Below are 56,957 nucleotides of genomic sequence, written 5' to 3'. Positions count from 1 at the left end.
GCGCCAATGGCTGGCAGACCTTCTGGTACGTGACGCTGCCCAACGTCAAATGGGGATTGCTCTACGGCGTGCTTCTGTGCAACGCCCGCTCGATGGGCGAATTCGGCGCGGTCTCGGTCGTGTCGGGCCACATACGCGGGCTGACCAACACCATGCCGTTGCATGTCGAAATCCTCTACAACGAGTACAACGCCGTCGGCGCTTTTGCCGTCGCTTCGCTGCTTGCCGGCCTGGCGCTGGTCACGCTGGTCTTGAAAACACTTCTTGAGATGCGCTACGGCGCCGAGATCGCCGCGACGCGCGGGCACTGACTAAATGCATGTCGCCCAAGACTGGGAACCGGTTTTGGGACAACGACATGCACCAAATTACTGAGGGATCTACATGGAAGTTCGCGTTGCCAACGTACGCAAGGAGTTTGACCGGTTTCCGGCCCTCCATGACGTATCGCTTGACATCAAATCGGGTGAGCTGATCGCGCTGCTTGGGCCATCCGGCTCCGGCAAGACGACGCTGCTGAGGCTTATCGCCGGCCTGGAGCGGCCGACGCGCGGAAAGATCTTCTTCGGCGACGAGGACGCCTCGCACCGCTCGATCCAGGAGCGCAATGTCGGCTTCGTCTTCCAGCACTATGCGCTCTTCCGGCACATGACGGTCGCCGACAATATCGGCTTCGGCCTCAAGGTGCGGCATGGACCGTCGCGACCACCGGCGGCCGAAATCCGCCGACGCGCCTCCGAACTGCTCGATCTCGTTCAGCTTTCCGGCCTGGAAAAGCGCTATCCGGCGCAACTTTCGGGTGGCCAGCGCCAGCGCGTGGCGCTCGCCCGGGCCATGGCCATCGAGCCCAAGGTGCTGTTGCTCGACGAGCCGTTCGGCGCGCTCGATGCGCAGGTGCGCCGGGAACTGCGCCGCTGGCTGCGCGAGATCCATGACCGTACCGGCCACACCACCGTCTTCGTCACCCACGACCAGGAAGAGGCGCTCGAGCTTGCCGACCGCGTCGTGGTGATGAGCCAGGGCCGCATCGAGCAGGTCGGCTCCGCCGACGAGATCTACGACACGCCGAACTCGCCCTTCGTCTACTCCTTCATCGGCGAATCGAGCATGCTGCCGGTCAAGGTTGAGAATGGCGAGATCTGGCTCGCCGACCGTCCGATCGGCGTGTCGGCGCCGCACGCACCCGAGGGCGATGCGACGCTGTACTTCCGCCCGCACGATATCGAACTGCTCGACGGCTGCAGCGGCTGCATCGCCGGCACGGTCGTCGCCAGCCGCCGCGTCGCCGGCACAAGACGCGTCGAACTGGAAATCGGCGGCGAGCGCCAGCGCGTCGAGATCGAACTGCCTGTGGACCATCCTGCGGCGCAGAAGAGCCGGGTGGCGTTCAGGCCGAGGCGCTGGAAGCTTTTCCCGGCGGCATAGACATCGATCCGGCGCTACTCCAGCCAGTTCTCGACCGTCAGGCCCTTGATCCGACGGAACTCAGCGGTGTTGGCCGTCACCAGTGTCGTCCCCAACACACAGGCATGGGCAGCAATGAAAAGATCATTGTGGCCGATTGGCTGGCCTCCGGCCTCCAGCTCGGCACGAAGTGCTCCGTATTCGTTATCCATCGGCACATCGAGCGGCAACACAGGAACCTCGGCGAGCAATTCCTCCACCTTGGCGAGCAGCTTGGCCGATCTCTTGCGGGCGCAGCCATAACGCAGCTCCGAGGCGACAACGATGCTGGTGCACAGGGCACCGTCTCCCGCGCGAACCGCCGCACTGGCAGCCTTGCCGGCAGGGTTTCGGATCATGTCGCTGAGAATGTTGGTGTCCAGCATGAACCGCATCAAAAGATATCCTCAGGCCCCACGGGCGCATCATGGATCTCGGGAAAGTCGTCTTCAGGACCAAGCGGCGGCTCTTTCGCCCATTGGGTGAGCAAGGCGGTGAGGCCTGGTTGACGGACCGGCTCGATGATCAGCCGGTCGCCATCGCGGCTGATCAGGACCTTCTCGCCAGGCAGCTCGAATTCGACAGGGATGCGAACCGCCTGACTGCGGTTGTTGCGAAACAACTTCGCCTCCCTGGGCGGTGGTATTGAGTGACGGTGCTGCGGCATGGCAGCCTCCCCTGTCTGTTCCACTTGTATATGCCATTTGTATATGCCACTCGGCCTCGAATTGCAAACCACAGAAAACCCCAATGCATCGGCATTTCGGCTGGAATGAAATTTCGCCGATAACCTGCTTCAGCGATTTCTTTTTCGCTGCAACGCCATACGTCTGCCCCGTGTGCCTCGCAGTACACCCTCCGGCCCGGCTATGTTCTGGCAACGCATTGCACATCGGAGCCTGTTTTCATGAAGCGATTTTTCCTCAGCGTCGCCACTGTCGCCGGCCTGGTCCTCGCCTGTTCGCAGGCCTGGTCGGCCGACAAATTGCTCAACGCTTCCTATGATGTCGGCCGCGAATTGTTCGCCCAGGTGAACAAGGCTTTCGTCGCCGGCCATCCGGGCGTCACCGTCGACCAGTCGCATGCCGGCACCTCGGCGCAGGCGCGCGCCATTGCCGAAGGCCTCGGCGCCGATGTCGTCACCTTCAACCAGGTCACCGACATCGACTTTCTGGTCAAGAAAGGCCTCGTCGCCGCCGACTGGCAGAAGGATTTCCCCGACAACGCCTCGCCCTTCTATTCGCTCCCATCCTTTCTCGTCCGCGCGGGCAACCCCAAGCACATCAAGGACTGGAACGACCTCGTGCGCGACGACGTGCAGGTGATCTTCCCCAACCCCAAGACCTCGGGCAATGCGCGCTACACCTATCTGGCCGCAACCGCCTACGCCAAGGAAGCCTTCAAGGGCGACGACGCCAAGGTGAAGGAGTTCGTCACCAAGCTGTTCAACAACGTGCCGATCTTCGACACCGGCGGGCGCGCCGCCACCACCACCTTCGTGCAGCGCGAGATCGGCGACGTGCTGATCACCTTCGAGTCGGAAACGCGCGGCATCCGCAAGGAGTATGGCAACGACAAGTTCGAACAGGTCACGCCAACGGTCAGCCTGCTCGCCGAATTCCCGGTGGCGATCGTCGACAAGGTCGCCGACGAGCACGGCAGCCGTGACCTCGCCAAGACCTATCTCGACTTCCTCTACACGCCCGAGGGCCAGACCATCGCGGCTGAAAATGGCCTGCGCGCCCGCAACGCTGAAGTCGCGGCAAAATACAAGGCCGACTTCCCCGATGTCCGCCTGCTGACGGTGGAAGACGTCTTTGGCGGCTGGGACAAGGTACAGAAGGAGCACTTCGCCGCCGGCGGTCTGCTCGACCAGACCTATGGCAGCCGCTGATATCAGCAGCGTTCGACCTCACCTCACAAGAAAGCCGGCGCTTTGCCGGCTTTTTCGTTTTCGCGCGCCGACAAACGGCTTTCATGCGGAATCTGTCGCGATCGGCGAAAAACGTTACAAAGAATCAACGCCTTTGTGCCTAACGTCTCAACCGGGCGGCTTGTTCTACGCGAAACCGGGTTGTTCAGGCGAAACGTCATGATTTGCACACAAACAACCGCCAGATGCGGGTGGTTGGGGTTTTCATGAACTGAAGCGGGCATGCTTACCAAAAAAGGCAAATACGGCCTCAAGGCCCTCGTGCATCTTTCCGGCCTGCCGGTCGGCCAGCTTGCATTCGTCAACGACATCGCGATCGCCAACAACATCCCGAAGAAATTTCTGGATGCCATTCTGGGCGAGCTGCGCAATGCCGGCTTCGTCCTCAGCCGCAAGGGCAAGGAAGGCGGTTATCGCCTCGCCCGGCCGGCTTCCGAAATCAAGATCGGCCACGTCGTGCGCGTGCTGGACGGCCCGCTCGCTCCCATACCCTGCGCCAGCCGCACGCAATACCAGCGCTGCGAGGATTGCGACGAGGCGACCTGCCAAGTCCGGCACATGATGCTGGAAGTGCGCCAGGCGATCGCCGAAGTGCTGGACAATCGCAGCCTCGCCGCCATGCGCGACGCCGACAATGATGATTTTCCGGTCGAGCTGACATCGCAGATCTAAATTAGAGCATGGTCCCGAAAAGTGCGAACCGGTTTTCGGACAAGATCATGCTGAAATGAGAGTCCTCAGACCAGGCCGAGCTTGCCGGCCAGGCCGACGCGCTGGATTTTGCCGGTGGGACCCTTGGGTATCTCCTGGAGAAACAGGATGTGGCGCGGCACCTTGAACTCGACGATCCGGCTGCGCGCGAAATCGCGTATCTGCTCGGCATCGGCGGTGGCGCCCTCGGCCAGCACGATGGCCGCACCCACCTCTTCGCCGAGCATGGCGTGCGGCACGGCGAAGGTCACCGCCTGCGCCACCAGCGGATGATCGAGCAGCACATTGTCGACCTCGAGCGGCGAGATCTTTTCGCCGCCGCGATTGATGATCTCCTTCAGCCGCCCGGTGATCTTCAGATCGCCATCCTCGTCGATGAGGCCCTGGTCGCCGGTGCGGAACCAGCCATCGCTGAAGGCAGCTTCATTGGCCACCGGATTGTCGAGATAGCCATCATGGATGTTGGCGCCGCGCACCGCGATCTCGCCCTTTTCACCCGCCGGCAGGATCGTCCCCTTGTCGTCCAGGATCGTCACCTGCGGACCCGCAGGCAGGCCGACCGAGCCTGGCTTGCGGCGTGCCGGCGGCAGGCCGTTGGATGTCATCTGGTGCGCCGCCTCGGTCATCCCATAGGCCTCGACCACCGGACAGCCGAAGACGCGCTCGAGGTCGCGGAACACGGTGTCGGGAAGCGCTGCCGAAGACGAGCGGATGAAGCGCAGCCGCGCAGCCGCGATGGTTTCGCCATTGCGGGCGGCGCGCGCCAGGATCGCCTGATGCATGGTCGGCACCGCGCTGTACCAGCTCGGCCGGAAATCGCCCAGCCAGCCGTAGAATTTGAGCGGGTTGAAGCCCGGCGTGCAGACAACAGCGCCGCCGACTGCCAGCTGTGCGCTGAGCGCCGCCATCAGCCCGTGAATGTGGAACAGCGGCATCACGTTGAGACACATATCGTTTGCCGACAGCGCCAGGGTGCTGGCGATGTTGGCCATCGATGCCTGCAGATTGCGCTGCCGCAAGCCGACGATCTTCGGTCGCGCCGTGGTTCCCGATGTGTGCAGGACAAGCGCGAAATCGTCGGGTCCGTTGAACTGCATATCGTCGAGGCGAGCCTCGCTGGCAGCCTCCACCTCGGCGTCGCCCGCCAGCAGAAACTCGCCGGCCTTGGCGCCGTCAGTCACGACGACGTCGAGCACCGCAATGCCGTGCCCCTTTGCGGCGTTGCGCGCGGCATCGCCCATGCCTTGTCCGCACAGCAGCAGCTTCACATCGAGATCGCCGAGATAGAAGCGGAATTCGTCTTCGCCGTAAGCCGGATTGAGCGGCGCCGCCGTCGCCAACGCCGAGACCGCCAGGAAACAGGCCGCCATTTCCGGGCCGTTGGGCAAGACGATGCCGACGGCCGTGCCGCGGGTAACGCCACGCCTGGCGAGATCGCCGCAGAGCTTGTCGACAAGATTGGCGAGGCCGGCAAAGCTCAGGGACGGCCGGTCCGGCGCCATCAGCGCCACCGCAGCCGGCCGCCAGGGCGCCAGTTGGGGAAGTGCTACCGATAGGGCCTGTTTCAAGTTCGAACCCTGAATGGCGTTCACCATGGCCTTGCCGGCGCCGATTGCGCGCCCGTGGCAGACGCAGTAAAGCGATTTCCGGACGCACGCAAGAACAGGTGGACACCGATCGGATGAGGCTGCCGTGGTTGGGAAAATCCCGGAAAGCCGACCGGACACCATCTTCCGCCGTCATTTATCATACGGAAATCATCGCCGACATCCTGGTGCCCGAACGCGCCGAGCATGTCCGCTTCTTCAGCCGCAAGCAGGTTCGCGCCGGCAAGTTGCGCACCTTCAACAACAGGGATCTCCGCGAGCTGCTGCTGGCCGCCTTCTACATCGGCGTCGCGGCATCGCTGCCGGTCGATTGGTGGGCCGCGGTCTGCAGCCGCGTATCTGGGCTGCGCCTCAAGCGCCATATCCGCAAGGATTTCGTGCGCTACGCCGCCGCGACGCGCGCCGTGCTCGGCAACGGCATCGATGCGCAAAGGCAGTTCAGGGCCTTGCTCTGCGCCAACCACCGCCGGCGTCTGCTGCTTGCCGCGCATCTCATCGGCCGCCGCTGGTCACCTAATATCCGGCTGGAGGGCCTGGAAGGCCTGCAAGCGGCGCTGAAGCGCGGCCACGGCGCTATCATCTGGTGCGATCAGTTCACGGCCCAGACCATCATCGGCAAACGCGCTCTCCATGAAGCCGGCATCGAGACACACCAGCTCAGCGTCAGGGCTCACGGCATATCCGATTCGACCTTCGGCTTGCGCTTCCTGAACCCGCCGATGGTTCGGGTCGAGAACCGTTTCCTGAAAAGCCGGATCGTGTTCGACCGCAGCGACGCCTACCAGGTCACCGGCCGGATCCAGAAGATCCTTGGCAGCAACGGCGTGGTGTTGGTGACCAACACGGTGCATGCCGGCTCGACATTCACCGAAGTCGGCCTTGGCGAGAGCGGCTGGACCCACCTGGCTTCGGCGCCGACGAATTTCGCTGCCAGAGGCAAGGCCGCGCTGTTTTCCATGTCGACCTTCGAGACCGATCCGTTCCGCCAATACCGCGCCGTCCTAAGTCCCGAACTGGTGCCGGCTCCGGCAGAGGCCGGCGAGCCCTCGACCAGCGCCGGCGGCGCCAAGAACATGGCGCTGCAGGCCGAGTACATATTGCTCAAGCGCGACCGCTTGCTGGAGGCGCTGAAACTCTATCCCGAGCAAATGATGGTCTGGTCCGGCCATGACCGGTTCACCGAACGGCCGGAAAGTGCCTTGCCTGACGATTCATGATTTTGCGCCGGCCAGCAGGCTGGCAACGGCGGTGACGATCTCAGCCACTGGAAGTGTGGCGTCTGTCGTCAGCGCCTGCTCGTCGGCGCCAGGCGGCTCAAGGATGGCGAACTGGCTCTCGACCAGGCTTGCCGGCATGAAATGCCCCTTGCGGTTGGCGACACGCTGCTTGGCGGTTGCGGGATCGATCTTCAGATAGATGAAATCGATATCCCGGCGGAAGCCACGCAGACGATCGCGGTAGCTGCGCTTCAGCGCCGAGCAGGCGGCAACCACGCTTTGGCCGCTGCCGGTCAGGTCGGCGATCCGCTCGCCGATGGCATCGAGCCAGCCCTCACGCAGTTGATCGGTGAGCGGCTCGCCGCTCGCCATGCGCGCGACGTTCTCTGGCGGATGCAGCCTGTCGCCCTCGACAAAGACGGCCCCTTCCTCTGCTGCCAATGCCTTGCCGACAGCCGATTTTCCGCAGCCAGCGACGCCCATCACCACAATGGCCCGAGGCACTGAGCCGGTAGCGTCCATTGGCGCCTGTGCCGTCTTTTCGTCCACGGTCAGCGGCTTGCCGGCGCGCGGCCGTAGAGCAGGAGCATGGCGACGATGACCAGACCATAGACGATCTGCCGCCCCGCCTCCGGCATCTGCATGACCGAGAGTATGGACTGCAGGAGGGTGATCAGAATGACACCGGCGACGGTGCCGAGATAGGAGCCGCGGCCACCCAGGATGGAGGTGCCGCCCAGAACCACGGCGGCGATCGACGGCAGGAGATAGGCATCGCCCATCGATTGCGCCGCCTTGGAGGCATAGCCGGCGAGAAGCACCCCGCCAAAGGCGGACAGCCCGCCTGAGATAGCGAAGGCGATCATCACCACGCGCCTTGTATCGATGCCGGAGAGATAGGCGGCACGCTCGCGGTTGCCGATGCCGTAGACGGTGCGGCCGAAGCTGGTGCGGGACAGCACGAACACCATCGCGGCACCAATCAGCGCCCAGATGATGACGGCGTTAGGCACGCCAGGAATGGTAAAACCTGTCGCAAGATAGCGCATGGCGCCGGTGGCCGAATCCTGTGGCGAGTAGCCGCCGGTATAAACGACCATGAGCCCTTGCGCGACAGCGTTGGTGGCGAGCGTGATGATCATCGAGGGTATGCGCAGATAGGCGACGCCAAAGCCGTTGACGATCCCGATCAGCACCCCGCAAAAGATGCCGAACGGGATGGCCAGCGCCACACCGATCGGGCCATAGGCCGCGGCCGCACACGCCATCATCGCGCCCGCCGCCACCGCCCACGGCACCGACAGGTCGATCTGGCCTAGCAGGATGACCAGCATCATGCCTGTGGCGATGACGCCGAGGAACGAGGCCACCTTGAGCTGCTGCAAGAGATATTCAGGCGACAGAAAGCTCCTGGAATAGAGGCTGCCTAGGAACAGCAACAGCACGATGCAGGCGAAGGCCGTCAGCACCGCCGGATCGGCGCGGCGGATGAATTTCGGCATGCGGCCGGCGATGCCGCCCAACGTCGTTTCGCTCACAGGAACCACTCCAGCCGGTTGCGGACCCGAAACAGTGCGAAGGCGCCGAGGCTGACCGCAACCAGCAGGATAACGCCCTGGAACAGTGGCTGCCATAGCGGGTCGAAATCGAACACGAACAACAGGTCGCCGATGGTGCGGAAGGCCAGCGCGCCGAAGATGGCGCCGATGGCGCTGCCTTTGCCGCCGAACAGCGAGACGCCGCCCAGCACCACCGCGGCGATTGAAAACAGCGTATAGGCGTTGCCGCTGGCATAGGCTGCATCGCCCGTATAGGTGAAGAAGGTCAGGAACAGTCCGCCGATCGCGGCCAACAGGCCTGCGAGCGCGTAGGCAGCGAACTTGCCGCGCCTTATCGGCACGCCGGACATGTAGGCCGCCGTCTCCGACGAGCCGGCCGCATAAGCCGCGCGCCCGAGCACCGAGCGGCTGAACGGCACCCAGACGATTAGCACGACGGCGAGCAGCGCGATAAGACTGGCCGGCACTACGCCGAACAGGCGCCCGGTCAGCGCGTCGGCGAGACCTTCGTTGACCGAACCGCCGGGAAACGGCCTCAGCAGCAGCGCGATGCCGAAATAGACCGCACCCGTGGCGATCGTGGCGACGATCGGCTGCAGGCGGCCGTAGATGACGATGGCGCCGTTGATCGCTCCGCACAGGAGCCCGGTGCCGAGCACGGCGATGACGCCGAAAGCGGTCTCGAGGCCGGTGCCTATGACCAGCCAGGAGGCGAGGCAATTGGTCAGCGTGAAGATCATGCCGATGGAGAGGTCGATGCCGGCGGTGATCACGACCAGTGTCTGCGCCATGGCGACGAAGGCGAGCAGCACGCCCTTGTTGGACGCCGTCTGCACGACATTGGCGGTGAAGCCCGCCGGATGGTTCGAGGTGTAGATGACGAACATGACAATGAATATGCCGAGTGCCATCAGTGTTCCGCGCTGCTCGGCCAGCCAGTAGCGCCACTCTTTCACGCGTCCGCTCCCTGTCTTGCGCCGGTATCGTCTCTCGCGCCGGCGTCATCGCCATGGATGTTGAGCGCGCTTGCAATGAGCGCCCGCTCGGTGATCTCGGCCCCGACCAGCTCGCGCTTGACCGCGCCGTCATAGAGCACCAGCACGCGGTCGCAGCAGCCGATCAGTTCGTCATAGTCGGTCGAATAGAACAGGATCGCCGCCCCCGCATCCGCCAGCTTGCGCATCAGTTGATAGAGTTCCTGCTTGGTGCCGACGTCGATGCCGCGCGTCGGATCGTTGAGCAGGATGATACGCGGCTGGCGCATCAGCCATTTGGCGATGACCACCTTCTGCTGGTTGCCCCCCGACAGCGCACCGACCGGAATGTCGAGGCCGGCCGTCTTGATCGCCAGCAGCCCGACCATGTCGTCGATCAGCCGCTGTTCGGCGGCGCGGTCGATGATGCCGGCCTTGGACAGCCGGTCTAGGGCGGCAAAGGAGAGGTTCTCGCGCACCGTCATCGGCAGCATCAGGCCTTCGGTCTTGCGGTCCTCCGGGATCAGCGCCATGCCGATGCGGCCGTCGCGCGCCGCTTGGGGGCTGGCGATCGAAACAGGCTTGCCGTCGATAAGGATCTGGCCGCCGAGGCCGCGCAGCACACCGAAAAAGGCAAGCAGCAATTCGCGCTGGCCCTGGCCGTCCAGGCCGCCAAGGCCGACGACCTCGCCTGCCCCGACCGTCAGCGAGACATTGTCCAGCCGGTCCGTCCAGGACAGCTTGCGCGCCTCCAGCACGGGAACGGCGGCGGCTGCGGTGCGCGCGGGTTTCGGCGGAAAAATATGGCTGTATTCGCGCCCGATCATCAGTTCGACGACTTCGTTGTCGCTCTTTGTGCCTGCCTTGTAGCTGGCGACATTGCGGCCGTTGCGAAACACCGTGCAGTGGTCGGCAAGCTCGGCGATCTCGTTCATGCGGTGCGAAATGTAAAGCAGCGCCAGCCCTTCCGAGCGCAATCGCTTGAGCACGCTGAATATCCTGGCGACGTCCGTCGCGGTCAGGGCCGAGGTCGCCTCGTCGAGGATCAGGATGCGCGGCTTCCTGGCCAATGCCTTGGCGATCTCGACCATCTGTCTTCTTGAAAGCGGAAGATCCTTGACCAGCGCCAATGGATGGATGTCGGCCGCACCTGCGCGTGCCAGCGCATCCTCGGCAATGCGGCGCTGCGCCTTGCGGTCGATCATGCCGAAACGCTTCGGCGGATCGGAGATGACGATGTTGTCGGCAACGCTGAGTTCGGGAACCAGCGACAGCTCCTGGAAGATGCAGACGATGCCGGACTTGTTTGCAGCAGCAGGCGAAGCGAACGTCACCTCGCTGCCGTTCAGCATCATGCGGCCTTCGTCGGGCGCGACGACGCCCGCCATGACCTTGATCAGCGTCGATTTGCCGGCGCCGTTTTCGCCGAGAATGGCGTGGATGCTACCGGACGAGACCGAAAGCTCGGCCTTTTCCAGCGCCCGCACACCACCATAGCGCTTGGATATGCCTTCCATCCGGAAGAGCGGAACCGCACCGTCCATCGGCCCTCCCGAGGCAGTTTGACTTCAAGGGATATCGAGTGGCCGGCGCCGCGGAGATCCCGCGGCGCCGGATATGCCGCCTATTGGTCAGCCCCTATTGGTCAGCTTTGGTCTGGCCCATAATTTCCTGCGCGGTGAAATTGATGCCGCAGGTCGGGAAGGAATTGCCGACGAAGAAATTGTCGGACTGGTCGGGGAAGAAATCCTGACCGGCCTTGAAGTTCGGATCCTCGACGATCGCCAGTGGCAGTTTCACTGCTTGCGGAACGACGTTGCCTTCGAGCGCGGCAATCGCCGTCTTGATGGCGACCGCGACCTGCGCCGGACCGGTGCCGGCCGATGAGCATTTCAGCCCGTCGCCGGCATGTGCCGCGCAGAACTTGCGGAAACCGTTCTCGGTCTCCCCGCCGAACGGCACGAAAGCATGCTTGGCATCGATCATCGCCTGCACGATGCCGGTGTCGCCGCCTTGCCCGGTGATTCCGTCGAACGGACCGTTGGTGGCAATGGCGTCGGCCGTGGCCTTCTGTGCCACGCCGTCGTCCCATTTGCCGACCACCTCGGTGACGTCCCATTTCTTGCCGGAGGCATCGAGCGCTTCATGGATGCCGTTGTGACGGTCGGTGTCGACGGAAGTTCCGGCAACGCCGCGCACTTCGAGCACCTTGCCGCCATTCGGCACATGGCCGACCAGCCATTTGCCCCACAATTCGCCAAGGCCCTTCTGGTCGACATTGACGTTGATGGCGTCCTTGGTGTCGAGAATATTGTCGAAGGCGACGAGGATGACGCCAGCTTCCTTGGCGCGCTTGATGACCGGCCCGAAAGCGGTCGGGTTCTGGGCGTTGACGACGATCGCGTCATAGCCGGAATCGATGAAGTTGTTGATCGCCGAAATCTGGGCCGGCACGTCCTCGCCGGTCGAGACGACCTTGAATTCCTTCAGTTTCGCGGCGACCTCCGGCTGGGCCGCATAGGCCTTGGCGGTCTGCACCATCTGGATGCGCCAGGTGTTGGCGATATAGCCATTGGCGAGCGCGATGCGGTATGGGCCGTCTTTCTTGGGGAACTTGAAGAACTGCGTATCGGCCGCCCAGGGCGCAAAGCAATCCGGCTCAGCCGACGGTCCCTTGACGACTTCCGGGTCGGCCATGGCCGACGAACTCAGCATGACGAATGCAGTGGCGGCAACGATGCCACCAACAAGTGACTTGATCATCGATATTCCTCCCAGTTGTAGTTTTATTTGCTGCTGCTTGTTTATTTGATGCTGTTTGTCGTGGTGTGTTTTCCACGCCTGCCGAAGGCCCTCCAGCCTGGCCGGCGCCACGTCTCAAGGGCCCGAAGCCGGCCCGATCCCCTCCCCCTCGCCGCTTCACAGGCGAGAAACGAAACTAGCATATTATACATAATAAACAAGCATGAGCTGTTGCTTATGTATAATAAACAGGCACGGCCTCTCATCAAAACGTCTGCCCGACGAAAATGGTAGCGCTACCATGACGTTGTGTAAAGCACCATTTGCTGAGGCCGCCAAGCGTGTTCAGCGTGCGGTGCTCTCGCGGGGCTTGAGTTCGAAACCGAGATCGACGACCCGCTGCTCAGGCCTTCGTCCTGCGATCGCCGCCAGCGCCATGGCAACAGACCGACGGCCGATTTCATAGCGAGGGGTGCGGATACTGGTGAGCGGCGGGAACGCCGCCTGCATCATTTCGAGGTCGTTGAAGCCGACAATGCCGATTGTTTTCGGCACGTTGAGCGCGGCGCTATGGCATTCGAACAAAACGCCGAGCGCGATGTCGTCATTGTTGCAGAAGACGCCGTCGAGCGCCGGCATCTTGGCCAGCGCATCGCGAAGCAGCTCGCGGCCGAGCGTCACGCTGGACAGTAGCGGCGTGGTGGTGACCAGCCGGGGGTCGAACAGGCCGGCCTTCTCCATTGCCGCGCGATAGCCGGCAAGCCGCCGCTGCGACCGCGGGTCCATGCGTGCGCCGATGAAGCCGATCCGCCGGTAGCCCGCCTCGATCAGATGCTCGGTCGCCGTGCGGCCGCCGTCGAAATGCGAGAAGCCGACCAGCATGTCGACCGGATCGGGCCCAGTCTCCATCACCTGCACCACCGGGCAGCCCGCGCTCTCCAGCAGCTTTCGCGAGGTCGGCGTCTGGTCGATGCCGGCCACGATCAGCGCCGCCGGGCGCTGCGGTGCGAACACCTGCAGCAGGCGCTCCTCCTCGAGGCCGGAATAATGGGTGTTGCCGAGCTGGACGCGGAACGGGCCGTCCGACAGGCAGTCATAGATGCCGCGCACCACTTCGGCGAAGACGTTGTTGGTCAGCGACGGCACCAGCACGCCGAACACATCGGCGCGCGCCGAGGCCAGCGCCCGTGCATTGGGATCCGGGATATAGCCGAGTTCGTCGACGGCGGCCTGGATCTGGCGCCGCAGATCCTGGCTGACGCGTTCCGGTTCGCGCAGCGCCCGCGACACGGTGATGGCGCCGACGCCGGCCTTGCGCGCAACATCTGATAGGGTCGGGCGGCCGCCGCCGCGACGCGAGCGCGGCTTGGTCATGGACATCCTCCACGTGCCGGGCCCCGGCCGCTGCGCCCTTGCGAAACCATGTTCAGCTTTTCCACTGCCACCATGCCGGCTGCTGCCGCACCCACTCGCCTGCTGGCGTCGCGCAGCCAATCGCCCTTGTCAAGCAACAGGGCAATCCTGCCTTCCTAAGCCATCAGGGCAGCACTGCGTTTTGCTTTCCACAGCAGCAGCCCGATGGCCACTATGTTCAGCAAGTTCCACGCGATCCCGTTGAGGAACGCGGCGGCGTAGGAGCCGGTCAGGTCGTAGATCCAGCCCGACATCCAGCCACCGATCGCCATGCCGAAGATGGTCGCCATCATGACGATGCCGATACGCTGGCCGGCCTCCCTGGCGGGCAGGTATTCGCGCACGATGATGGCATAGCAAGGCACGATGCCGCCTTGCGACAGGCCGAACACCAGCGACACGACATAGAGCGAGGCAAGCCCGTCGAACGGGATGTAAAACAAAAGCGACAGGCATTGCAGCACGGAACCGATAAGCAGGGTTTTCACGCCGCCGATGCGGTCGGCGACAAAGCCGGAGGCAAGCCGGCTGACGACGCCCGCCGCCATCATGATCGACAGCATGTCGGCGCCATGCGCAATGCCGTAGCCAAGATCCATGCAATAGGCGACGATGTGCACCTGCGGCATCGACATCGCCACGCAGCAGCCGAGACCGGCAACGATCAGCAGCACCTGCAACGCCGCCGGCGACAGCGAAATCGACTGCACTGGCCGGCTTCCGGGCGAACCGGCGGCAGCCGCCGTCGGAGCAGCGCGCCGCAACAACAGCACCAGTGGCACCATGGTGACCAGGCAGAAGACACCGATGCCGGCATAGGTGAAGCGCCAGCCTTCCGCCTTGATCAGTGTCGGCATGATGGTTGGCCAGAGCGCTCCGGCGAGATAGTTGCCAGCAGCCGCCGCCGTGACGGCGACGCCGCGCCGACGGTTGAACCAGTGCGAGATGTCGGCGATCAGCGGCCCGAAGATCACCGATGTGCCGACACCAATCAGCACGCCCTGGGCAAGGGTGAATTGCAGGATAGAGGTCGACAACGCGGCGAGCAGCAGGCCGGCGGCGAGAGCCACCGAGGATAGCAGTGCCGGGATCCAATACCCCATGCGATCGACCGCGCGGCCAACCAGCACATTGCCGGCGGCGAAGCCGACCATGGTTGCGGTGTAGGGCATCGATGCCGCGGCGCGGTCAACGCCGAACTCGGCCTGCACGGCCGGCAGCACGACGACGACGGCCCACATGCCGACCGCACCGATCGTCGCCAGCAGCATGGAGATGGCAAGCCGCATCCAGGCGTAGCTGCTGTCGATGCCGGGGCTATCCGCCTGATTGGCGACGATCGGGGTCAAGGCGTTTCCTGTCTACGGTCCTGGGAAGTCGACCGTTGTGTCGCCACTATCGGCGCATTCACCGCGACGGGCAGCGCCACAGGGCCATGATCCGTGGCTCCAGCGGCCCGGCGATTTCTCGGGAACCGCGGCGGCCTGCCCGAGTTTTTGCGACAGGAAGGAGTTTGTCATGACCGCGAAGAAAAAATGGTCGGCCGAGGTGACCGAGCACAGCGATGCGATGGACCTTGAGGACCACATCTTCGAAGCCGACGACGCCAGGAAGATCGCGGCCTCGCTCAAGCGCTCGGCCGAGCACAGCGACCGCCGCAAGGCCCAGCCGTTTGAGTCGGCCATGTCGATGCTGAATTTCTACATCAACCGCGCCGGCAAGAACCTGCCGCAGGCGCGCCGGAAAGTGCTCGAGGACGCCAAGGACGAACTGCGCGCGGCCTTCGGACGGCCGCAGCAGGATTAATGCATGTCGCTCAAAAGTGGCGCCGGTTTTGAGACAACGACATGCATAAACAAAGACCTAAGCGCGTCGACTTAGTCCGTTCAAACGGGACGCGCTTTAGCGCTCCCGATTGGCTCTGCCAAATTCACCTCAACTGGACCTAGTGACAGGTCCTCTTTCCCCTCAATTTGCCGGCCTCGGCTTTGTGTTTCCCCGAGCCCTTTGAAGTAGCGGCATGACGGTCAAGATCGGCATCAATCCCATCACCTGGAGCAATGATGATGTTCCCGCACTCGGCGGCGATACGCCGCTCGCGACATGCCTGTCGGAAACCAGGCAGGCCGGCTATCGCGGCACCGAACTCGGCGGCAAATTCCCCAGGCGAAGCGACGAGCTTGGACCGATCCTGTCTTCTTACGGACTGGAGCTCGTCTCCGGCTGGTATGACGGCCGCATCCTCGACCGCACGGTCGACGAGGAATTCGCCGCCGTCACCTCGCATCTGACCCTGCTGCGCGACCTCGGCGCCGAGGTCGTGGTCTATGCCGACACCTCGCGCGGCCGTCATGACGGCATTTTCGCACCGATCTCGCAGCGTCCGCGCCTCGCTGACGGCGAATGGAGCGCCTATGGCGAGAAGCTGACCGAACTCGCCGACCGCATGGCTGCCTTCGGCGTCGGCATGGCTTTCCATCACCATATGGGCACCATCGTCGAGAGCGATGACGAGGTCGACAGGCTGATGGCCGCAACCGGCAAGAGCGTCGGCCTGCTGTTCGATACCGGCCATTGCCTGTTTTCGGGCGGCGACCCGGCCTCGCTCCTGAACCGGCATCTCGACCGCATCGTGCATTTTCATTGCAAGGACGTCCGCGCGGCCGTGCTGGAGAAGGCACGGCGCGAGGACATGAGTTTCATGGCGGCAGTGATGGAAGGAATCTTCACCGTGCCCGGCGATGGCTCCGTCGATTTCCTGTCGCTGCTGCAGCCTCTGGCCAGCCATGGCTTCGAAGGCTGGATCGTCGTTGAGGCCGAGCAGGATCCGGCCAAGGCACATCCCTTGACCTATGCCACGAAAGGTTACGCCTCGCTTCTCGCCACGGCCCGCAAGGCCGGGTTCGAGGTGGCTACACGAGACATGGCCTGACCACCGCCGGGGGGCTGGTGGTTGGCCGGTTGGGCGCGCGCCTCGGTAGGGGTAGCGACGCGAAAGCGCCCGGCGATCCGCGCCGCCGCCCTCCCTTGGCGGCGCGGATCGCACAGTTCTTGGCATCGAAATTTTTGCCCCCGAGTTGCCGGCCCGGCGTTTCCAGCTTGAGGCTGGCGACGAGGCATGCCTTGATGCAGATGGAGGAGCGACATGGCATTCGAGGCGGCACTCGGCATGGAACGGCTTTGCACCATCCGTGAGATCGCCGAGAAGGCGGAACTCGGCGCGGCAACCGTTCACCGCGCGCTGAAGAACAGCCGCGAGGTTCATCCCGAAACCAGACGGCTGGTGCTGGAGACTGTCTGCCTGCTTAACGAAGAGAAGATCGCCCGCGCCGCCAGGTTGGTCGGAGACTAGCTTGGCCGACCATATGCGCCTTTCCCTCGACATCATGTCGGTCGACCGCGGCTCGGACGAACCGATGCACCGGCAGATCTACGGCGCCCTGCGGCGCTTCATCCTCGACGGCCAGATCCAGCAGAACACGCTGCTTCCTTCGACACGCTCGCTGGCCGAGGATCTCAAGGTCGGCCGCAACACGGTGATCGCCGCCTACGACCAGCTGCTCGCCGAAGGGTTTATAGAGGCGCGCGCCGGGTCCGGCACCTGGGTGGCGCCGATCCAGCAGAAACGCCCGCCGGCCGCGCTGCGCGCCGGGCTTGCCGCTCCGCAAAAGCTCTCGCGGCGCGGTCAGACCATCGTCAACGGCCCGCAGCCGCCGCGCAATGCCGGTGTCATCAACTTCCATCCCGGCGTGCCGGAAACCGCGTCCTTCCCCTTCACCATCTGGTCGAGCCTTCTGGTGCGCAACGCACGCAGCCGCGACGAGAACTTGCTCGGCTATATCTCCTTTGCCGGCCATCCCGGTCTGCGCCAGGCCATTGCGTCGACCATCAGCCTGTCGCGCGGCATCAACTGCACCGCCGACCAGGTCATCATCGTCACCGGCGCGCAGGCAGCACTCGACCTCGCTTCGCGCGTGCTGATGGACGAAGGCGACCATGTCTGGATGGAGGAGCCCGGCTATCTCGGCGCCAAGAGCGCCTTTCTCGCCAGCGGCGCGCAGCTCGCGCCCTTGAAGGTCGATCGCCACGGCTGGCACCTGTCCGACCCCAACCTGCCTCCGCCACGCCTGATCTATGTGACGCCATCCTGCCAATGGCCGTTCGGCACCATCATGCGCATCGAAGAACGGCTGCAACTGCTTGACATCGCGGAACGCCACGGCGCCTGGATCGTCGAGGACGATTATGACGGCGAATACCGTTATCGCGGCCGGCCGGTGCCGGCGCTGCGCGGCCTCGATCATGCCGACCGCGTCGTCTATATCGGTTCCTTCGGCAAGACGCTGATCCCGGCGCTGCGCATAGGCTATCTCATCGTACCGCGCGAACTGTCCGTGCCCTTCGACCGTGCCGTCTCGATCACCGGCCAGTTCGCGCCGCTGATCCTGCAGGCGACGGTCAACGAATTCATCACGCAAGGCTATTTCGCCACGCATCTGAAACGCATGCGCCGCCTCTATGCGCGCCGGCAAGCCAATTTCGTCAAGCTGTGCCAGGAGCATCTGGCCGAATGGCTGACGGTGACCGAGAACGATTCCGGCATGCAGCTGCTGGCCAGTTTTGTCCGACCCTACAAGGACAGTGACGTCGTCGCCGCCGCCGTCAAGGAGGGCCTCGACGTGCAGGGCATCTCGATCAACTACCATTCGAGCGAGCCGGAACACGGCCTGCTGCTCGGCTATGCCGCGATGGACGAACGCCAGATCCTGCGCGCGGTGCTGGCGTTGCGCGCTGCCTTCATGCGGCTGGACCGGCAATAGGCCGATCCAGCGCTGAGCGCTTCAATTCACACTATCGAATTTCTGCAGATCGACGGGCGCTGCCTTGCGCACCTCGACATCGTCCAGCGAGGCATTCTCCAGCGCCACACGGGCCGCCGCATCGATGTTATGGATCATGTCGTCGATGTCGGCGTCGCCATGCGCCGGATTCATCGCGATCATCACCGTGCGGTTGAGGATGTCGAGAGAACCCTTGCCCAGATCGTCGGCATAGGTCAGCCGCAGGCCCTTGTTTTCCGGCAGCGTGTACGGATTGAGCGCCGGATGATGCGCGCCCTCATGCATCAGCACCTGATCCCACTGGGTGAAATTGTGGCGGCCGGTCTTGCCGGCGATGACACTCGGAATGGTCTTGGAAAAAGTCTGCGCCGCCTGTTCGCTGGGCAGCAGATACATCACCTGCGCCGCGCAATCGTCGTCGGGGCTGTTCATCGGCGACGGCGTCAGGCCGAGATTGCCGAGATGGCGCGTGCCGGCCAGCACCTTCTTCTTCTCCGCCCGCATCGCCTCGATGATGCCGTCGAGACGGTCGAGCTGGACATTGAGCATTGCACCCATCAGTTCCGAGGCGCGCGCGCCGATGCCGGCGAACGGCTTGATGCTGTCGCTGCGGCCCTGCCAGTAGAAATGGCAGGGGTCGATGGCGCAGCGTGCGCGCTCGGCCACTTTCGGATCGCTGGTGGCGATGCCGCCGCCCTCGCCCGACGTCATGTTCTTGAAGTAGTTGAAGGAGTAGGCGCCGGCATGGCCGATCGAGCCGAGCTTCTTGCCCTCATAGCCGCCGCCAATGCCCTGGCAGACATCTTCCAGCACGAGCAGACCGCGTTTTTTAGCGATGTCCATGATGGCGTTCATGTTGCAGGCCGCACCCCACATATGTACCGGGATGACCGCCTTGGTGAGCGGGCCGACGGCGTCGCGCAGAGCGGCCGGGTCGATGGTCAGGCTCTCGTCGATATCGACAATGACCGGAATGGCGCCGACCGACAGCACTGCTGTGGCGGTCGCCATATAGGTGTGCGCCGGCACCAGCACCTCATCGCCCGGGCCGATGCCGAGGCCGATCAGGCCGGCGGCGAGCCCATAGGTGCCGCTGGCGGCAAGCGCGAAATGCTCGACGCCGAGATGCCTTGCATAGCGCGCCTCGAAGCGGTTGCACTCGCTGTTCTCGCCATAGCGAAACAGCGCGCCCGAGCGGATCACCCTGGCAATGGCTTCGATCTCTTCTTCGCCGGCAGTGTACATGGCAAGTCTCCACATCGCTGATGGTATGAAGGCAGTACGCCTGCGGCCGCTGTTTGAAAGAACCACTCCGCTGCGATCTGACCAAGCCATCCTGGTTGCTTGATGGCCGGGTTTGACGCCGAATGTGGGCATAGCGAATGAAATCGGCATTCCAGAACGCAGGCCCGCGGAAAAATCGTACCCATCCGAATTCGTCGAAGTGGCCCTGTCGGAAAGCCCGCATTGGGCGTTCCATCGCGTCCAGTTGGGCAAACGGTCGGTTCCATGCAGCACGGGACACACTTTGGAAGACCCTCGAAACCGGCGTGCCGGCAAGATGGTGGCCGGCAAGACGGTGACCGGCAAGACGGTGGCCGTCCATGACGCGACAGCTCGTCCTGCATGAAGACGATGTCGGCATGTGCCATGGCGCCAACAGCGCCTTCCTCGAACTGACCGCATTGGGCGCCTGCAGCTCCGGCGCCGTGATGGTGCCGTGCCCATGGTTCCCTGAGATGGCCGAAGCGGCAGCCGCCAATCCCCGGCTCGATCTCGGCGTCCACCTGACGCTGAACAGCGAAAAGCAGCACTACAAATGGCGGCCGCTGACGTCGCCGTCGCGCGCGGCCGGCCTGACGGACGAGTTCGGCTATTTCTGGCCCGATGTCGCGACCACCCGCCGCAAGGCAGCACCGCAAGCGGTGGAAACCGAGCTTCGCGCCCAGATCGACACCGCCTACCGCGCCGGCATCGACGTCACTCATCTTGACGCCCATATGGGGGCAGCGCTGTCGCCGGAGTTTTGCGACGTCTACATCAAGCTCGGCCTGGAATATCGGCTGCCGGTGCTGTTGACCAAAACGCTGTCGGCCTATTCGCCCAATGACAATCTCGTCGGCGTCACCGAAGCGGCGTTCCAGCGCGGCGTCACTGAAGCCCGGGCCAAGGGCTTTGTCATCTTCGACGCTGCCATACAGACGACCTGGGGCCGTCCACGCTCAAAACCGATAGAGCCAGCCTACAAGGCATTGGTCGAAGGGGTCCGCGAAGGCCTGACCTTCTTTTGCCTGCATTTCAATGCGCCGGGCGAGTTGGAACTCATCGAGCCGCGCTCCGCCTATATCCGCACCGAGGAATACGAACTCTTCCGCGACCAGGCTTTCCGCGACTGGCTCGGCGCGCAGGACATCGACATCATCGGCATGAAGCCGCTGCGCGAGGAGCTTCGTGCACGGCTCGGGGCATCGACACCGGCAAAGGCCCGCAAAGCGGCCACCCGGTCAGCGCCGTAAGCCGATCCGTCGGCCGAGGCGCAAAGAGGGAATTGGAACTGCAACGACAATGGGAGAATGACATGAAGACTGTTCTGAAACTGGCGCTCGGCGCGCTTGTCTCGATGAGTATGCTGGCGGGCGTCGTGCAAGCGGCCGGCCTGAAGGATCCCAAGGATGTCCGCATCACCTTCGTGGTGCATGGCTCGGCCTCCGATCCCTACTGGTCGGTGGTCAAGCGCGGCGTCGACGATGCGGCGGCGCTCACCGGCGCCAAGGTCGAATATTATGCGCCGCAAGTGTTCGACGTGGTCGAGCAGGCCCGCCTGCTCGACGCGGCCATCGCCACCAATCCCGACGGCATCGCCGTCTCCATTGCCGACGCCAATGCGCTCGGCAAATCGGTCAAGGCCGGACTTGCCGCCAACATTCCGATGGTCGTGCTGGATTCCGGCGAGAAGGAAGGCGCCGAACTCGGCACCTCTCTCTATGTCGGCACCGTCTCCGAATATGATTCCGGCAAGAAGGCCGGCGAGCGGCTGGCCAAGGAAGGCACGCTCAAAGTCGTCTGCATCAACCACGAGGTCGGCAATGTCAGCCTCGACCAGCGCTGCCAGGGGTTGAATGACGGGCTGAAGCCGTCAGGCGGCGGCACCGAGGTGCTTACCGTGTCGCCCGATCCGGCCGACATCCAGCGCCGCACCGAGGCCTATCTGTCGGCGCATCCCGACACCCAGGCGGTGTTTGCGCTCGGCGCCACCGCCGCCAATCCGCTGATCCCGTTCTTCCGGCAGAAGGAATTGTTCGGCAAGATCAAGCTCTACACCTTCGACATCAGCCCCGAAGTCCTGGATTCCGTCGTCGCCGGCGAAATGGGATTCGGCATGGACGCACAGCAATATCTGATGGGATACCTGCCGGTGATCTATCTGGTCGAGCATGCCACACATGGCTTCTGGCCGCAGAACAACGCCTACACCGGCCCGCTGTTCATCGACTCGCCCGACAAGGCCAAGGCGATCCTAGCGCTCGCCAAGGACGGCATCCGCTAAGGCAAGACCAAAACGGATCGGGGAGCCGCCATGCGCTCCCCGTCTCTGGTCGAGATTGCGAAGTGAGCGATTGGGGAGCCTAATGGCTGTTGTGGAAGACAAGGCGATACCTCCAGAAGCGCCGGCGCCCGGGGTACTGGGCAAGGACCGTTTCGGCATGATGTCGAAACGGGCGGCCGGTGCTGACGAGCGGCTGGCCAGCACCGGCCGGCTGACTCAATGGCTTCGCCGGCCCGAAGCCGGTGCCGCCGGCGGCCTCATCGCCACCATTATCATCTTCGCCCTGCTGCCGGGTGCATCGAACCTCTATTCGCTGCAGGGGTCGATGACCTTCCTGACGCTGGCAGCCGAACTCGGCATCATCGCCACGGCCGCAGCCCTTCTCATCATCGCCGGCGAGTTCGATCTCTCCGTCGGCTCGATGGTCGGCTTCGCCGGCGTCGTCATCGGACTGACGGTGAAATATTGGGGCCTGCCGCTGTGGGGCGGCATCGCCTGCGCCTTCGCTGTCGCCATCCTCACCGGCTACGTCAACGGCCTGATCGTTGTGAAGACCCGCCTGCCCTCCTTCATCGTGACGCTGGCGTCGCTCTACATCCTGCGCGGCCTGTCGATCGGCATTACCCGCGCCGTCACCGGCCGCACGCAGATCCCCTACATCCTCGACGGCGCACCGGACCCGGCAACCGCGGGCCTGTTCAACGGCCATCTCCTGACCGGCTTCTTCCAATGGATGGGCACGCAAGGTTGGATCGCCACCCGGACCGACGGCATTCCCTTCGTCGTCGGCATTCCGATGTCGATCGTCTGGTGGCTCGGCCTGACAGCGCTTGCCGGCTATGTCTTGACCCAGACCAAATACGGCAACTGGATATTCGCCACCGGCGGCGACCTCAATGCCGCCCGCAATGTCGGCGTGCCGGTCGACCGGGTTAAGATCGCGCTGTTCATCTACACCGCCTGTGCCGCGACCTTGCTTGCCACCATCCAGGTGATGGAGGCCGGCTCCGCCGACACCACGCGCGGCCTGCTCAAGGAATTCGAGGCAATTATCGCCGCGGTCATCGGCGGCGTGCTGCTCACCGGCGGCTATGGCACCGTCTATGGCGTGCTGTTCGGCGCGCTGATCTTCGGCCTGGTGCAGATGGGCATCTTCTACACCGGCATCGACACCGACTGGTTCAAGGTCTTCCTCGGCATCGTCATTTTGATGGCCGTGCTGGTCAACAACTACATCCGCCTCAAGGCGCTCGGACGCGGAGGTGGCAAATGACCTACCCAAACCCGTCCCCGGTCATCCAGCCAGCCATGGAATTGCGTGGTGTGTCGGTCAATTTCGGCTCGGTGCGCGCGCTCCAAGATATCGACATCAAGGTCTATCCCGGCGAGGTGCACTGCTTGCTGGGCGACAACGGCGCCGGCAAGTCGACGCTGATCAAGGTTCTGTCGGGCGTGCACCGGCCGACCAAGGGCGAGATTTTCGTCGACGGCAAGCCCGTCACGTTCCGCAGCCCGCGCGACGCGCAGGACCTCGGCGTCGCGACGGTCTTCCAGGACCTCGGCATGATCTCGCTGATGTCGATCACGCGCAACTTCTTCCTCGGCCGCGAGCCGACCAGAAGCCGCCTGCCCTTCTCGCGCTTCGACAAGGAGCGCGCCAACACAATTGCCCGCCAGGCGATGGCCGATATCGGCATCGACGTGCGCGACCCGACGCAGGCCGTCGGCACGCTGTCGGGCGGCGAGCGCCAATCGGTGGCAATCGCGCGCGCAGTCCACTTCGGCGCAAAGGTGCTGATCCTTGACGAGCCGACCTCGGCGCTCGGCGTGCATCAGGCGGCCATGGTGCTGAAATTCATCATCGAGGCGCGCATGCGCGGGCTGGCGGTGATCTTCATCAGCCACAACATCCACCACGCCTACCCTGTCGGTGACACTTTCACGCTGCTCAACCGCGGCCGCAATCGCGGCACATACGCAAAGTCCGAGATCTCGCGCGACGAGGTGATTTCCATCATGTCGGGCGGCGAGGATCTGAAGGCGGTGGAAGCTGAGATTGCCGGGCTGTTGGCGCAGATCGGCAATCGGCCGGCCGCCGCACCCTGAGCCTGGAACACTTTGCAGAGAGTTTTAGCAGCATGAGCAGGATACGGGTTGGCGTTATCGGCGCCGGCATGATCTCGCAGGTCGAGCATATTCCGAATCTGTTGCGGCTCGGCGACCTGTTCGAACTGGTCGGCGTCGCCGACCCGTCAAGGATTTCGCGGGAATATGTCAGCGAAGTTCACGGCATCGCCAATTTCGAAACGCCGGAGCAACTGTTCGACCATAAGCTCGACGCCGTCGTCATCGGCTCGCCCGACCCGCTGCATCACGAGCAGGTGCTGGCCGCACTGGGGCGCGGCCTGCATGTCTTCTGCGAAAAGCCGCTCTGCTATTCCCCGGCGGAAATCGCCGAGATCATCGCCGCGCGCGATAAGGCCGGCAAGGTCATGCAGGTCGGCTATATGAAGCGCTTCGATCCGAGCTACCGGCTGGCGCTGGCCTCGCTGCCCGGCACGGCAAAGACGTTGCGGTCCGTCTCGGTCGAGGTTAACGATCCCGATGCCTGGCCGTTCATCGCCCACCAGCGCTACAAGCGCGGCAACGACATTCCCGAGGAGCTGATCGCCGCCGCGCAAGCCAGGCAGAAACAACAGGTCGAACGCGCTATCGGCCAGCCTTTGAACGATCTGGCTTTCCGTGGATTTACCGCCGCTTACAGCTCCGCCTTGATTCACGATGTGAATGCCGTACACGGCCTGCTCGACGCGCTCGGCGTGCCGGATGGCGAGGTCGTCGGCGCGCAGATCTTCGCCAATGGCGATGGCGGCCAGGGCGCGGCAAAACTGCTGGGCGGCCAGGCGCTGTGGACGATGACGCATCTCACCGTGCCGAAGCTCGCCGACTACAAGGAACGCATCACGCTCTTCTTCGACGATGCCAGCCTCGAGCTCGAATTCCCCTCGCCCTGGCTCAACCATCACCCGACCCGGCTGACTGTGAAGACCTCGGACGGCCACACACTGTCGACCAGGGATCTGCGTGCCGGCTACGGCGAAGCCTTCGTCGAGGAACTGCGCGGCTTCTGGGGTGCGATCGTCAATGGCGACGAGGTGGTCAACCGGCCCGAGCACGCCGCCCGCGACCAGGCGCTGCTGGTCGCGCTGACCAGGCAGCATTTGGCCACTTCGCAGACCGGCTGAGCGCTCGCAGGATGTGTTGAGATTCAGGTCAGGCCGCGCCGAAAACATTGGGTTCGAAAACCGGAGCGGAGCGTACTTAAGTACGTGAAGCGCGAAAGCCGGCGTTTGCAGGCCGGCCTCACCTGAATATCAGCATATCCTACCGGGTGTTGATGACGCCGTCGGTATTGGCGAGCAGCTTGCGCACCGCGTTGCGGGCCGCCTCCGGCCGCTGCAGGCGGATGGCCTTGTCGATCGCCTCGTGCAGTTGCTGTGCATGCTGCAGATCGTCGAGTTCGCGCGTCGTATAGGTGAACAGATGATCGAATGCGGATTCGATCAGCACGCCGAGCGGCACCAGCAGATCGTTGCCGGAGGCGCGCAGAATGGCGAGATGAAAGCGCGTATCGGCGCGCGTGCGCTCCTGCAGGCTCGACGCCTCGCCCATCTCGCGGCAGGCCTGGCTGATCTCGGCCATCTGCTCTTCGGTGCGTCGCATGGCGGCGAAGGCAGTCGCTTCCGGCTCGATGATATGGCGGAATTCCTGCACCGTCTTCAGGAACACCTCACGGTCGGGCGCGGTCGCGTACCAGGCGAGCACATCGCGATCGAGCAGGTTCCAGCGCTCCCTGGGCTCCACCCAGCTGCCGATCTTGGGGCGCGATGCCAGAAGGCTTTTGGCCATCAGCATCTTGATCGCCTCACGCACCGCCGAGCGGCTGACGTTGAAGGTTTCGGACCATTTGGCTTCATTGGGCAGGATGGTGCCCGGCGGATAGTCGCCGCGCACGATCCGAAGCCCGATTTCGCTGGCCAGTGAGGCATGCACGCTGGTGCCGGGCATCCGGGTCGCGTCAGCCCGGCGAAGGGCCGCTGGGCGCTCGGCGGATGCCCCCTTTTCAGGCTTCGTTCCCTTATTCGGCTTTCCGTCCCTCATGCGTCCACAAAGTCCGGATTTCGAAAGCTGTCAAGCAGAGTGCCGGGCGCAGACGGCAAAGCCTGCGGCTGTGCACAGATCAGGTTACAACCTTGCCCCAAAGCCCAATTTGCCAACCCTATTTGACGTATTTGCGCCAGCTGTGCTCGGGACGGAAGCCGAGCATGTCCCTGGCCTTGCGGTTCGAGAGCAGCGTTTCATATTCGCCGAGATCCGCCTTGACCGGCACGTCGGGGTAAAACCGCTTCAAAAGTTCGGCCGTCGGCAGGTCGGACGAGGTGTCGTCATTGGCGGCGTTGAACACCTGGAAGCCGAGCCCGTCCGTTTCAACGGCGCGCAGCGTGATCTGGCCGAGATCGCGCGCGTCGACATAGCTCCAGGCGATGCGCTTGCGAAAGCCCGGATCGGCAAACCACTTCGGAAACAGCGAATATTCGTGCGGTTCGATGACGTTGCCGATGCGCAAGGCATAGATATCGGTGCCATTGCGCTGCGCAAAGGCGCGCGCCGTGTGCTCGTTGACGACCTTGGACAGAGCATAGCTGTCCATCGGATCGACGTCGTATTCTTCATCGAGGGGAAAATATTTGGGGTCGCGCGGTTCGTTGGCGAACACCACGCCATAGGTGGTCTCGCTGGACGCGATCACCACCATAGGGATGCCGAGTTTCACCGCCGCCTCGATGACGTTGTAGGTGCCCATCGCATTGATGCGGAACACCTCATTGTCGGTCGTGATCATGATGCGCGGTATGGCGGCGAAATGCACCACGGCATCGACCGGCTGCGGGCGCAGCGACGGGTCGAATTCGTGCAGACCCATATAGCTCGACAGCGCGTTGAACACCTGGCCGCTGTCGGTGATGTCGGTGATCAGCGTGCGTACCTTGGGATTGTCGAGCGGCTTGGTGTCGATGTTGAGCACCTGGCAGCCCTGTTCGATCAGATATTGCACGACATGGCGACCGGCCTTGCCGCTGCCGCCGGTGAACATGATCCGCTTCGTCATTTTCGTCTCCAATGCCTAGGATTTCTGTGTATTGTCAGACAATATGGCATTCTGCAACCACCCTCGCCCGCAAGACGGCGGCGCCCAATATCAATCATCGCAACAGGACTTCAAGACATGACCACGACCGCCGCGAGCGAAAAGATCGGCTTTATCGGCCTTGGCCTGATGGGGCACGGCATTGCCAAGAACATCGTCGACAAGGGCTATGGCCTGACCTTCCTCGGCCGCAAGAACCGCAAGCCGGCGGAAGACTTGGCTGGCCGCGGTGCGAAGGAAGTGGCCACCTCGCGTGAGGTGGCAGCGGCATCCGATATCGTCTTCATCTGCGTCACCGGCTCGCGCGAGGTCGAAGCCATCATCCGTGGCCCCGGCGGCCTCAAGGAGGGCCTGAAAAGAGGCTCGGTTGTCGTCGATTGCTCGACCGCCGATCCGGTCTCGACCGTGGCGCTGGCGGCGGAACTGAAGGAGATCGGCGTCGACTTCGTCGATGCACCGCTCAGCCGCACGCCGAAGGAAGCCTGGGAAGGCACGCTCGACGCCATGGTCGGCGCGCCCGACGCGCTGTTTGCCCGTGTGAAGCCGGTCATCGAAACCTGGGCCGGCCGCATCGTCCATATTGGCGATACAGGTGACGGCCACCGCATGAAGCTGCTCAACAACTTCATCTCGCTGGGCTATGCCGCGATCTATTCCGAGGCGCTGGCGCTGGCCGAAAAGGTCGGCATCTCGCCACCGCGTTTCGACAGCGTCATCCGCAACGGCCGCATGGATTGCGGCTTCTACCAGACCTTCATGCGCTGGACGCTGGAGGGCGACCGCGACGCACATAAATTCACCATCGCCAACGCCTTCAAGGACCTGACCTATCTGGAATCGATGGCGGGCGCGGCCGGCATCGCCAACCCGCTCGGCAACGCCACCAAGAACTCCTTCGCCGGTGCCCATGCCACTGGCCCGGCCGAGCAATTCGTGCCGATGCTGGCGACATATATCGGCAAGGTCAACGGCGTCGACCTGATGCCCAGCAAGGATGGCAAGAAGCAGACGATTTGAGGTGGCGAAAAGCCTGTGTCAGCGCCTCGACCGGCCGATAACATCGTCGGTGTTGGCGAGCAGTTTGTGCACCGCATTGCGCGCGGCCGCAGGACGCTGCAGGCGGATGTTCTTCTCGATCGCCTCATGCAGCGCCTGCGCGCGCCGCTGATCGCTGGTCTCGCGTGTGACGAAGACAAAGAGATGATCGAGCGCCGACTCGATCAGAACGCCAAGCGGCACCAGCAGATCGTTGCCCGAGGCGCGCAGTATGGCGAGGTGAAAACGCGTATCGGCGCGGATACGCTCCTGCAGGTTCAGAGCCTCGCCCATCTCACGACAGGCCTGGCTGATCTCGTCCATCTGCTCGTCGTTGCGCCGCGTGGCGGCAAAGGCCGACGCTTCCGGCTCGATGATGTGACGGAACTCCTGCACCGTGCGCAGGAAGGCTTCCCGGTCCGGCCCGGTCGCGTACCAGGCCAGCACATCGCGGTCGAGCAGGTTCCAGCGTTCCCTGGGCTCGACCCAACTGCCGATCTTGGGCCGTGAAGCCAGCAGGCTTTTGGCCATCAGCATCTTGATGGCTTCGCGCACCGCCGAACGACTGACATCGAAGATCTCGGCCCATTTGGCCTCGTTGGGCAGAATGGTGCCGGGCGGATAATCGCCGCGCACGATTCTGAGGCCGATCTCGCCGGCCAGCGAGACATGGACGCTCGCTCCCGGAAAATGCGCGGCACCGGCCCTGCGCATGACAGCCGGACCGCGGCTGGCTTGTGCCTTGGCCCGCTCGGTTCGCTTCTTTGATTTCTCGTCCGGCATTCACGTTCCAATGCGTCGGCCGTCTGCGTCCGGACTGGTCCGAACCTGCACGGCGCGCCGATCTCGTTGCCGAAAATCCAAACTACAGACGCGTCAAAGCCGGAGCCTGCTGCCCCAACCGTTGCGTCCGTCCGGGAAGAGACGGGGCGCCCGTCAAAGGGCGCCCCGAAATCGAGAACCTACTTCTGGATGCAGGTGTCGACCGTGTCCTTGGTGCATTCGTCGAGGCCGGTGAACACCGGATCGGCGACGGCCTTGCCTTCGACCAGATCGATCATCACCGACGGTGCCTTGTAGCCCATTTCGAACGGCCGCTGACCGACCAGAGCAGTCACAAGGCCGTCACGGGCGATCGCTACTTCATCGCCGATCGTATCGGCGGCGCCGATGACGAAGTCGTTGCTGGCGATGCGGTCCTTGAGCGGCCCGAACAGGTCGCGATAGGGCTGCGGTGCGCCAAACAGCGGCCAGCCGCCCATGATGCCGAAGGCGTCGAGCTTGGGATTGGCGGCGAGGATGTCGGTCATCGCCTGCACGCCCTTGGCGCCGTCGTCATTGGTGAACACCGGGCAACCGGCGACTTCGGTCCAGCCGCCTTCGCCGGCAAGTGCCGCCAGGCCTTCCTTGCCCGACAGCGCGTCACGCATGCCCTGCGCGCGGCGCAGGATGTTGTCGGCCGCGGGATTGCCTTCGATGGTACAGATCGTGCCGCCGTTCGGCTTGCCCTTCTTGATGTACTCGCCGATCTTGTGACCCATCAAATAGTTGTCGGTGCCGAGATAGGTCTTGCGCAGCGCGGCATCTTCCTTGCTGAGATCGGCGTCGAGCGTCATGATCGGGATCGTCGGATTGGCGGTCTTGATCGTCTGAGCGATCAGCGGCGCGTTGGATGGCGAAATCGCCATTGCCACCGTGTCGGCCTTGCTCAGCATGTCCTGAACGATCTGCGCTTCGCCGGCCTCGTCGGAGGTCGATGCCGGGCCGGTGTAGAAGCATTCATATTCCGAGCTTGCATTTTCCTTGTTCCATTTCTCGCAGCCCTGGTGGATGGCTTCGAAGAATGGATTGTCGAGACCCTTCACCACGATGACGAGCTGTTTCTTGGCCAAAGCCGGCCCGGCGCCCAGCGCCATGGCGGCGACGGCGGCGAGCAAAAGTGTTTTCCTCATGTCAGTCCTCCCTTGAAACAGACGGACACGGCGTGCCCGCCACACAGATCGACCGGATGCTTAATGACCGAGGTTCGTTTCACGAGCACTCGTGTCGCCAAGACAGATCGATAAGCATTTCCAGATGCGGCATTGGCCCGGCTCACACAAGGGTGGCGCCGCAACCTCGACCGATAAACCTCCGCCGATTCCGCCCGGCTAACCGCCAGCGGCATCGGCATAATCTCCTCCGACGCTTAGCTAATATCGGCTTGCGGCCAACGTCAATGCTATTTGTCCTACAAAACGGATTTTTGGATAACCAAGGCTTCAATTCGTCCGACAATTGATTGACGAGCGCCGGCTTTTGCGTAAAAGAACGCTGACGCTGTTTCCGGGAGGAGATGGGGAGAGCGGGGCCAAAGCAGCGCCGGCATTCACGCCGGGAACAGCAGCGGGTCGCAAAACACGGGGAGGCAAAGACTGGTGGCGGTTCTCGAACTCACCAATATCTCGAGGCATTTCGGCGCCATCCAGGCGGTCAACGACGTATCGCTGTCGATCGAGCCCGGACAGGTGGTCGGCCTGATGGGCGACAACGGCGCCGGCAAGTCGACGCTGGTCAAGATGATCGCCGGCAATTTCCGCCCCAGCCATGGCGTCATGCGCATGGACGGCAAGGAGTTGATCCTGCACAAGCCGGCGGAAGCTCGCCAGCACGGCATCGAGATCGTCCACCAGGACCTGGCGCTGTGCAACAATCTGACCGCTGCCGCCAATGTCTATCTCGGCCGTGAATTGCGCCGCGGCTTCGGCCCTTTACGCATCCTCGACTATGCCGCCATGTACAAGCGCGCCGGCCAGCTCTTCGCCGAGTTGAAGTCCGAGACCCGTCCGCGCGACCTCGTCAAGCAGATGTCGGGCGGCCAGCGCCAGGCAGTAGCGATCGCGCGCACCATGCTGTCGCAGGCGAAGATCGTGTTGATGGACGAACCGACGGCCGCGATCTCGGTGCGCCAGGTCGCCGAAGTGCTGAACCTGATCCGCCATTTGCGCGACCAGGGCATCGCAGTGGTGCTGATCAGCCACCGCATGCCTGACGTGTTCACCGTCGCCGACCGCGTCATCGTCATGCGGCGGGGCCGCAAGGTCGCCGACAAGACGATTGCGTCAAGTTCGCCCGAGGAAGTCACCGGGCTGATCACCGGCGCCATCGAACAGGTTTGATCTCAGCGAATTTCACCACGCACAGCACATGAAGGTCGACGATGGCACTGACAATTGACCAGCCGATCGAACAAAAGCAGCAATCCTTGCCGGCAAGACTGTTTGCCAGCCAGACCTTCTGGGTGGTGATCGCGGTCATCCTGGCCTGCCTGTTCCTGTCTTTTGCCACCGACGCCTTCGCCACGTCGAAGAACCTTTACAACATCACCCGCAACATCACCTTCGTCGCCATCATCGCGCTCGGCATGACCTTCGTCATCATCACAGGTGGCATCGACCTGTCGGTCGGTTCGGTGCTCTGCCTGTCGTCGATGGTGCTGGCCGTCACCATGCATGCCGGCTACTCCATCGAGGTCGGCATCCTCGCCTCGATCGCCACCGCGCTCGCCATAGGCGCCTTCAACGGCATCATGATCGCCTATCTCGGCTTTCCACCCTTCGTGGTGACGCTCGGTATGCTGTCGATTGCCCGCAGCCTCGCCATGGTCGCCTCCAACAACACCGTCGTCTTCCAGTTCGGCCCGGATCACGACAAGCTTCTGGCGCTGGGCGGCGGTGCATGGGTGTTCGGCATCGCCAATCCGGTGCTCTACATGATCCTTTTGGCGCTGATCACCGGCTTCACGCTGCGCTGGACCAAGTTTGGCCGCCACATCTTCGCCATTGGCGGCAATGAGCACGCGGCGACGCTGACCGGCGTTCCCGTCAAGCAGATCAAGGTCGCCGTCTATATGATCTCGGCGCTGGCGGCGGGCATTGCCGGCATCATCCAGACCGGATGGCTGGGCGCCGTCACCACCAATCTCGGAACCGGCATGGAACTGCAGGTCATCGCCGCCACGGTCATTGGCGGCGCCAATCTCGCCGGCGGCGTCGGCACCGCCTTCGGCGCTATTGTCGGTGCCGCGCTCATCGAAGTGATCCGCAACAGCCTTGGTCTGCTCGGCATCAATGCTTTCTGGCAAGGCGTGTTCATCGGCGGCGCCATCCTGCTCGCGGTGCTGTTCGACCGGATCCGCAACTTCAGGCGCAATGACTGAATGTTTTTGGACTGAACCTTTCGGCTGGAAACCGTTGCCTTGACATCGAAATCCCTGTTCGAGCTCAACGGCCGGCTGGCGCTGATCACCGGCTCCGGCCAGGGCATCGGCCTGGCGCTGGCGCGCGGCCTTGCCGAGCATGGCGCAAGTGTCGTGCTCAACGGCCGCGATGCCGGCAAGGTTGCCGGTGCTGTCGCCGGCTTGCGCGACGCTGGCTTCAAAGCGCACCCCTCGACCTTCGACGTGACGGATTTTCGCGCGGTCGATGCCGATGTCGCCCGCATCGAGGCCGAGATCGGCGCCATCGACATCCTGATCAACAATGCCGGCGTGCAGTTCCGCGCTCCGCTCGAGGACTTTCCCGAGGAGCAGTGGGAGCGGCTGTTCAAGACCAATGTCTCCGGCGCCTTCCATGCCGGCAAGGCGGTCGCCCGCAATATGATCGCGCGCGGCAAGGGCAAGATCATCAACATCGGCTCGGTGCAGAGCGAACTCGCCCGGCCCAACATCGCGCCCTATACGGCCACCAAGGGCGCAATCCGCAATTTGACACGTGGCATGTGCACCGACTGGGCGAAATACGGTTTGCAGATCAATGCCATCGCCCCCGGCTATTTCCGCACCGAGATGAACCAGGCGCTGGTCGACAACCAGGAATTCTCCGCCTGGCTGGAAAAGCGCACGCCGGCCGGCCGCTGGGGGTATGTCGACGAACTGATCGGCGCCGCCGTGTTCCTCGCCTCCGACGCCTCGTCCTTCGTCAACGGCCATACGCTTTATGTCGACGGCGGCATGACGGCTTCGGTTTGACGGGAAACCCTATCGCTCAGTCTGAAAATCCGTCGGCATAAGCGGCCCCCCAAGCTCACCACACCTCCCAGCCTTGACGCGAGCCCGAACTGAGCCGCACAATCCCGTCGCAGGCGAAGGGAGGCCAGTCGTCTGCGGGAGGTATAACCCATGACGGACGCGATCAGGCTCTATTGGGGCCGGTTCGGACATGTTTCTGTCCTGAATGTCGCCAGCGACTTCGTCACCCATGCGCATGTCGAGGCCCACATCATCATCTGGCTGGAGGGCACGGCCGGCGAGATGACCGTCGGCCGCGAGACGGTGCCGCTGGGTCCCGGCACCGCCGCCGGCATCAATTCCTACCAGCCGCACAGCCACATTCTGTCGCAGAACGGCAGGCCCGGCCTGTTCCTCGCCTTCTACATCGATCCGGATTGGGCGCGCCGGCGCCGCGACCTGCCTTCGTCGGCGCCGTTGTTTGCACAGGCTGCGATCACGCTCGAACCCTGGCTGCACCAGGCCGCCGCCAACCTGCTCGACCATTTGAGCGATAATGAAAGCATCGACGACGTCGCCAATTACGAGATCGAGCGCTTCATCGATAGCCTGCTCGACGCCGCCGACGCCTCGGCGCCGCAGGAGGCGCGGATCCGGGTCAACACAATGCAGGATTTCCGCGTCCGCAAGGCAATCCAGCTGATGAAGGCCAATGTCTGCGAACGCATCTCGTTCGACGACGTCGCCCGCAGCGTCGGCCTGTCGCGGCCGCACTTCTTTGCTTTATTCAAGGAACAGACCAATCTGACGCCCAATGTCTACTGGAACACGCTGCGCATGGAGGAAGCCGTGCGGCAGCTGCAGTGGTCGCAGGAACCGCTGATCTCGGTCGCCTGCAATCTCGGCTTCACCACCCAGGGCAATTTCTCGCGCTTCTTCCGCGACCATGTCGGCGTGCCGCCGACGCTTTACCGCGAAGCGGCGCGTGCCATGGCCTGAACGGGCCGTTCGTTTTTCAGACTCCTTGATAGGGCCGCAAGACCCATTGATAAGCGCAGCACCGGCCGCCGCCCTACCCTGCTGCGTATCGAATTCGTAGGGGAATGATCATATGGCCGAAGTCACCGTCTCCAGCGTCATCGACGCGCCGGTCGAAAAGGTCTGGGCGCGCATACGCGACTTCAACGGCCTGCCGGGCTGGCATCCGCGCATGGTCAAGAGCCATATCGAAGACGGCAAGAGCGCCGAAACCATCGGCTGCGTGCGTAATTTCGAGCTCGCCAGCGGCGCGCGTATCCGCGAAAAACTGCTCGACTTCTCCGATGCGAATTTCCGCGTCAGCTACTCCATCCTGGAGACGCCGCAGCCGCTGACCAATCACAAGGCGACGCTGCAATTGCGCCGCGTGACCGACGGCGATCGCACCTATGCCGAATGGACCGCGAGCTTCGACGCGGCGCCCGAAGAGGCCGACAAGATCGCCGCCGGCATGGCCGCCAATGTCTTCCAGGGTGGCTTCAATGCGTTGAAGAGCCATTTTTCTGGCCAGAGCTGAACCAGGGAGACTGCCATGGCGCTTGCCCTCCAGACCTTTTCGGCCGTCAGGGATGCCAACGCGGCGCTGAAAGCGCCCGGCACCCGCTATCTCGGCGGCGGCACGCTGGTCGTGCGTGCCGCCAATGAAGGCGATGTCTCCGTCACCGGCCTCGTCCGCTCGACCGATCCGACCCTCTCCGGGATCACCGTTGCCGGCGGCAAGGTCCGCATCGGCGCTTCGGTGACAATGGCGGCCATCGCCCGCCATCCCGAGCTTGCGGCGCTGTCCAAGGCCGCACGCGCCGTCGGCGGCCCGGCAATCCGCAATATGGCGACTGTCGGCGGCAATCTGTTCGCACCCGCGCCCTACGGTGATTTCGCTGTCGCCCTGCTGGCGCTGGATGCGACGGTTGGCACCGATGATGGGGAATTGCCTATCGAGGATTTCCTGGCCAAGCGGGACGGCAGCCGCGCCATCGTCACGTCAGTCGCCTTCGCACTGCCGAAGGCTGAGAATTTCCGCTTTCTGAAAGTGTCGCGGGTCAAGCCGAAGGGCGTCTCGGTGCTCAGCATCGCCGCCGTTCTCGAACAGGCCGGCGACGGCACTGTCTCCTCGGCGCGGATCGCGCTCGGCTGCATGGCAGACCGGCCGATGCGCGCCCGCGCTGCGGAAAAGGCACTGATCGGCAGCAGGCTTGACCAGGGCGGCATCGCAGCGGCGCTGGCTGCAGCCGGTGAAGGCACTTCGCCAATCACCGATCCGATCGCCAGCGCCTGGTATCGCGCCGAGGTTCTCCCGGTCCATCTCGGCCGGCTGCTGCTTACTTAACCACCGCTTGGGGGGCGCGCGTCTGTCCGATCAATCGGGCAGGCGCGCTGGGAGGAAAACATGGCAAAGGTTCCGGTTCAGTTCACGCTCAACGGCTCGGAGAAGGCCGAATTTGTCGACAGCGGCACGACACTGCTGCACGCGCTGCGCGACAAGATCGGCGACACCTCGCCCAAGGGCGGATGCCACCAGGGCACCTGCGGCGCCTGTTCGGTCATCATCGACGGCGAACTCCGGCTCTCTTGCCTGATCCTGGCCGAGACCTGCAGCGGCGCCGACATCCGCACCACATCGGGCCTCGCCGAGGCCGGCGTGCTGCACCCGCTGCAGCGTGCCTTCCTCGATGCCTTCGCCACGCAATGCGGCTTCTGCACGCCGGGCATGATCATGGCCGCCAAGGTGCTGCTCGACCACACGCCCAATCCGAGCCGCGAGGATGTGAGCGAGGCGCTGTCCGGCAACATCTGCCGCTGCACCGGCTACGAGCCGATCATCCAGGCGGTGCTGACCGCGGCCCGAGCCAATTCGCAGAACGCGGCCTAAGGACCAAAAGAATGGAACTGCGCAAAAACTATTTCGCCGATCAGCGCAAGGACGGCCTGCACGAGATCGGCCATGGGCGGCCTCGGCTGGATTCGCCGGGCCATGTGACGGGCAAGACCGCCTATTTCGCCGACCGCAACTTCCCGAATATGCTTCACCTGAAAATGGTGCGCAGTCCGCACCACCATGCCCGCATCCGTTCGATCGACACTTCCGAAGCGGAGAAGCATCCCGGCGTGGTGAAAATCCTCACCGCCAAGGATGTGCCGCACAATGTCTATACCATCCTGATCCTGATCCAGGTCGGACCGGAAGACGAGACGGTGCTGGCCGACGGCAAGGTACGCTGGAAGGGCGAGGCGGTGGTGGCGGTGCTGGCCGAGACCGAGCGCGCGGCTCAGGAAGCGGCAGCCAAGGTCAAGGCCGACTACGAGGTGCTGCCGGCCGTCTTCGACATGGAAGAAGCGCTGAAGCCTGGCGCGCCTTTGGTCAACGAATATCACGGCCAGAACTATTATCTCTATGACAGCGGCGAATGCCGCAAGGTGCGCTTCGGCGATGTCGAGGCGAGCTTCGCCGGCGCCGACCACATCCTCGAACAGAGTTATCAATCCTCGCCCATCGAGCATGCGCCGACCGAGACCACCGGTTGCGTCGTGGTGCCCGAAGGCAATGACCGCTTCAGCTGCTACACCAACACCCAGGCGATGTTCTTCACCCTCGACAACGCCTCGATCATCCTGCAGATGCCCGGCTCAAAACTGCATTTCGTCGGCGGCACCGTCGGCGGCGGCTTTGGCGGCAAGGTCGACGTCATCGTCGAGCCGATCGCCATTCTTGGCGCCAAGCTCACAGGACGTCCCGTCTCCTTCATCTACAGCCGCGAGGAGGAGATGCAGATCTCGTCACCCCGAGCGGCCGAAAAGATAATCATCAAGGATGGCGTGATGAACGATGGCCGCATCGTGGCTCGCAAGGTGACCGGCTACACCGATGCCGGCGCCTATTCGCGCCACTCGCCTTATGGCGCGCAGAAGGGAGCGGCGCACTATCCCGGCCCCTACACCATTCCCAATGTCTGGATCGACACCTACTGCGTCTACACCAACCGCACCCCCTCCTCCGCGATGCGCGGCTTCGGCGTCACCATCGGCGACTTCGCGCTTGAGGTGCAGATGGACAAGCTGGCGCGGCTGATCGGCATGGACCCGCTCGAATTCCGCTTCATCAACGCCTATCGCGATGGCGACATGAAGGCGCATCGCCAGCCGACCGAAGGAGCGGCGCTGATCGAGTGCATGCAGGAGGCGTCGCGCGCCGCCAACTGGCCGGTGGCGGAGAAGTATATGGCGATGTCCTCCTACAAGAAGGGAGCTTGAGATGGCGATAAGGCGCGGACGCGGCGTCGCCGCGATCAACTACCCGACGGGCATGAATCTTGGCGGCGACCCGACGCAGGCGCTGGTGCATTCGACGCCGACCGGCAATTTTATGGTCACACTTTCGTCGGTCGATCTCGGCCAGGGCCTGAAGCAGATCATGGCGCAGATCTGCGCCGAGACCATCGGCGTGCCGACCGACCGGGTCACCATCGACACCGCCGACACCGACACCGGCCCGCACTGCATGGGTACCTTCGCCTCGCGCGGCACCCACCGCGCCGGCAATGCCGTCATCCAGGCGGCCAAGGAAGCGCGCCAGGTGATGTTGGAAGTGGCGGCGGAAGAGCTGGAGGTCAACGCTTCCGACCTTGAGACTGACGGCCAGGGCAATATTCTGGTCAAGGGCGCGCCGCAAAAGTCGATCTCGATCTTCGATGTCGCCTTGTCGGCGCATTTCAAGCGCGGGCGCTCGATATCCGGGCGCGGCATGTTCCTGATCCCGCGCTCCTATCCGGAGAAAGAGACCGGCGCGATGAAGCCGTCGACCTGCTACGCCCATGCCTGCACGGTGGCCGAAGTCGAGGTCGATGACGAGACGGGCGAGGTTACGGTGCTGACCGTGAAGAACGTCTTTGAGATCGGCCGCGCGCTGAACCCGAAAATGGTCGAGCAGCAACTGGTCGGCGGTTCCTGGATGGGCATCAGCCACGCGCTCTACGAAACGACCGAGCCCTATTATCCCAACCGCGACCATGGCGGCACCGACTTCAACCAGTATCTGATGCCGGGACCGGGCGATCTCGCCCAAACCGAGATCATCGTGCTGGAGCGGCCGTCGGCGGATGGTCCTTACGGTGCCAAAGGACCAGGCGAAATGTGCGCGAACCCGCAGATCCCCGCGGTTGCCAATGCCGTCTTCGACGCCGTCGGCGTGCGCATCGACACGCTGCCGATCACACCGGAGCGCATATTGCGCGCGCTGAAGGCGCAAGCGGCGAACTGAGGACGACATGCAGGAGCCGAATGCCGAGAATGTCGCGACCTCGCCGGAGGCGGTGGCACGCCACCTCGCTGGATCGCGCTACCTCGCCGACGACAGCCTGGCCACCGCCATCTTCCTGGCCATACGGCTCGGCAAGCCGCTGCTGCTGGAAGGCGCGCCCGGCGTTGGCAAGACCGAAGCTGCGAAGGCGATCGCGCAACTGCTTGGCCGCGATCTGGTGCGGCTGCAATGCTATGAAGGCATCGACGCAGCACACGCGCTCTACGAATGGAACTACCAGCGCCAGCTGCTCGCCATCCGCCATGCCGGCGAGCATGAGATCGACATCTATGACGACCGCTTTCTGATCGCGCGGCCATTGCTGCAGGTGCTGCGGGCGCCGGAGCAGCGCGTGCTGCTGGTCGACGAGATCGACCGCTCCGACCACGAATTCGAAGCGCTGCTTCTCGAATTCCTTTCCGATTTCCAAATCAGCATCCCTGAGCGCGGCACGATCCGCGCCGAGGCGCAGCCGATCGTCATCCTGACCTCGAACCGAACCCGCGAACTGGCGGAGGCGCTGCGTCGGCGTTGCGTCTATCACTGGATCGGCTATCCCGACGCCGAGCGCGAAGCCGCCATCATCATGCTGCGCGCCGGCAATGTCGCCGAGACCACCGCGCGCGCCGTGGCGAATGCCGTGCAGTCGATCCGCGCGCGGCCACTGGCCAAGCCGCCCGGCATCTCCGAGGCCGTCGAATGGGCCAACGCCGCCACCATACTGGAGAAAGGCGGCAGCCCATGGCCGCAAGCCTTCCGCCGAGCCATCGGTGTGCTTATCAAGGACGAGGAGGATTTGTCCGCGATCGCGCCGGAGCTTGGCCAGATTGTCGAGGAGGCGCTGGGGTGACGTGTGAGGTCAACAGCTCGTTCATAGCGAGGTGGCCTCACCTGGGCACTCAGCAACGCTGGCGGGACAGCGCCCCCCTCTGTCCTGCCGGATATCTCCCCCACAAGGGGGGAGATCAGCCGTCATCCTGGCTTTCGCCAATCTCCAGCGGCGCAGAAAGAACCGAAGCGCCAAAGCTGCTGATCTCCCCCCTTGTGGGGGAGATATCCGGCAGGACAGAGGGGGGCGCGAAGGAATGATGCGTCAGGGAACCCTTCCTCTCGCCTCCGCGCCCTTCCTCGACTTCGCCCGGCTGCTGCGCCGCCACGCCTTTGCCGTCGCCCCCGAGCAGGTCTGCAGCTTCATGCAGGCCATAACCCTGCTCGGCCCGCGCTCCATGGCCGACATCCGCGAGGCGGCGCTCGCAACGCTTGCCCCCCCGCCCGATCGCCGCGGCGAATTCGAGGCGCATTTTCGCAATCACTTCCATGGCGATGGCCAACCCTCGATCGAAGGCGAGGAAGACGAGGAAACCCGCATCAAAGACGATCACGGCACGCGCCAGGAGGAGAAACAGACGACGCGCCAGGAGAAAGGCGGCGAGCTGTCGTCGGGCCTGGAGCAACTGAGCACGCGCGATTTTCAGCGCGACGATGACAGGCTGACCGCCTTTCGCCGCAAGCTGTCGGCTGCCCTGCCCGCCCGCCGCTCCTTCCGCACCGTGCGCACCCATTCGCGCGGCAAGCTCGACCTGCGCCGCTCGCTCAGGGAAATCGTCAGCGCCGATGGCGATATCCCCTCGCCGCAGCTCCGCCGCCGCCAGACGGTGCCGCGCAAACTGCTGATCCTCATCGACGTCTCCGGCTCGATGAAGCTGCACACATCGGATTATCTCAAATTGGCGCACGCCGCCGTACAAGGTGCTGACCGTGCCGAAATCTTCACCTTCGGCACGCGGCTCACCCGCATCACGTCCGCACTGCGTATCCGCGATCGCGACCAGGCTCTCGCCCGCGCGGCGGCACTCGTCGACGACTGGGACGGCGGCACGCGCATGGGACCGACCCTGCTCGCCTTCCTCTCGGTGCCCCGTTTCTCAGCCTTCGCCCGCGGCGCTGCTGTGATCATCCTGTCGGACGCGCTGGAGCGCGGCGACCATGCCGATCTCGAGACCGCGATACGCCGCCTGAGCGCCCGCGCCTTTCGCCTGTCGCTGGCCACACCGCTGGCCGGTGACCCGCGTTTCCTTCCCGCCACGGCAGCACTCCGCGCCATCCTGCCTGATCTCGACGATCTCATCGACGGCTCGTCGCCCGGGAGCCTCACCGATTTCATCCTGTCGCTCGCCCGCCCTGCCCCGGCGGCGTCGGCAATCTGGAAAAGGGTATCGTGATTGCAGAAAGCCATCGACGCGCATTTCCACATCTGGCGCCAGCAGGATCAGCCCTGGCTGGTCGGCCCGATGGTGCCGCGCATTTTTGGCCCCTACGAGCCGATTCGCCGCGACTATCCGATCGAGGAATTTCTCGCCGATCAGCAAGGCGCAGGTGTCGAGAAGGCCGTCTATGTCCAGACCAACTGGGCCAAGGAGGATTTCGAAAAAGAAGTCGCCTTCCTGCAGAAGACTGCCGACGAGACCGGCTGGCCGCACGCTATCGTCGGCTATACCGATATGACTGTCGACGATGTCCGGCCCCAGATCGATCGATTGAAAAAGTACCCGCTGCTGCGCGGCGTGCGCATGCAGCTGCATTGGCACGAGACGCCGGCCTTCCGCTTCGCTGCCTCGGCCGATCAGGTCATCGACCCCAAGGTGCGGGCCAATGTCGCGCGGCTTAAAGACTATGGCCTGTCCTTCGACCTGCAGCTTTTCCCTGCCCAGATGAAGGACGGGCTGACGCTGGTCGGCGAGAACCCGCAGATCAACTTCATCCTCACCCATGCCGGCATGCTGACCGGCATGGAGCCGGAAACCACCGAGGCCTGGAAAGCCGGCCTGAGTACTCTATCAACAGCGCCGAACTTCTACGCCAAGCTGTCGGGCCTCGGCACCTTCGCCCACCGCAACGATCCGGCGTTGATTGCCTACATCGTCGACAATGCGATCGACATTCTGGGCGCTGACCACCTGATGTTCGGCTCCAACTTCCCGATAGAGAAGCTCTGGACCAGCCACGCCGAACTGATCAAGGCGCATCGTGCAGCCGTGGCGAAGCACGGTCCGGTGGCGGAAGCGGATATCTTTTGGAATACAGCAGAGAAGGTTTACAGACCGGCATAGCGCACGCTTTCCCTTCTCCCACAGGGGAGAAGCGAAAGCCGCCCCTCACTTCACTTCAAACTCAGGATCGACCGGAATCTGCATCGCAGTCACCAGATGGTTGGTCTGCCCGGCCAGCCCGATGATCGACGCCAGCTCGCCATGCTGCGCATCGGTCAAGCCTTTGGCGCGGGCAGCTGCCGTATGCGAATGGACGCAATAGGAACAGCCATTGGCGGTCGACACAGCGATGTAGATCATCTCCTTGGTCAGCGGGTCGATGGCGCTTTCCGTAGCCATCACCACTTTCACCTGGTCCCATGTCCGTTTCAGCAAGGCCGGATCGTTGGCCAGCCCGCGCCAGAAATTGTTGACGAAGTCCGACTTGCGCGTCGCGCGGATGTCATCGAACACAGCCTTCGCAACCGGGATTTTTTCGACCTCAGCATCGCTGAGGAGTTTTGTGGCGGCCATGGCGTTTCCTTTCGTTGAATCGGTGGATCAGGGTTGAATCAGGTCTCGAGCAAGGGCGGCTAACCGGCTATTCCGATTCGGTTTTTGATGCTGACAGAACCATGGCGATTGGCCGAAGCATCTCAGCTTCGTCATTCACGGGCGAAGCAGGCGCGAAGCGCCGTCGCGGAGACCCGAGGATGACGAAGGCGCTGAGGCCTTCGCCAATTGGCGACGTATGCGCACCCTCAAACACCGACCAGAAACCTAATGAACCGCCGCATACATGATCTTCTCCTCCGTCGCCTCGGCGGGCGAAAACTCCTCGACCATGCGGCCCTGCCGGCACACCAGAATCCGGTCCGACAGGTTCATGATTTCCGGCAGGTAGGACGAGATAACGACCACGGCCAGCCCCTCATCGGCCAGCCGGTTGATGATCTGGTGGATCTCGGCGATGGCGCCGACATCGACGCCGCGCGTCGGCTCGTCGAAGATCACGATACGCGGCTGCTGCACCAGCCCCTTGCCGATCACCACCTTCTGCTGGTTGCCGCCGGAAAGCTCGACCACGCGGGCATTGTCGTTGATCGCCTTGATGTTCAGCGTCTTCGTCCATTCAGCGGAAAGCGTGCGCATCTCCTGCTGGTTGATCACCCAGGCCTTTTCGCGGCCCGCCGCCAGCAGCCCGCCGAACAGGTTCTCGGCGATGCCCATCGTCTCGAAAATGCCCTCGCTCTTGCGGTCCTCGGTAACATAGACGATGCCGTCGGCGACCGCCTCACTGGGCACGAGATAGCGCACCGGCCTGTCGTCGAGTTCAATCGCGCCACCGCGCAAAAAATCGCGCTTGTAGATGCCGGAGACGATCTTGAAGGTCTCGGTGCGGCCGGAGCCGATCAGCCCGAACACGCCGGTGATCTGTCCCTCGAAGATCGAGAAGGAGGTGTTGCGCACGACATTGCTCATCGAAATGTCCTGCACCGACAGCACCTTCTTGCCGGCCTTGCGCAGCTTGGCCTCGTCGCGCTGGCGATAGATCTGTCCCGACAGTGTACGCCCGACCATGGCGGCGACGATCTTGTCGCGATCGAAGGCCGATGTGTCGTCGGTTATGACCAGCTCGCCATCGCGCAGGATTGTGATGCGGTCGGCGATCATCAGCGCCTCTTCCAATGCATGGCTGATGAAGACGATCGAGACGCCGTTCGCCTTCAGCCGCCGGATCAGCGCGAAGAAGTGCCGCTTCTCCTCCGGCGTCAGCGTCGCCGTCGGCTCGTCGAAGATGATGATCTCGGCATTGTGGTGAACGGCGCGCGCGATCTCGACCATCTGACGCTTGGCCGCGCCCAGCGTCGCCACTATGGCGTTGGGGTCGACCGGAAAGTTCAGCGACTGCAAAAACTGCTGCGCCGAAATGTAGGTGCCGCGCAGCCGGTTGAGGAATTTTTCGGTGCCGAGATAGAGGTTTTGCGCCACCGTCATCGACGGCACCAGGCTGGTCTCCTGGAACACCATGGCGATGCCGGCCTCGAGCGCCGCATGCGGCGACGCATAAGCGATCTCGCGGCCTTTGTGGAACATCTTGCCTGAGGTGGCGTCGACGACGCCGGCGATGATCTTGGTCAGCGTGGATTTGCCGGCGCCGTTCTCGCCGAGCAGCGCGTGGATTTCGCCCTTGCGCAGTTCGAAGCTGACTTGTCTGACCGCGGGCACGCCGCGATAGTTCTTGGTGACATTTTCCAGGCGCACGATCGGTTCCATCAGAGACCTCCTGCGTCGATGGCCAGCACGCAATCGCCGCCCCTGGAGGCGATGAACAGGCGGCCGTCCGTTTCCGCCACGCTGCAGATGCCATGGCGCGTGCCGTCGGCGCGGCTGTGCAGGCTGAATTGCGGCTGCATGTTCTGATCGAGCCTGACCACCAGCCCATAGGAGCGGCTCGGCGACCAGGGCTTGTGGATGCCCATGGTGCGGATGCCGCCGCATTGCAGCGGTTCGAGGAAGCTGCGATTGGAGGCCAAAGCCGGCGCGATCCAGTAGGCCGGCGCCACCTGGTCTAGCATGTCGCGCCGATAGTGGGTTTCCTGGAGAACGAATTCGATCAGCCGGTTGCGTGGCGCGAACAGAGCCAGCCACGCGCCGCCATCGCCGGCCGGCGCGAGGCGCGCGGGATAGCCGGGCAGATGCGTCAGCACGGTCGAGCGGCTACCGGTCGCACCATCGAAGCGAACGAGCTGATGGCGCCAGCTTTCGCTGACCAGCACATCCCGCCCAATGGGATGCAGCCCATAGGGAAAGGCGATATCGCCGGCCACTTTGCGGAACTCGGCGGCGGCCGCGTCCCGCCTCCAAAGCGAACCGGACGCGCCCTTCTTCATCAGGTCGGCGGCCCATTGCGACGGCGTGTGCTCAGCCGAGCCATTGGCCAGCCACAACGTGCCGTCGTCTGCATAGGCAAGCGCGGTGATGCAGCTGACGCCGGCCGGCAGCGAAACCTCCTTGTCGGCAACCAGCAGCTTGCCGCTTTCCAACCCCACCGTCAGTTCGCCCGACAGTGATAGAGCCAGCGCCGTGATGGGGGAAAGAAAGGTCCCGACAACCTTCGGCTCCACCCCTGCAAGCGAATATACCCCATTGCCGCTGGAAACGAGCAGCCGGCCATCGGCAACCAGAAGATTGTCGGGCTCCGTCAAATCGGCGAACACTGGCGCCTCGTCCAGCCGCGTGTTGGGACGGAAGGCACCGTCGAGCGGTGGGATGGTCACCGCCTTGCCACGAAACAGGTCGAGCACAGGATCGAGGATCATGGCTTCGCTCCCCAATAAGAAGCGGAACTGGTCCAGTTCGGGTCGGCGCCCGCAATCTTGTAGCGGCCGATGCGGTTGTTGAGGATGCCGCCGACGAACAGGAAACCCTTGTGCTCGCGCATCGAGGTGACCATCGGATGCGCGCCGCCGGTGAGGTCGCCCATCGCCTCGACAATGCCACCCTTGTCGTCGAATTTCACCACGCCGCCGGTGTTGATGTTGGGGAACAGCCACTCGTCCTGCGGCAGCCGGCGCGTCATGCGCTTGCGCATATCGGGATGGCGCAGCGACAGGTCGAAGCTGGGCGTGCGCATGCCGAGCCACGCCATCCAGTAATTGCCGTCGGAGGCGCGGTTGATGTTGTCGGGATAGCCCGGCATGTCGCGGATGACGCATTCGGCGGCGCCCGCCTTTGGCCCTTCCAGCCAGTAGCGGTGGACGCGGCAGGCCCAGCTCTCAGCGAAGAACAGCGACTTACCGTCATGCGCCATGCACACGCCATTGGTGTAGCGGTAGCCGTCGAGCAGTGTCTTCGTCGAACCGTCCTTCGGGTCATAGACCAGCAGCCGGCCGGTGGCGCGGTTCTCGATCGAGTCCAGCGCCCAATCGTGCGCGTCATAGCGCTTGGTGGAGTCAGTGAAATAGATGCGCCCGTCCGGCGCGATGTCGCAATCATTGGGGTCGCGCAGCCGCGCATCGTCGACGATCGAGGTCCAGGAGCGCGACGTCTCGGCGGACAGGCGCTTCACTTCCCGATCCGGCGAGACGGAATAGAGCCCCATGGCGCCGACGCAGCTGATCAGATTGCCCGATTTGTCGAAGGCCAGGCCCAGCGGAAAGCCGCCGATGTGGGCAAACACCTCCGACTTAACGTAATCCGGCGCGAAGAAGCGGACGATCTCGCCATGGCGCGTGCCGCAATAGAGGTGATCGTCGCGGTCGAGGATGACGTCTTCCGGCCCTTCCAACTCGCCGAGCCCGATATGGTCGGCCGCCGACAGCCGGTTGTCGAGCGCGTAGGGCGTGCCTGAGCCCGGCACCGCAGACTGTGTCTCGCCCATCTTGAGATAGACCGGCGCGACATAGACTTCGTTGAGCACCTTATGGCGGTTCTTCAGCCAGCGGATGTCGATCGCCACCGCCACCGCCAGCATGATGCCCAGCACCATCTGGTTGGTGCCGGTGCCATAGCCCAGCCGGATCAGCCCGTTGGTCATGGTCAGCACGATGATGGCGCCCATCAGCCCCTTGATGACCGAGCCGCGGCCACCACCCAGGCTGACGCCGCCGACCACCGCCGCCGTCAGCGCCATGATCTCAAGGTTGAGGCCGGTGCCCGGCCCTGCCCCACTCAGGCGGCAAGCGATCAGGAAGCCGCCGATCGAGGCGCAGAAGCCGGAAAAGACATAGGTCATGAACACGGTGCGGCGCACGCGAATGCCGGCATTGTGCGCCGAGCGCCTGGAGCCGCCGACCGCCAGCACATGCCAGCCCGGCCGTGAGCGCGTCAGCGCGATATGGGTGACGATGGCAAGAATGATCGCCAGCCACACCGAGACCGAAAGCCCCCAGAAGGTGCTGTCGCCGATGAAGTCGAGCACATCGGATGTCGCCTGGGAAAGCTGCACGTCTGCGGCATAGGTGGTGACGAGAATATCGAACAGCGCCCGGCCAAAAATGAAGGTGACCAGCGTAGTCAGAAAGGCGCGCAGCCTGAGATAGCCGACGAGGTAGCCGTTGACGGCGCCGAAGATGAGGCCGGTGGCGAGCGATGCCGCCACCGCCAGCCAGATAGACTGTTCGAGAATGAAGAAGACATAGACGGCGGAGAAGCAGGACAGCGCGAAGATCGAACCGACGGACAGATCGATGCCGCCGCCCAGCATCACCACCGTCATGCCGGTGACCACCATCGAGAACTCGCCGAGCTGGCGGGTCGATTCCTGTAGCGAGGTCAGCTTGAAGAAGCCGGGAATGATCGAGCCGAACACGCTGAGCGTCGCCACCAGCGCCATGAACGGAATGGCGTTGTCGGTCCAGCGTTTTGTCAGGATTTCGCCGACCAGATGGTCGGGCACGAGATTGTAGCGCCAGGACTGGAGGCGTTCGCGAAAGGACATCGGCGGCTGCTATTCCATGAGGGAACGAGGTGACCGGATTGTCCAGCCACCTCGTTTATTTCAGTCGAAAAAGCGCGGCTTACTTCGCCGCCGCTTCGGCCTGCAGCGCCTTCAGGTCCCAGCAGCTGTCGGGCTTGAGGTCGGCCTTGGTCGTAGCCTTCTCCAGTGTGTAGATGTAGGTGTGCGACGTGCCGGCCGGCTGGCCGCTCTGCAGCAGGAACTTGATGATAGCGTTCATGTCGCCGGACTGGCGAGCCAGATCGGTCATCACCACGGCGCCGTAAGTTCCGTCCTGCAATTTGTCGCAATCTGCCGCCTTCTCGCCGCCGCCGGTGGTGACCAAAAAGACCTTGCCGTCGAGCTTGGCGTCGCGGATGGCGGCGGATGCGCCGGTGGCGTCGCCATCCCAGAAGTCGATGATCGAGCAGATGTCGGGGTTCTGCTGCAGCATTGTCGTCGTCACGTTGCGCGACGTCGTCGGATCCCAGTTGGAGTCGGGCTTGGCCACGACTTTGAAGTCGGGGTGCTTCTCCAGCACCTTCATGATGCCGGCATACTGGTAGAGACTGGACGAGTTGGCCTGATCACCCTGCACAAGGCCGATCTTCTTCGACGAATTCTCGCCGCAGCCCTTGATCGCCGCTTCGGCCTCGAGTTGGCCGAGCCGGTCCCAGTCACTGCCGACAAAGGCGTCGGCCGGGAAGTTGGCGGGGTTGTCGACCAGTATGACGTAGGTTCCGGCAGCCTGCGCCTTCTTCATCAGCTTGGAATAGGAGTTGAGGTCCGGCGCATGGATGATCAGCACGTCCGGCCTTGTGTCGGACGAGATCGCGTCGGTGATCGCCTGTGCGCCGGCATCGACGACCCAGTTCGGATCGCGTGTTTCGAAGGTGCCGCCCCAGGCTTCGACTTCCGTCTTCAGATAGTGCGACCAGCCCTGCGCAAGGTCGAAGCCCATCGCCAGCGGCACCAGCATGACGCGCTTGCCCTTGAGCGCCTGCGCGTAAGCGGCCGGGCCCGGATCGTCGGCGGCGAAGGTCGGCGCGACGAAGGCGGTAGCGGCAAGCGCCGTGGCGGCGGCCATCAGTGTTCTGATCAGTTTCATGTCACATCCTCTGTTTTTCACTTATTGCCGGCCGGTCGGCATGACCCGGTCGGGTACCCCTTAGATGTCGCCCTGCTGCGCGGTCTGTTCGTCACGCGGATTGATGATGCCGTCGACGATGATGGCTCCGAGCAGGATCGCCGCCTTGATCAGGTTTTGATAGAGCAGCGGAATGTCGATGATGGTCATCGCGTTCGACAGGATGCCGATCAGTGCAGCGCCCACCAGCACGTTGCGCACCCCGCCCCGCCCGCCGGAAAGGCCGATGCCGCCGATCACCGCCACCAGCACGATGTCATAGAGCAGCGTCGAGTTGACGACGCGGGTGTTGATCGAATGCAGGCTTGCCGCCGTAAGCAGGCCGGCGATCAGCGCGACAAAGGCCGAAACCACATAACGCAGCACCAGCATTGGCCGCACCGGAATGCCGATGTTGCGCGCGGCGACCGGATTGTCGCCGGCGAAATAGATGTAGCGGCCCCATTTGGTGTAGCGCAGGAACACGAAGAACAGGAAGGCGAGCCCGGCGAAGACGAACACTTCGATCGGAATGTCGAGGAAACGCAGGCCGCCGAGCAGCTCCACCCAATGGCCCTGAGGCACCGGCACCGCATCCTGCGTGATCAGTTGCGAGCGGACATAGCCGAAGACGAAGGAGCCGGTCGCCAGCGTCACGAAGATCGCCGGAACGTCGGCATAAGCGACGAGAAAACCGTTGAGCAGGCCGATGGCGAGCACGCCTGCCAGCACATAGGCGAAGGCGAGCCCATCAGGCGTTCCGGCGTTGAGCAATTGCAGATACCAGGCGACCGACATCGCCATGATCGCCACCGCCGACAGGTCGATGCCCCTGCCGATTATGACGACCGCCATGCCGAGCGCCAAAATGCCCAGCACCGACACCGAGCGGACGATGGCAACGAGATTGTTGGGAGCGATGAAACCAGGCAGCCCAATGGCAGCGGCGACGAACAGCACCACGGCGATGGCAAAGACAATGCCTTCCTGATTCAGGCTCCTGACATTTGGCCAGCCAATCGTGTTCATGTCTGCATTCGCCCCGATGGCAGCTCTGCCACCCCTTCCGAAGAAAGCTAATCGGCTCGGCGCCGCTTCGTCAAATGAATCCGCGCTCGGAACGCCCGTTGGCAGTGATAATCTTCCAGTGGACGCACCGATTGCTAGAACTGGCGCAATCCTAGGAAAAGGCTGCGCTTTTGGCATTTGGTTGCGCCATTGCGTGTATGCGCGAAGGTGCCGTTCTGAGGCGAAAGCACAAGGCGGAATTAATTGCCGCCTGAGCGGCGAAAATCGCGAATTCAGGTCCTGGTCATGTGGCCTGAAACTTCGGCGCCTGCACCGGGCGGCAGCACGAGGAACCGCAACGCCGCCACCAGCCCGATGGCGCCGATGACCAGGAAGGCGATGCGAAAATCGACGAGGTCGAGCGCCGGCCGGCCCCTGACGATCTGCGACAGGTTGAGGATGGCAGCCGCCACCGCCACGCCGAACAGCATCGATATCTGCTGCAGCATGGAGGACAAAGTCGCCGCCGAGTTGCGCTGCGCGGCATCGATGTCGGCGAAGGCCAGAGTATTCAGCGCCGTGAACTGCATCGAGCGCGTCAGGCCGGCGATCAGCATCAGCATCACTACCAGCGCCTGCGGCGTTTCGGGCGAGATCGCCGCGCAGGCCATGATCGAGGCCGAGGCGATCAGGCCGTTGACGACCATGACCGTGCGAAAACCAAAGCGTCGCAGCGTCGGCGTCGTCACCGTCTTCATGCCGAGATTGCCGAGGAAGTAGGCCAGGATCATCAAGCCGGCATCGACCGGCGAAAGGCCAAAGCCGACCTGAAACAGCAGCGGCAAAAGGAACGGCGTGGCGTTGATCGCCACGCGAAAAATGGTGCCGGCGGCAAGCGTCGAGATGGCGAAGGTCTGCACCCTGAACGCGCTGAGATCGAGCAGCGGATGCGGCGCGCGCCGGAGATGCCGCACCGCCAGCCAGCCGATGACGATGCCGGCGGCAACCAGCAGCACGGCGGGCAAGGCGCCGTCTTCCGGATGTGCGATGCGCTCAAGGCCGTAGAGCAGCAGCGCGAGCCCCAGCGACGTGAGGAAAAACCCCGGCCAATCCAGCGGCTTGGGATCGGCCGCGCGGTCGCCCGGAATGAAGCGCGCGACCAGCGCCAGCCCGACGAGCCCAAGCGGGATGTTGATGAAGAAATTCCAGTGCCAGGAGAGATAGGTTGTGATGAAGCCGCCAAGCACCGGCCCGACCACGGGCGCAAACAACGCCGGCCAGGTGATCAGCGCCGTGGCGTTGAGCAGCTCCGATTTCGACGCATTGCGCAGCACCAGAATGCGCCCGACCGGCGTCATCAGCGCGCTGCCAAGGCCTTGCACGACACGGGCCGCGACGAACTGGGTCAGATTTTGCGAGAAGCCGCAGGCCAGCGAGGCCAGCGTGAACAGTACGATCGCCAGCAGGAAGATGTTGCGCGCGCCGAAGCGGTCGGCAAGCCAGCCCGACAGCGGCACGAACACCGCCATGGTCAGCATGTAGGCGGTGATGCCGATGCTCATCGCCACCGCCGGCACGCCGAAGGATTGTCCCATCTGCGGCAGCGAGGTCGAGATGATCGTCGAATCCAGCAGCTGCATGAAAAAGGCGATGGCGACGATCAACGCCACGCGCCGCGCATTGCTGGCGGTTACGGCGGAGGCCTCGGTGTCGGGAACGGCAGTCATGGCGAACCGCGTTGAACAGCATATGGCTGGCCCCGTCCAGAGCTTATCCAACAAACTTCCGTGTCGGCTCGCAGCCTGTTATGGATGGGCGGGCGGCCAAGGACATTGCATGAAGCCTATCTATATCGATTACCTCAATGCCCTAGATATCGAAGCCCTGGAGATGACCGACGGCGAAATCATTGCCGCTGTCGAAGCCGGGCTTATCGCGCAAGGCAATGGCCAGACGGTGATCGAGCCGCGCGTCCATCTTGAACCCGACCCTTCCTTCCATGGCCATTTCAACGTTCTGCGCGGCTACGTTGCGCCGCTCGACACGGCGGGCGTGAAAATCGTCGGCGACTATGTCGACAATTATCTGCACGGGCTCCCTTCAGAATTTGGCATTCTAAACCTGTTCGATCCGCGCACCGGCACTCCGCGCGCCATTCTCGACGCCACCGTCATCACCGACATGCGCACCGGCGCCGTTACCGCCATCGGCGCCAAACATCTGGCGCGCAAGAACTCCAAGGTGCTGGCCCATATCGGCGCGCGCGGCACCGCCTACTGGAATGTGCGCCTGCTCGACCATCTCTTCGACTTCGACGAGATCCGCGTCCATTCGCGCCGCCCGGAAAGCCGCGACGGCTTCGCTGCCAAACTCTCGGCCGATCTCGGCAAGAAAGTTACCGCGGTTGCCGACTGGGAAAGCTGCATCAAGGGCGCCGACATCGTCGTCGAAGCCTCACGGCTGCCGGAGCCGCAGCCGCTGCTCAAGACCGAATGGATCAAGCCTGGTGCACTGGTCGTGCCCTACGGCACGATGAGCGCGGTGGAGCTGTCGCTGACCGACATCATGCAGAAAATGGTCGTCGACGATTGGGGCCAGTGCAAGGGCGGCAAGTTCGGCTCGCTGCGCGCCCATGTCGAAACCGGAAGGCTGAGCGAAAAGACGCTGCATGCCGAACTCGGCCAGATCGCCGCCGGCCTCAAAGCTGGACGCGAAAGCGACGACGAGACGATCCTATTCTGGCATCGCGGCCTGTCGCTGTCCGACATTGCGCTGGGCAAGGCGATGCTGGCCAAGGCTGCTGATAAAGGCATCGGCCAGAGGCTGCGCTTCGCATGAGCGCGCTCGTCCTCACCGGCGCCGGCGTCAGCGTCGAGGACGTTGCGCAGGTCGCCCGCGGCGGCCGCAAGGTCGAGGTTGAACCGACAGTCATCGAGAGGCTCGACAAAGCGCGAAAAGTGCTCGATCAGGTCGCCGCGTCCGGTCAGCAGATTTACGGCCTCAACACCGGGCTCGGTGCCAATCTCGGCACGTCGGTCGAAGGCGATGCTAGTGCCTTCCAGCGCCAGTTGCTGGAAGGGCGCAGCGGCGCTGTCGGCGAACCGTTGCCCCAAGAGGCGGTGCGGGCGACCATGCTTGCGCGCGCAGCGATGCTGGCAGTCGGCGGCTCCGGCATTTCGCCGGCGGCTTTCACCGCCCTTGTCGATGCGCTCAATGCAGGCGTGCATCCGGTAATGCCGCAGTTGGGCTCGATCGGCGCCGGCGATCTCGTGCTGATGGCGGCGCTCGCCCGTCTGCTGACCGGCGACGGCGAAGCTGACTATCAGGGTCGGCGCATGCCGGCGGCCAAGGCGTTGATGATGGCGCGGTTGGCTCCGATCAGCCTGGCGCCGAAAGACGGCCTGTCGCTGATCAACGCCTCGGCGGTATCAGCCGGCACTGGCGCGTTGGTACTGGCCGACGCGCTGTCGGCCTTTGCGCAACAGCAGCAGGCGGGAGCGCTGACCATGGAAGGGTTTGGCGCCAACCGCACCATCCTCGATCCGCGCCTGCATCTGGCGCGGCCGGCAGCCTGCCAGCAACTCGCGGCCAAGGGCCTGCGCGACCTGCTTGCCCGTGACGAGGAGCCGGCGCCGACCACCTTGCAGGACCCGTTGTCGATCCGCTGCATGCCGTCGATCCATGGTGCATTGATCCAGGCGATCGATCAGGCGCGGCTGGCGCTGGAGATCGAACTCAATGCCGCCGCCGACAATCCGCTGGTGCTGGGCGATGACGGGCTGGTTCTGTCGACCGGCAATTTCCACACCGCATCGCTGGCGCTTGCCTTCGAGACGCTCGGCCTGGCGATCGCGCAATGTGCCGCGGCAAGCGTTGCCCGCTTCATCCAGCTCGCCGGCTCCGGCCGCAACGGCCTGCCAAAATATTTGTCACCGGTCGGCGGCGCCTCGGCCGGTTTCGTGCCGCTGCAAAAGACCGCAACGGCAATCCTGGCCGGCATCCGCCACAAGGCCAATCCGGTGATGCTGGATTTCCTGGCCGTGTCCGAAGGCGTAGAGGACCACGCCACGCAGACGCCGCTTGCCGTGTCGAAATGCGCCGGGATGATCGCGCTGTGGCGACGGCTGATCGCCTTCGAACTGATGGCCGCCGCACAGGCCGTGGACCTGCGCGACGGTCTCAAGCTGGCGCCCGGCACAGCAGCGGTCCATACCGCGGTGCGCGCGCATGTAGCGATGCTCAGGGAGGACCGGCCGCTGGGAACGGATGCCGAGGTGCTCCATGCCATGCTCGCTGACGGAACATGGCAAGGTGCAGCGATGATCGGCAAGGAGGCCGAGTAGTTAGCCCTTTGCGTCCACCCGTTTCATGAACAGGCTGAGCTCGGCCGGATCCATGCGCACGACATGCCTGTCTTCCGGATAGGCGCCGCTATCGACGTCGGCAACGTACTCGGAAAACGCCGCGACGCGTTCCGCCTGCAGACGATCGTACTCGGCGGCGAAGTTGCGGTAGACCTTGGAATGGCGCGGCATGTGGCCCCGGTTCTGGCCAAGAATATCGTCGGCAAACAGATATTGCGCGTCGCAGCCGGTGCCCGCACCCATCGACAGCATGATCAGCGAGGTCCGTTCCGAGATCGCCTTCGCCACCTCGATCGGCACCACTTCGATCTCGGCGCCGAGAGCTCCAACGGCCTCATACTGCTTGACCGCCTCAAAAATCTGCATGGCGGTGTCGGCGGTCTTGCCGACGGCCTTGAAGCCGCCGGTCCAGGTGGCGCGGGACGGAATGAGGCCGACATGGCCGATGACGGGGATCGCGTCGTCGGCGAGCCGCTTCACGGTGGCGAAACCGGCGCTGCAATAAACGGCGTCGGCGCCGGCCTTGTAGAGCCGGAACGCCCAGCGCAGGAAATCGTCCGCCGTGCCGATCTCATAAAAATTCTCGCCCGGCATGGTGAACAGGCTGGGCGCCGCATCGCGATACTCAGGGTTGAGCACCAGCTCGGGCGGCACCGAGACGATATCGACCCCTGCCCGCTCGGCAGCCTCGGCCTCGTCCATGGTCAGGACGCGCAGCATGGTCAGCTGGCGCTTGCCCTTCATGGCGCGCAGATCGGCGACGGTCGGTCTCTTTCGGCTCATCGGGATGTCCCTGTTGGCTGGTTGCTTTTCCCGGTCACCTTACCGGCCCCGTAACAGGCCGGATAGAAGGCGGGTGGTTTATTCGCTACTCGGCCGCCGCCGACATATCGAGCTCGTGAAATTCACCGCGTAGGGCCGCGCCGTCGGCGGCAATTCGCGCTTGAGGAAATAATCCTCGTACCGCAGCTGCTTCAGCAGCACCGGCCAGACCTCGCGATAGGCATGCCACATGGACGGGTTCGCCGCCGGCAGGTCGTGCTTGACCAGCTCGTGCAGCCTCGGCAGCGCATGGTAGGGCACCATCGGAAACATGTGATGCTCGACGTGGTAATTCATGTTCCAGTAGATGAAGCGGCTGACCGGGTTCATGTAGACGGTGCGCGTGTTCAGCCGGTGGTCGACGACATTGTCGGCCANGTAGATGAAGCGGCTGACCGGGTTCATGTAGACGGTGCGCGTGTTCAGCCGGTGGTCGACGACATTGTCGGCCAACCCGATATGCTGCAGCAGGCCGGTCAGAACCATGTGCCAGCTGCCATAAAAACGCGGCAGGCCGATCAGCACCAGCGGCAGCCATGAACCCAGCGCGATCGCGAGGGCGATCGTCGCAACGTACACGGCGACATGCCAGCGCGCCGCCGTGATGGCCTTGCCCTGTTCGGTCTCAGGAATGTAGCTCTTTTCGTCGTCCGACAGCTTGCCCAACGCCTGGCGCGCCAGGATCGGCAGCGAATAACGGAAATCGAGAATGCCGGTGAAGGCAAGCGCCGCCTTGACCAGATTTGGCGGCCGCATTACCGCGATCTCGGCGTCACGGCCGACGATGATCGTGTCGGTGTGATGCCGCGCATGGCTCCAGCGCCATTGCACCGGATTGCGCACCACCATGAAGCTGGCGATTTCGTAGATCGCATCGTTCATCCAGCGTGTGCGGAAGGCGGTGCCATGGCCGCATTCGTGCCAGCGCGAATCGCTCGACGATCCATAGAGCACGCCATAGACGAGCAGGAACGGCACCACCCACCACGTGCCCCAGAACCACACGATGCCGGCGGCCGAGCCCAGGATGGCTGCGATCCAGATCACCGTATCGCGGATCGCCGGCCCGTCGGAGCGCTGCATCATTTCCTTCATTGCCTTGCGCGGCACGTCGGTGTGATACCACTCGGCCGAGGCCAGCCCGGTCTCGATCGCCCGGCGGGTGCTTTCGCCGACCAGGCCGTAATCGCGCTTTGTCTTGGCCGTCGCCATCACCGTCTCGCCCTGCCCTTAGAGACCGTTGGCGCGGAATTTCCCGTCGAGGAATGTCTTTGCGCGCGGCACGTCGTCCTCGGTCAGATGCTCGATGATAACAGGGATGTTCGGGTGCTTCTCACTGAGCCGCTGCAGATAGAGATCGTAATTCAGCGATCCCAGCCCGGGCGCCGGCAGCTCGATCTCGCCGACGCCGCNCAGATAGAGATCGTAATTCAGCGATCCCAGCCCGGGCGCCGGCAGCTCGATCTCGCCGACGCCGCGGAAGGTCAGCCCCTCATGCGCGTCCGCGTCGCCGATATCGGCATGCTTCTCGGTCTTGTCGCTGCCTGAGCGCTTGACGTCCTTGGCGTGCGCGATGCGGATCTTGTCGGCCAGCGTGTCGAACACCTGGTTCAGCACCTGGTCCATGCGGTCGATATTGTGCGCCTCGAAATAATTGGTCGGATCCATCAGCAGGCCGAGGCCCGGATGGTCGACCTGCGCGAACATTTTGACCGTCTCCTCGACCGAACCGACGACATTGTTGACATAGGTTTCGAGCAGGAACACCGCGCCATGGTCGTAAGCCGTCTGGGCAAGATCCGAGATCACCTTGCGGCATTCCTCGAAGCCTTCCTCGGTCTTGTTTTTGGGATGATGCACCCAGTCGGATTCGGTGTTGTAGGTGCCGGTCTCCGAGATCACGTAGGGCGAGCCGAAGTCGCGCGCATTGCGGATGATTTCCTTGAGATAGCCGACGCGCTTCTCGCGCTCGGATTTGTCGGGATGGATGATGTTGGTGTAGCCCGAGATGCAGCAGACCGGCAGATTGTGGTCGCGAAACGTGTCGCGCACTGTCCTCGCCTTGTCCCCGGTGATCTGCCCGGCCGTGAGATCGACATCCCTGAAATGCATGTCGAGCTGCACTGTGTTGAAGCCGAGTGCACGGATGCGGCGGGCGGCCTCCGCCAGCTCATAGGGGAAATAGCCGGTGAAGATACCTGCCTGCATCATGATGTGAACTCCTCCCGGTAAGCGATTCAGCCGCCACACTATTCGGCGGCATGTTCAGTCGATCGATATCTCGGACAGTTTGACGGTGCGGCCTTGCGCCATCGAGCGGTAGCCCGCCTCGACCAGTGCCATTGTCTTGACGTTATCGGCGACGGAGAGCGCCGGCGGCGCGCCTGTCTTCACCGCATGCTGCAATTGCTCCATCACGCCGATGAAGGCATGCGGGAACCACATCGTGTCCCAGCTCGGGCTGACCCATTCGCCGCCGGTCGTCTTGGTCGACGCATAGGTCAGCGTCGAGGCCACGCCTTTCGGCCAGCCGATCGTGCCTTTGGCGACACCCTTGGTGCCGTCGACGCGCCAGTTGATGTGCTGGTCGTCCTCATAGCCCTCCTGGCGCGGTCCGG

At 63.6% G+C, this 56,957-nt stretch carries 54 protein-coding genes and 2 pseudogenes (1 of these 56 running past the window's edge); 30 read left to right on the top strand and 26 right to left on the bottom strand.

All coding sequences use genetic code 11. The features are described from left to right. Both cysW and X730_RS149045 read left to right on the top strand, forming a co-directional pair. Positions 1–311: the end of a sulfate ABC transporter permease subunit CysW gene (cysW, locus tag X730_RS149040; protein WP_023673080.1), read on the top strand. 574 nt of this gene lie to the left of the window's left edge; the window shows 311 of its 885 coding nt (coding positions 575–885); its start codon lies off the left edge, out of view; it ends in the stop codon at positions 309–311. A gap of 73 nt (positions 312–384) precedes the next feature. Beyond that, positions 385–1,425 carry a sulfate/molybdate ABC transporter ATP-binding protein gene (locus X730_RS149045; RefSeq protein ID WP_023682212.1) on the top strand — a complete coding sequence of 347 codons (1,041 nt, stop codon included), beginning with the start codon at positions 385–387 and terminating at the stop codon, positions 1,423–1,425. Positions 1,426–1,439: 14 nt separating this feature from the next. Here X730_RS149045 and X730_RS149050 read toward each other — a convergent pair whose 3' ends face one another. Together X730_RS149050 and X730_RS149055 are read right to left on the bottom strand one after the other, a co-directional pair. Beyond that, complete coding sequence (locus X730_RS149050; RefSeq protein WP_023826561.1) at positions 1,440–1,838, bottom strand: type II toxin-antitoxin system VapC family toxin; 399 nt, start codon at positions 1,836–1,838, stop codon at positions 1,440–1,442. After that, on the bottom strand, positions 1,838–2,110 hold the full coding sequence (locus X730_RS149055) for an AbrB/MazE/SpoVT family DNA-binding domain-containing protein (RefSeq protein ID WP_023682213.1): 273 nt from the start codon (positions 2,108–2,110) through the stop codon (positions 1,838–1,840). The genes X730_RS149050 and X730_RS149055 overlap by 1 nt, the downstream gene beginning before the upstream one ends. A 240-nt stretch (positions 2,111–2,350) precedes the next feature. Between X730_RS149055 and X730_RS149060 the strand changes: the two genes are divergently transcribed. After that, entirely contained in the window at positions 2,351–3,337 is a 987-nt protein-coding gene (locus X730_RS149060) for a sulfate ABC transporter substrate-binding protein (RefSeq protein WP_023826560.1), read from the top strand. Between the two features lie 261 nt (positions 3,338–3,598). After that, positions 3,599–4,048, top strand: a complete 450-nt coding sequence (locus X730_RS149065) for an Rrf2 family transcriptional regulator (protein ID WP_023673075.1) — start codon at positions 3,599–3,601, stop codon at positions 4,046–4,048. Between the two features lie 65 nt (positions 4,049–4,113). Here the strand turns inward: X730_RS149065 and X730_RS149070 are convergent, their stop codons facing one another. Then, entirely contained in the window at positions 4,114–5,682 is a 1,569-nt protein-coding gene (locus tag X730_RS149070) for an acyl--CoA ligase (RefSeq protein ID WP_023826559.1), read from the bottom strand. Between the two features lie 86 nt (positions 5,683–5,768). Here X730_RS149070 and X730_RS149075 point away from each other — a divergent pair, with 86 nt between their 5' ends. Continuing rightward, complete coding sequence (locus X730_RS149075) at positions 5,769–6,911, top strand: hypothetical protein (protein WP_023826558.1); 1,143 nt, start codon at positions 5,769–5,771, stop codon at positions 6,909–6,911. Here the strand turns inward: X730_RS149075 and X730_RS149080 are convergent. The 7 genes from X730_RS149080 to X730_RS149110 form a co-directional block, all read right to left on the bottom strand. Continuing rightward, positions 6,906–7,460 (bottom strand): gluconokinase, encoded by a 555-nt coding sequence (locus X730_RS149080; protein ID WP_023826557.1) that lies wholly within the window; start codon positions 7,458–7,460, stop codon positions 6,906–6,908. The two genes, X730_RS149075 and X730_RS149080, sit on opposite strands and share 6 nt — an antisense overlap. 2 nt (positions 7,461–7,462) lie before the next feature. Continuing rightward, positions 7,463–8,449, bottom strand: coding sequence for an ABC transporter permease (locus tag X730_RS149085; protein WP_023673071.1), 987 nt, complete (start codon positions 8,447–8,449; stop codon positions 7,463–7,465). After that, positions 8,446–9,426: an ABC transporter permease gene (locus X730_RS149090; RefSeq protein ID WP_023826556.1), complete on the bottom strand. Its 981-nt coding sequence runs from the start codon at positions 9,424–9,426 to the stop codon at positions 8,446–8,448. The genes X730_RS149085 and X730_RS149090 overlap by 4 nt, the downstream gene beginning before the upstream one ends. Then, positions 9,423–10,988 carry a sugar ABC transporter ATP-binding protein gene (locus tag X730_RS149095; RefSeq protein ID WP_023826555.1) on the bottom strand — a complete coding sequence of 522 codons (1,566 nt, stop codon included), beginning with the start codon at positions 10,986–10,988 and terminating at the stop codon, positions 9,423–9,425. Before X730_RS149095 ends, X730_RS149090 begins: the two co-directional genes overlap by 4 nt. Positions 10,989–11,082: 94 nt before the next feature. After that, complete coding sequence (locus tag X730_RS149100) at positions 11,083–12,207, bottom strand: sugar ABC transporter substrate-binding protein (protein WP_023682221.1); 1,125 nt, start codon at positions 12,205–12,207, stop codon at positions 11,083–11,085. A gap of 324 nt (positions 12,208–12,531) precedes the next feature. Further along, a complete protein-coding gene (locus X730_RS149105) occupies positions 12,532–13,560 on the bottom strand; it encodes a LacI family DNA-binding transcriptional regulator (RefSeq protein WP_023826554.1) in 1,029 nt (342 codons plus the stop codon). A gap of 155 nt (positions 13,561–13,715) precedes the next feature. Continuing rightward, positions 13,716–14,888 (bottom strand): MFS transporter, encoded by a 1,173-nt coding sequence (locus X730_RS149110; RefSeq protein ID WP_050588124.1) that lies wholly within the window; start codon positions 14,886–14,888, stop codon positions 13,716–13,718. 229 nt (positions 14,889–15,117) lie between these two features. Here X730_RS149110 and X730_RS149115 point away from each other — a divergent pair, with 229 nt between their 5' ends. The 4 genes from X730_RS149115 to X730_RS149130 all read left to right on the top strand — a co-directional run bounded on the left by X730_RS149115 (position 15,118) and on the right by X730_RS149130 (position 18,419). After that, complete coding sequence (locus X730_RS149115; RefSeq protein ID WP_023826552.1) at positions 15,118–15,405, top strand: DUF3175 domain-containing protein; 288 nt, start codon at positions 15,118–15,120, stop codon at positions 15,403–15,405. Between the two features lie 214 nt (positions 15,406–15,619). Continuing rightward, positions 15,620–16,531, top strand: coding sequence for a myo-inosose-2 dehydratase (gene iolE / locus X730_RS149120; protein WP_023826551.1), 912 nt, complete (start codon positions 15,620–15,622; stop codon positions 16,529–16,531). Positions 16,532–16,744: 213 nt separating this feature from the next. Further along, positions 16,745–16,951, top strand: coding sequence for a LacI family DNA-binding transcriptional regulator (locus X730_RS149125; protein WP_023682225.1), 207 nt, complete (start codon positions 16,745–16,747; stop codon positions 16,949–16,951). Position 16,952: 1 nt separating this feature from the next. Continuing rightward, entirely contained in the window at positions 16,953–18,419 is a 1,467-nt protein-coding gene (locus tag X730_RS149130) for a PLP-dependent aminotransferase family protein (protein WP_245261374.1), read from the top strand. A 21-nt stretch (positions 18,420–18,440) separates the two neighbouring features. On the opposite strand, the gene X730_RS149135 is transcribed toward X730_RS149130, so the two are convergent. Further along, on the bottom strand, positions 18,441–19,685 hold the full coding sequence (locus tag X730_RS149135; RefSeq protein WP_023826549.1) for an aminotransferase class I/II-fold pyridoxal phosphate-dependent enzyme: 1,245 nt from the start codon (positions 19,683–19,685) through the stop codon (positions 18,441–18,443). 112 nt (positions 19,686–19,797) lie between these two features. On the opposite strand from X730_RS149135, the gene X730_RS1000000168180 reads away from it, so the two are divergent. The 6 genes from X730_RS1000000168180 (at position 19,798) to X730_RS149160 (ending at position 25,232) form a co-directional block, all read left to right on the top strand. After that, entirely contained in the window at positions 19,798–20,070 is a 273-nt protein-coding gene (locus X730_RS1000000168180) for a hypothetical protein (protein WP_196814829.1), read from the top strand. Then, the gene (locus X730_RS149140; RefSeq protein ID WP_023826548.1) at positions 20,045–20,956 is read left to right on the top strand and encodes a polysaccharide deacetylase family protein; all 912 of its coding nucleotides are present in this window, start codon (positions 20,045–20,047) and stop codon (positions 20,954–20,956) included. Before X730_RS1000000168180 ends, X730_RS149140 begins: the two co-directional genes overlap by 26 nt. A gap of 62 nt (positions 20,957–21,018) precedes the next feature. Then, complete coding sequence (locus tag X730_RS149145) at positions 21,019–21,987, top strand: sugar ABC transporter substrate-binding protein (protein WP_023687959.1); 969 nt, start codon at positions 21,019–21,021, stop codon at positions 21,985–21,987. 157 nt (positions 21,988–22,144) lie between these two features. After that, positions 22,145–23,260, top strand: coding sequence for an ABC transporter permease (locus X730_RS149150; RefSeq protein ID WP_031197030.1), 1,116 nt, complete (start codon positions 22,145–22,147; stop codon positions 23,258–23,260). Next, on the top strand, positions 23,257–24,093 hold the full coding sequence (locus tag X730_RS149155; RefSeq protein WP_050588122.1) for an ATP-binding cassette domain-containing protein: 837 nt from the start codon (positions 23,257–23,259) through the stop codon (positions 24,091–24,093). The genes X730_RS149150 and X730_RS149155 overlap by 4 nt, the downstream gene beginning before the upstream one ends. A 32-nt stretch (positions 24,094–24,125) precedes the next feature. After that, a complete protein-coding gene (locus X730_RS149160) occupies positions 24,126–25,232 on the top strand; it encodes a Gfo/Idh/MocA family oxidoreductase (RefSeq protein WP_023826547.1) in 1,107 nt (368 codons plus the stop codon). A 139-nt stretch (positions 25,233–25,371) separates the two neighbouring features. Here the strand turns inward: X730_RS149160 and X730_RS149165 are convergent, their stop codons facing one another. Next, the gene (locus X730_RS149165; protein WP_023826546.1) at positions 25,372–26,148 is read right to left on the bottom strand and encodes a FadR/GntR family transcriptional regulator; all 777 of its coding nucleotides are present in this window, start codon (positions 26,146–26,148) and stop codon (positions 25,372–25,374) included. A 118-nt stretch (positions 26,149–26,266) separates the two neighbouring features. Continuing rightward, positions 26,267–27,157 (bottom strand): NAD(P)-dependent oxidoreductase, encoded by an 891-nt coding sequence (locus X730_RS149170; RefSeq protein WP_023826545.1) that lies wholly within the window; start codon positions 27,155–27,157, stop codon positions 26,267–26,269. A gap of 117 nt (positions 27,158–27,274) precedes the next feature. Here X730_RS149170 and X730_RS149175 point away from each other — a divergent pair, with 117 nt between their 5' ends. Further along, positions 27,275–28,213 (top strand): NAD(P)-dependent oxidoreductase, encoded by a 939-nt coding sequence (locus X730_RS149175; protein ID WP_023682235.1) that lies wholly within the window; start codon positions 27,275–27,277, stop codon positions 28,211–28,213. Positions 28,214–28,231: 18 nt separating this feature from the next. Here the strand turns inward: X730_RS149175 and X730_RS149180 are convergent, their stop codons facing one another. Together X730_RS149180 and X730_RS149185 are read right to left on the bottom strand one after the other, a co-directional pair. Beyond that, positions 28,232–29,014, bottom strand: coding sequence for a FadR/GntR family transcriptional regulator (locus X730_RS149180; protein WP_023673051.1), 783 nt, complete (start codon positions 29,012–29,014; stop codon positions 28,232–28,234). Between the two features lie 179 nt (positions 29,015–29,193). Then, entirely contained in the window at positions 29,194–30,183 is a 990-nt protein-coding gene (locus X730_RS149185) for a sugar-binding protein (RefSeq protein WP_023673050.1), read from the bottom strand. A gap of 414 nt (positions 30,184–30,597) precedes the next feature. Here X730_RS149185 and X730_RS149190 point away from each other — a divergent pair, with 414 nt between their 5' ends. The 12 genes from X730_RS149190 to X730_RS149245 all read left to right on the top strand — a co-directional run bounded on the left by X730_RS149190 (position 30,598) and on the right by X730_RS149245 (position 41,660). After that, positions 30,598–31,389 carry an ATP-binding cassette domain-containing protein gene (locus X730_RS149190; protein ID WP_245261375.1) on the top strand — a complete coding sequence of 264 codons (792 nt, stop codon included), beginning with the start codon at positions 30,598–30,600 and terminating at the stop codon, positions 31,387–31,389. A gap of 41 nt (positions 31,390–31,430) precedes the next feature. After that, complete coding sequence (locus X730_RS149195) at positions 31,431–32,429, top strand: ABC transporter permease (RefSeq protein WP_023673048.1); 999 nt, start codon at positions 31,431–31,433, stop codon at positions 32,427–32,429. Positions 32,430–32,468: 39 nt separating this feature from the next. After that, positions 32,469–33,239: an SDR family oxidoreductase gene (locus X730_RS149200; RefSeq protein ID WP_031194897.1), complete on the top strand. Its 771-nt coding sequence runs from the start codon at positions 32,469–32,471 to the stop codon at positions 33,237–33,239. A 150-nt stretch (positions 33,240–33,389) separates the two neighbouring features. Then, positions 33,390–34,217: an AraC family transcriptional regulator gene (locus tag X730_RS149205; protein ID WP_023673046.1), complete on the top strand. Its 828-nt coding sequence runs from the start codon at positions 33,390–33,392 to the stop codon at positions 34,215–34,217. A 112-nt stretch (positions 34,218–34,329) separates the two neighbouring features. Next, positions 34,330–34,773: an SRPBCC family protein gene (locus X730_RS149210; RefSeq protein WP_023682239.1), complete on the top strand. Its 444-nt coding sequence runs from the start codon at positions 34,330–34,332 to the stop codon at positions 34,771–34,773. A gap of 15 nt (positions 34,774–34,788) precedes the next feature. After that, on the top strand, positions 34,789–35,583 hold the full coding sequence (locus X730_RS149215) for an FAD binding domain-containing protein (protein ID WP_023826544.1): 795 nt from the start codon (positions 34,789–34,791) through the stop codon (positions 35,581–35,583). A gap of 60 nt (positions 35,584–35,643) precedes the next feature. Then, complete coding sequence (locus X730_RS149220; RefSeq protein ID WP_023826543.1) at positions 35,644–36,126, top strand: (2Fe-2S)-binding protein; 483 nt, start codon at positions 35,644–35,646, stop codon at positions 36,124–36,126. 11 nt (positions 36,127–36,137) lie between these two features. Continuing rightward, positions 36,138–37,505 (top strand): xanthine dehydrogenase family protein molybdopterin-binding subunit, encoded by a 1,368-nt coding sequence (locus X730_RS1000000169115; protein WP_023826542.1) that lies wholly within the window; start codon positions 36,138–36,140, stop codon positions 37,503–37,505. Position 37,506: 1 nt separating this feature from the next. After that, positions 37,507–38,511: a molybdopterin cofactor-binding domain-containing protein gene (locus X730_RS1000000169110; protein ID WP_023699673.1), complete on the top strand. Its 1,005-nt coding sequence runs from the start codon at positions 37,507–37,509 to the stop codon at positions 38,509–38,511. Positions 38,512–38,518: 7 nt separating this feature from the next. Continuing rightward, a complete protein-coding gene (locus tag X730_RS149235) occupies positions 38,519–39,400 on the top strand; it encodes a MoxR family ATPase (RefSeq protein WP_023826541.1) in 882 nt (293 codons plus the stop codon). Positions 39,401–39,635: 235 nt separating this feature from the next. Further along, positions 39,636–40,772 carry a VWA domain-containing protein gene (locus X730_RS149240; RefSeq protein ID WP_023752948.1) on the top strand — a complete coding sequence of 379 codons (1,137 nt, stop codon included), beginning with the start codon at positions 39,636–39,638 and terminating at the stop codon, positions 40,770–40,772. After that, positions 40,773–41,660 carry an amidohydrolase gene (locus tag X730_RS149245; RefSeq protein ID WP_023687944.1) on the top strand — a complete coding sequence of 296 codons (888 nt, stop codon included), beginning with the start codon at positions 40,773–40,775 and terminating at the stop codon, positions 41,658–41,660. It abuts the gene before it with no gap. A 45-nt stretch (positions 41,661–41,705) separates the two neighbouring features. On the opposite strand, the gene X730_RS149250 is transcribed toward X730_RS149245, so the two are convergent. From X730_RS149250 to X730_RS149280, 7 genes are all read right to left on the bottom strand, one after another. After that, positions 41,706–42,113, bottom strand: a complete 408-nt coding sequence (locus tag X730_RS149250; RefSeq protein WP_023736013.1) for a carboxymuconolactone decarboxylase family protein — start codon at positions 42,111–42,113, stop codon at positions 41,706–41,708. A gap of 246 nt (positions 42,114–42,359) precedes the next feature. After that, a complete protein-coding gene (locus X730_RS149255; protein ID WP_023826540.1) occupies positions 42,360–43,856 on the bottom strand; it encodes a sugar ABC transporter ATP-binding protein in 1,497 nt (498 codons plus the stop codon). Then, entirely contained in the window at positions 43,856–44,902 is a 1,047-nt protein-coding gene (locus X730_RS149260) for a hypothetical protein (protein ID WP_023826539.1), read from the bottom strand. Before X730_RS149260 ends, X730_RS149255 begins: the two co-directional genes overlap by 1 nt. Continuing rightward, on the bottom strand, positions 44,899–47,022 hold the full coding sequence (locus X730_RS149265; RefSeq protein WP_023826538.1) for an SMP-30/gluconolactonase/LRE family protein: 2,124 nt from the start codon (positions 47,020–47,022) through the stop codon (positions 44,899–44,901). The genes X730_RS149260 and X730_RS149265 overlap by 4 nt, the downstream gene beginning before the upstream one ends. 79 nt (positions 47,023–47,101) lie before the next feature. Then, positions 47,102–48,127: a sugar ABC transporter substrate-binding protein gene (locus tag X730_RS149270; protein ID WP_023668177.1), complete on the bottom strand. Its 1,026-nt coding sequence runs from the start codon at positions 48,125–48,127 to the stop codon at positions 47,102–47,104. Positions 48,128–48,187: 60 nt separating this feature from the next. After that, positions 48,188–49,174: an ABC transporter permease gene (locus X730_RS149275; protein WP_023826537.1), complete on the bottom strand. Its 987-nt coding sequence runs from the start codon at positions 49,172–49,174 to the stop codon at positions 48,188–48,190. Between the two features lie 272 nt (positions 49,175–49,446). Next, positions 49,447–50,880, bottom strand: coding sequence for a DHA2 family efflux MFS transporter permease subunit (locus tag X730_RS149280; RefSeq protein WP_023826536.1), 1,434 nt, complete (start codon positions 50,878–50,880; stop codon positions 49,447–49,449). 109 nt (positions 50,881–50,989) lie between these two features. Here X730_RS149280 and X730_RS149285 point away from each other — a divergent pair, with 109 nt between their 5' ends. Next, positions 50,990–51,991: an ornithine cyclodeaminase family protein gene (locus X730_RS149285; protein WP_023746982.1), complete on the top strand. Its 1,002-nt coding sequence runs from the start codon at positions 50,990–50,992 to the stop codon at positions 51,989–51,991. Further along, positions 51,988–53,496 carry a histidine ammonia-lyase gene (hutH, locus tag X730_RS149290; protein ID WP_023815628.1) on the top strand — a complete coding sequence of 503 codons (1,509 nt, stop codon included), beginning with the start codon at positions 51,988–51,990 and terminating at the stop codon, positions 53,494–53,496. The genes X730_RS149285 and hutH overlap by 4 nt, the downstream gene beginning before the upstream one ends. Here the strand turns inward: hutH and X730_RS149295 are convergent, their stop codons facing one another. The 4 genes and pseudogenes from X730_RS149295 to X730_RS0133890 form a co-directional block, all read right to left on the bottom strand. Further along, positions 53,497–54,300, bottom strand: coding sequence for a 3-methyl-2-oxobutanoate hydroxymethyltransferase (locus X730_RS149295; protein WP_023682254.1), 804 nt, complete (start codon positions 54,298–54,300; stop codon positions 53,497–53,499). 85 nt (positions 54,301–54,385) lie between these two features. After that, positions 54,386–55,551, bottom strand: a pseudogene (locus X730_RS14120) (fatty acid desaturase family protein). A gap of 18 nt (positions 55,552–55,569) precedes the next feature. After that, on the bottom strand, positions 55,570–56,550 hold the full coding sequence (locus X730_RS149300) for a sugar phosphate isomerase/epimerase (RefSeq protein WP_023826534.1): 981 nt from the start codon (positions 56,548–56,550) through the stop codon (positions 55,570–55,572). 54 nt (positions 56,551–56,604) lie between these two features. Further along, positions 56,605–56,957: pseudogene (locus tag X730_RS0133890) on the bottom strand (gfo/Idh/MocA family oxidoreductase); the annotation flags it as partial.

Origin of the sequence: Mesorhizobium sp. L103C131B0, from assembly GCF_000502275.1 — a bacterium.
In the GTDB taxonomy this organism is placed as follows: domain Bacteria; phylum Pseudomonadota; class Alphaproteobacteria; order Rhizobiales; family Rhizobiaceae; genus Mesorhizobium.
Note: the sequence above shows the minus strand (reverse complement) of the source record. Positions and strands in the feature narration are given on the sequence as shown.

What these genes read in the sequence shown, in the direction of transcription:
- X730_RS149045 (WP_023682212.1), top strand. Translation starts at nt 385, where the DNA reads ATGGAAGTTCGCGTTGCCAACGTACGCAAGGAGTTTGACCGGTTTCCG.
- X730_RS149050 (WP_023826561.1), bottom strand. Translation starts at nt 1,838, where the DNA reads ATGCGGTTCATGCTGGACACCAACATTCTCAGCGACATGATCCGAAAC.
- X730_RS149055 (WP_023682213.1), bottom strand. Translation starts at nt 2,110, where the DNA reads ATGCCGCAGCACCGTCACTCAATACCACCGCCCAGGGAGGCGAAGTTG.
- X730_RS149060 (WP_023826560.1), top strand. Translation starts at nt 2,351, where the DNA reads ATGAAGCGATTTTTCCTCAGCGTCGCCACTGTCGCCGGCCTGGTCCTC.
- X730_RS149065 (WP_023673075.1), top strand. Translation starts at nt 3,599, where the DNA reads ATGCTTACCAAAAAAGGCAAATACGGCCTCAAGGCCCTCGTGCATCTT.
- X730_RS149070 (WP_023826559.1), bottom strand. Translation starts at nt 5,682, where the DNA reads ATGGTGAACGCCATTCAGGGTTCGAACTTGAAACAGGCCCTATCGGTA.
- X730_RS149075 (WP_023826558.1), top strand. Translation starts at nt 5,769, where the DNA reads ATGAGGCTGCCGTGGTTGGGAAAATCCCGGAAAGCCGACCGGACACCA.
- X730_RS149095 (WP_023826555.1), bottom strand. Translation starts at nt 10,988, where the DNA reads ATGGACGGTGCGGTTCCGCTCTTCCGGATGGAAGGCATATCCAAGCGC.
- X730_RS149100 (WP_023682221.1), bottom strand. Translation starts at nt 12,207, where the DNA reads ATGATCAAGTCACTTGTTGGTGGCATCGTTGCCGCCACTGCATTCGTC.
- X730_RS149105 (WP_023826554.1), bottom strand. Translation starts at nt 13,560, where the DNA reads ATGACCAAGCCGCGCTCGCGTCGCGGCGGCGGCCGCCCGACCCTATCA.
- X730_RS149110 (WP_050588124.1), bottom strand. Translation starts at nt 14,888, where the DNA reads ATGCGGCTTGCCATCTCCATGCTGCTGGCGACGATCGGTGCGGTCGGC.
- X730_RS149115 (WP_023826552.1), top strand. Translation starts at nt 15,118, where the DNA reads ATGACCGCGAAGAAAAAATGGTCGGCCGAGGTGACCGAGCACAGCGAT.
- iolE (WP_023826551.1), top strand. Translation starts at nt 15,620, where the DNA reads ATGACGGTCAAGATCGGCATCAATCCCATCACCTGGAGCAATGATGAT.
- X730_RS149125 (WP_023682225.1), top strand. Translation starts at nt 16,745, where the DNA reads ATGGCATTCGAGGCGGCACTCGGCATGGAACGGCTTTGCACCATCCGT.
- X730_RS149135 (WP_023826549.1), bottom strand. Translation starts at nt 19,685, where the DNA reads ATGTACACTGCCGGCGAAGAAGAGATCGAAGCCATTGCCAGGGTGATC.
- X730_RS149140 (WP_023826548.1), top strand. Translation starts at nt 20,045, where the DNA reads ATGACGCGACAGCTCGTCCTGCATGAAGACGATGTCGGCATGTGCCAT.
- X730_RS149145 (WP_023687959.1), top strand. Translation starts at nt 21,019, where the DNA reads ATGAAGACTGTTCTGAAACTGGCGCTCGGCGCGCTTGTCTCGATGAGT.
- X730_RS149150 (WP_031197030.1), top strand. Translation starts at nt 22,145, where the DNA reads ATGATGTCGAAACGGGCGGCCGGTGCTGACGAGCGGCTGGCCAGCACC.
- X730_RS149155 (WP_050588122.1), top strand. Translation starts at nt 23,257, where the DNA reads ATGACCTACCCAAACCCGTCCCCGGTCATCCAGCCAGCCATGGAATTG.
- X730_RS149160 (WP_023826547.1), top strand. Translation starts at nt 24,126, where the DNA reads ATGAGCAGGATACGGGTTGGCGTTATCGGCGCCGGCATGATCTCGCAG.
- X730_RS149165 (WP_023826546.1), bottom strand. Translation starts at nt 26,148, where the DNA reads ATGAGGGACGGAAAGCCGAATAAGGGAACGAAGCCTGAAAAGGGGGCA.
- X730_RS149170 (WP_023826545.1), bottom strand. Translation starts at nt 27,157, where the DNA reads ATGACGAAGCGGATCATGTTCACCGGCGGCAGCGGCAAGGCCGGTCGC.
- X730_RS149175 (WP_023682235.1), top strand. Translation starts at nt 27,275, where the DNA reads ATGACCACGACCGCCGCGAGCGAAAAGATCGGCTTTATCGGCCTTGGC.
- X730_RS149180 (WP_023673051.1), bottom strand. Translation starts at nt 29,014, where the DNA reads ATGCCGGACGAGAAATCAAAGAAGCGAACCGAGCGGGCCAAGGCACAA.
- X730_RS149185 (WP_023673050.1), bottom strand. Translation starts at nt 30,183, where the DNA reads ATGAGGAAAACACTTTTGCTCGCCGCCGTCGCCGCCATGGCGCTGGGC.
- X730_RS149195 (WP_023673048.1), top strand. Translation starts at nt 31,431, where the DNA reads ATGGCACTGACAATTGACCAGCCGATCGAACAAAAGCAGCAATCCTTG.
- X730_RS149205 (WP_023673046.1), top strand. Translation starts at nt 33,390, where the DNA reads ATGACGGACGCGATCAGGCTCTATTGGGGCCGGTTCGGACATGTTTCT.
- X730_RS149210 (WP_023682239.1), top strand. Translation starts at nt 34,330, where the DNA reads ATGGCCGAAGTCACCGTCTCCAGCGTCATCGACGCGCCGGTCGAAAAG.
- X730_RS149215 (WP_023826544.1), top strand. Translation starts at nt 34,789, where the DNA reads ATGGCGCTTGCCCTCCAGACCTTTTCGGCCGTCAGGGATGCCAACGCG.
- X730_RS149220 (WP_023826543.1), top strand. Translation starts at nt 35,644, where the DNA reads ATGGCAAAGGTTCCGGTTCAGTTCACGCTCAACGGCTCGGAGAAGGCC.
- X730_RS1000000169115 (WP_023826542.1), top strand. Translation starts at nt 36,138, where the DNA reads ATGGAACTGCGCAAAAACTATTTCGCCGATCAGCGCAAGGACGGCCTG.
- X730_RS1000000169110 (WP_023699673.1), top strand. Translation starts at nt 37,507, where the DNA reads ATGGCGATAAGGCGCGGACGCGGCGTCGCCGCGATCAACTACCCGACG.
- X730_RS149235 (WP_023826541.1), top strand. Translation starts at nt 38,519, where the DNA reads ATGCAGGAGCCGAATGCCGAGAATGTCGCGACCTCGCCGGAGGCGGTG.
- X730_RS149240 (WP_023752948.1), top strand. Translation starts at nt 39,636, where the DNA reads ATGATGCGTCAGGGAACCCTTCCTCTCGCCTCCGCGCCCTTCCTCGAC.
- X730_RS149250 (WP_023736013.1), bottom strand. Translation starts at nt 42,113, where the DNA reads ATGGCCGCCACAAAACTCCTCAGCGATGCTGAGGTCGAAAAAATCCCG.
- X730_RS149255 (WP_023826540.1), bottom strand. Translation starts at nt 43,856, where the DNA reads ATGGAACCGATCGTGCGCCTGGAAAATGTCACCAAGAACTATCGCGGC.
- X730_RS149260 (WP_023826539.1), bottom strand. Translation starts at nt 44,902, where the DNA reads ATGATCCTCGATCCTGTGCTCGACCTGTTTCGTGGCAAGGCGGTGACC.
- X730_RS149265 (WP_023826538.1), bottom strand. Translation starts at nt 47,022, where the DNA reads ATGTCCTTTCGCGAACGCCTCCAGTCCTGGCGCTACAATCTCGTGCCC.
- X730_RS149270 (WP_023668177.1), bottom strand. Translation starts at nt 48,127, where the DNA reads ATGAAACTGATCAGAACACTGATGGCCGCCGCCACGGCGCTTGCCGCT.
- X730_RS149275 (WP_023826537.1), bottom strand. Translation starts at nt 49,174, where the DNA reads ATGAACACGATTGGCTGGCCAAATGTCAGGAGCCTGAATCAGGAAGGC.
- X730_RS149280 (WP_023826536.1), bottom strand. Translation starts at nt 50,880, where the DNA reads ATGACTGCCGTTCCCGACACCGAGGCCTCCGCCGTAACCGCCAGCAAT.
- X730_RS149285 (WP_023746982.1), top strand. Translation starts at nt 50,990, where the DNA reads ATGAAGCCTATCTATATCGATTACCTCAATGCCCTAGATATCGAAGCC.
- hutH (WP_023815628.1), top strand. Translation starts at nt 51,988, where the DNA reads ATGAGCGCGCTCGTCCTCACCGGCGCCGGCGTCAGCGTCGAGGACGTT.
- X730_RS149295 (WP_023682254.1), bottom strand. Translation starts at nt 54,300, where the DNA reads ATGAGCCGAAAGAGACCGACCGTCGCCGATCTGCGCGCCATGAAGGGC.